The 53,876-nt window shown below is 66.2% G+C and carries 59 protein-coding genes and 1 tRNA gene (1 of these 60 running past the window's edge); 30 read left to right on the top strand and 30 right to left on the bottom strand.

The genetic code is table 11. The features are described 5' to 3' along the window. A protein-coding gene (locus V3B48_RS10235; protein ID WP_329893688.1) for a membrane-bound PQQ-dependent dehydrogenase, glucose/quinate/shikimate family crosses the window boundary here: on the top strand, nt 1–1,553 show its 3' portion. The gene continues 976 nt to the left of window position 1, outside the view; 1,553 of the gene's 2,529 nt are visible here — the last part of the coding sequence; its start codon lies beyond the left edge, outside the window; the stop codon is at nt 1,551–1,553. Between the two features lie 43 nt (nt 1,554–1,596). Here V3B48_RS10235 and V3B48_RS10230 read toward each other — a convergent pair whose 3' ends face one another. Further along, the gene (locus V3B48_RS10230) at nt 1,597–2,586 is read right to left on the bottom strand and encodes a zinc-dependent alcohol dehydrogenase family protein (RefSeq protein ID WP_180845292.1); all 990 of its coding nucleotides are present in this window, start codon (nt 2,584–2,586) and stop codon (nt 1,597–1,599) included. 119 nt (nt 2,587–2,705) lie between these two features. On the opposite strand from V3B48_RS10230, the gene V3B48_RS10225 reads away from it, so the two are divergent. From V3B48_RS10225 to V3B48_RS10215, 3 genes are all read left to right on the top strand, one after another. Beyond that, nucleotides 2,706–3,611: a LysR family transcriptional regulator gene (locus tag V3B48_RS10225; protein ID WP_032127691.1), complete on the top strand. Its 906-nt coding sequence runs from the start codon at nt 2,706–2,708 to the stop codon at nt 3,609–3,611. Between the two features lie 219 nt (nt 3,612–3,830). Then, nucleotides 3,831–5,261 carry a serine hydrolase domain-containing protein gene (locus tag V3B48_RS10220; RefSeq protein WP_329893687.1) on the top strand — a complete coding sequence of 477 codons (1,431 nt, stop codon included), beginning with the start codon at nt 3,831–3,833 and terminating at the stop codon, nt 5,259–5,261. A 62-nt stretch (nt 5,262–5,323) separates the two neighbouring features. Beyond that, nucleotides 5,324–5,548 (top strand): hypothetical protein, encoded by a 225-nt coding sequence (locus tag V3B48_RS10215; protein ID WP_125892069.1) that lies wholly within the window; start codon nt 5,324–5,326, stop codon nt 5,546–5,548. Between the two features lie 12 nt (nt 5,549–5,560). Here the strand turns inward: V3B48_RS10215 and V3B48_RS10210 are convergent, their stop codons facing one another. The 4 genes from V3B48_RS10210 to V3B48_RS10195 form a co-directional block, all read right to left on the bottom strand. After that, the gene (locus tag V3B48_RS10210; RefSeq protein ID WP_032127694.1) at nt 5,561–5,953 is read right to left on the bottom strand and encodes a DUF3037 domain-containing protein; all 393 of its coding nucleotides are present in this window, start codon (nt 5,951–5,953) and stop codon (nt 5,561–5,563) included. Next, a complete protein-coding gene (locus V3B48_RS10205; protein WP_049422090.1) occupies nt 5,931–6,707 on the bottom strand; it encodes a HipA family kinase in 777 nt (258 codons plus the stop codon). The genes V3B48_RS10210 and V3B48_RS10205 overlap by 23 nt, the downstream gene beginning before the upstream one ends. A gap of 70 nt (nt 6,708–6,777) precedes the next feature. Beyond that, nucleotides 6,778–8,199 (bottom strand): XVIPCD domain-containing protein, encoded by a 1,422-nt coding sequence (locus V3B48_RS10200; protein WP_329893686.1) that lies wholly within the window; start codon nt 8,197–8,199, stop codon nt 6,778–6,780. A gap of 12 nt (nt 8,200–8,211) precedes the next feature. Next, nucleotides 8,212–8,718 (bottom strand): hypothetical protein, encoded by a 507-nt coding sequence (locus tag V3B48_RS10195; protein WP_223224724.1) that lies wholly within the window; start codon nt 8,716–8,718, stop codon nt 8,212–8,214. A gap of 572 nt (nt 8,719–9,290) precedes the next feature. Between V3B48_RS10195 and V3B48_RS10190 the strand changes: the two genes are divergently transcribed. From V3B48_RS10190 to V3B48_RS10180, 3 genes are all read left to right on the top strand, one after another. After that, on the top strand, nt 9,291–9,620 hold the full coding sequence (locus V3B48_RS10190; RefSeq protein ID WP_006376346.1) for a hypothetical protein: 330 nt from the start codon (nt 9,291–9,293) through the stop codon (nt 9,618–9,620). Nucleotides 9,621–9,787: 167 nt separating this feature from the next. After that, nucleotides 9,788–12,250, top strand: coding sequence for a prolyl oligopeptidase family serine peptidase (locus V3B48_RS10185; RefSeq protein ID WP_329893685.1), 2,463 nt, complete (start codon nt 9,788–9,790; stop codon nt 12,248–12,250). Nucleotides 12,251–12,465: 215 nt separating this feature from the next. Then, nucleotides 12,466–12,786, top strand: a complete 321-nt coding sequence (locus V3B48_RS10180) for a hypothetical protein (RefSeq protein WP_329893684.1) — start codon at nt 12,466–12,468, stop codon at nt 12,784–12,786. A gap of 10 nt (nt 12,787–12,796) precedes the next feature. On the opposite strand, the gene V3B48_RS10175 is transcribed toward V3B48_RS10180, so the two are convergent. Beyond that, entirely contained in the window at nt 12,797–13,780 is a 984-nt protein-coding gene (locus tag V3B48_RS10175; protein WP_329893683.1) for a hypothetical protein, read from the bottom strand. Nucleotides 13,781–13,918: 138 nt separating this feature from the next. Between V3B48_RS10175 and V3B48_RS10170 the strand changes: the two genes are divergently transcribed. After that, on the top strand, nt 13,919–14,884 hold the full coding sequence (locus V3B48_RS10170; RefSeq protein ID WP_121505171.1) for a DUF2268 domain-containing putative Zn-dependent protease: 966 nt from the start codon (nt 13,919–13,921) through the stop codon (nt 14,882–14,884). A 49-nt stretch (nt 14,885–14,933) separates the two neighbouring features. Further along, complete coding sequence (locus V3B48_RS10165; protein WP_329893682.1) at nt 14,934–15,734, top strand: SGNH/GDSL hydrolase family protein; 801 nt, start codon at nt 14,934–14,936, stop codon at nt 15,732–15,734. Here V3B48_RS10165 and V3B48_RS10160 read toward each other — a convergent pair. After that, a complete protein-coding gene (locus tag V3B48_RS10160; protein ID WP_164080423.1) occupies nt 15,709–16,593 on the bottom strand; it encodes a LysR family transcriptional regulator in 885 nt (294 codons plus the stop codon). The two genes, V3B48_RS10165 and V3B48_RS10160, sit on opposite strands and share 26 nt — an antisense overlap. Nucleotides 16,594–16,698: 105 nt before the next feature. Here V3B48_RS10160 and V3B48_RS10155 point away from each other — a divergent pair, with 105 nt between their 5' ends. Together V3B48_RS10155 and V3B48_RS10150 are read left to right on the top strand one after the other, a co-directional pair. Further along, nucleotides 16,699–17,829 carry an agmatine deiminase family protein gene (locus tag V3B48_RS10155; protein ID WP_329893681.1) on the top strand — a complete coding sequence of 377 codons (1,131 nt, stop codon included), beginning with the start codon at nt 16,699–16,701 and terminating at the stop codon, nt 17,827–17,829. 68 nt (nt 17,830–17,897) lie between these two features. Continuing rightward, nucleotides 17,898–18,329 carry a hypothetical protein gene (locus V3B48_RS10150; RefSeq protein WP_183080245.1) on the top strand — a complete coding sequence of 144 codons (432 nt, stop codon included), beginning with the start codon at nt 17,898–17,900 and terminating at the stop codon, nt 18,327–18,329. 37 nt (nt 18,330–18,366) lie between these two features. On the opposite strand, the gene V3B48_RS10145 is transcribed toward V3B48_RS10150, so the two are convergent. Next, nucleotides 18,367–18,912, bottom strand: coding sequence for a thioesterase family protein (locus V3B48_RS10145; protein WP_032127705.1), 546 nt, complete (start codon nt 18,910–18,912; stop codon nt 18,367–18,369). 69 nt (nt 18,913–18,981) lie between these two features. Here V3B48_RS10145 and V3B48_RS10140 point away from each other — a divergent pair, with 69 nt between their 5' ends. The 6 genes from V3B48_RS10140 (at nt 18,982) to V3B48_RS10115 (ending at nt 23,228) form a co-directional block, all read left to right on the top strand. Beyond that, nucleotides 18,982–19,557 (top strand): TetR family transcriptional regulator, encoded by a 576-nt coding sequence (locus tag V3B48_RS10140; RefSeq protein ID WP_197615086.1) that lies wholly within the window; start codon nt 18,982–18,984, stop codon nt 19,555–19,557. 52 nt (nt 19,558–19,609) lie between these two features. Next, complete coding sequence (locus V3B48_RS10135; RefSeq protein ID WP_049463189.1) at nt 19,610–19,993, top strand: nuclear transport factor 2 family protein; 384 nt, start codon at nt 19,610–19,612, stop codon at nt 19,991–19,993. A 153-nt stretch (nt 19,994–20,146) separates the two neighbouring features. Next, complete coding sequence (locus V3B48_RS10130; RefSeq protein WP_182266370.1) at nt 20,147–20,926, top strand: hypothetical protein; 780 nt, start codon at nt 20,147–20,149, stop codon at nt 20,924–20,926. A gap of 52 nt (nt 20,927–20,978) precedes the next feature. Beyond that, the gene (locus tag V3B48_RS10125) at nt 20,979–21,824 is read left to right on the top strand and encodes an energy transducer TonB (RefSeq protein WP_329893680.1); all 846 of its coding nucleotides are present in this window, start codon (nt 20,979–20,981) and stop codon (nt 21,822–21,824) included. Then, nucleotides 21,824–22,696 carry a hypothetical protein gene (locus V3B48_RS10120; RefSeq protein WP_329893679.1) on the top strand — a complete coding sequence of 291 codons (873 nt, stop codon included), beginning with the start codon at nt 21,824–21,826 and terminating at the stop codon, nt 22,694–22,696. Before V3B48_RS10125 ends, V3B48_RS10120 begins: the two co-directional genes overlap by 1 nt. Nucleotides 22,697–22,709: 13 nt before the next feature. After that, the gene (locus V3B48_RS10115; protein WP_197615090.1) at nt 22,710–23,228 is read left to right on the top strand and encodes a hypothetical protein; all 519 of its coding nucleotides are present in this window, start codon (nt 22,710–22,712) and stop codon (nt 23,226–23,228) included. Nucleotides 23,229–23,274: 46 nt separating this feature from the next. Here the strand turns inward: V3B48_RS10115 and V3B48_RS10110 are convergent, their stop codons facing one another. Continuing rightward, the gene (locus V3B48_RS10110) at nt 23,275–25,383 is read right to left on the bottom strand and encodes a TonB-dependent receptor (protein ID WP_197615091.1); all 2,109 of its coding nucleotides are present in this window, start codon (nt 25,381–25,383) and stop codon (nt 23,275–23,277) included. A gap of 187 nt (nt 25,384–25,570) precedes the next feature. After that, nucleotides 25,571–27,007 (bottom strand): class A beta-lactamase-related serine hydrolase, encoded by a 1,437-nt coding sequence (locus V3B48_RS10105; protein ID WP_285302578.1) that lies wholly within the window; start codon nt 27,005–27,007, stop codon nt 25,571–25,573. 189 nt (nt 27,008–27,196) lie between these two features. On the opposite strand from V3B48_RS10105, the gene V3B48_RS10100 reads away from it, so the two are divergent. After that, entirely contained in the window at nt 27,197–27,865 is a 669-nt protein-coding gene (locus V3B48_RS10100) for a GAD-like domain-containing protein (RefSeq protein ID WP_253144316.1), read from the top strand. A 128-nt stretch (nt 27,866–27,993) separates the two neighbouring features. Here the strand turns inward: V3B48_RS10100 and hutU are convergent, their stop codons facing one another. Genes hutU through hutI form a run of 4 tightly spaced genes read right to left on the bottom strand, consistent with a single transcriptional unit; the run spans nt 27,994 to nt 33,270 of the window. After that, entirely contained in the window at nt 27,994–29,661 is a 1,668-nt protein-coding gene (hutU, locus tag V3B48_RS10095) for a urocanate hydratase (protein ID WP_111150194.1), read from the bottom strand. Further along, nucleotides 29,658–30,512 (bottom strand): N-formylglutamate deformylase, encoded by an 855-nt coding sequence (gene hutG / locus V3B48_RS10090; RefSeq protein WP_329893678.1) that lies wholly within the window; start codon nt 30,510–30,512, stop codon nt 29,658–29,660. The genes hutU and hutG overlap by 4 nt, the downstream gene beginning before the upstream one ends. Then, nucleotides 30,509–32,050, bottom strand: a complete 1,542-nt coding sequence (gene hutH / locus V3B48_RS10085; protein ID WP_197615095.1) for a histidine ammonia-lyase — start codon at nt 32,048–32,050, stop codon at nt 30,509–30,511. The genes hutG and hutH overlap by 4 nt, the downstream gene beginning before the upstream one ends. Further along, nucleotides 32,047–33,270, bottom strand: a complete 1,224-nt coding sequence (hutI, locus tag V3B48_RS10080) for an imidazolonepropionase (RefSeq protein ID WP_197615096.1) — start codon at nt 33,268–33,270, stop codon at nt 32,047–32,049. The genes hutH and hutI overlap by 4 nt, the downstream gene beginning before the upstream one ends. Before the next feature lie 67 nt (nt 33,271–33,337). Here hutI and V3B48_RS10075 point away from each other — a divergent pair, with 67 nt between their 5' ends. The 4 genes from V3B48_RS10075 to V3B48_RS10060 all read left to right on the top strand — a co-directional run bounded on the left by V3B48_RS10075 (nt 33,338) and on the right by V3B48_RS10060 (nt 36,121). Then, entirely contained in the window at nt 33,338–34,708 is a 1,371-nt protein-coding gene (locus V3B48_RS10075) for a formimidoylglutamate deiminase (RefSeq protein ID WP_329893677.1), read from the top strand. Between the two features lie 28 nt (nt 34,709–34,736). After that, nucleotides 34,737–35,465: a histidine utilization repressor gene (gene hutC, locus V3B48_RS10070; protein ID WP_253144304.1), complete on the top strand. Its 729-nt coding sequence runs from the start codon at nt 34,737–34,739 to the stop codon at nt 35,463–35,465. A 73-nt stretch (nt 35,466–35,538) separates the two neighbouring features. Further along, complete coding sequence (locus V3B48_RS10065) at nt 35,539–35,715, top strand: type II toxin-antitoxin system HicA family toxin (RefSeq protein ID WP_223224646.1); 177 nt, start codon at nt 35,539–35,541, stop codon at nt 35,713–35,715. A gap of 28 nt (nt 35,716–35,743) precedes the next feature. Next, nucleotides 35,744–36,121, top strand: coding sequence for a type II toxin-antitoxin system HicB family antitoxin (locus V3B48_RS10060; RefSeq protein WP_232273989.1), 378 nt, complete (start codon nt 35,744–35,746; stop codon nt 36,119–36,121). Between the two features lie 119 nt (nt 36,122–36,240). Here the strand turns inward: V3B48_RS10060 and V3B48_RS10055 are convergent, their stop codons facing one another. From V3B48_RS10055 to V3B48_RS10045, 3 genes are all read right to left on the bottom strand, one after another. Then, nucleotides 36,241–37,251 (bottom strand): restriction endonuclease, encoded by a 1,011-nt coding sequence (locus tag V3B48_RS10055; RefSeq protein WP_329893676.1) that lies wholly within the window; start codon nt 37,249–37,251, stop codon nt 36,241–36,243. A 236-nt stretch (nt 37,252–37,487) separates the two neighbouring features. Further along, nucleotides 37,488–37,979 carry a phasin family protein gene (locus V3B48_RS10050; RefSeq protein ID WP_285302585.1) on the bottom strand — a complete coding sequence of 164 codons (492 nt, stop codon included), beginning with the start codon at nt 37,977–37,979 and terminating at the stop codon, nt 37,488–37,490. 80 nt (nt 37,980–38,059) lie between these two features. Beyond that, nucleotides 38,060–38,335, bottom strand: a complete 276-nt coding sequence (locus V3B48_RS10045) for a polyhydroxyalkanoic acid system family protein (RefSeq protein ID WP_005417302.1) — start codon at nt 38,333–38,335, stop codon at nt 38,060–38,062. Nucleotides 38,336–38,460: 125 nt separating this feature from the next. Here V3B48_RS10045 and V3B48_RS10040 point away from each other — a divergent pair, with 125 nt between their 5' ends. From V3B48_RS10040 to aroA, 4 genes are all read left to right on the top strand, one after another. Continuing rightward, complete coding sequence (locus V3B48_RS10040; protein WP_032127717.1) at nt 38,461–39,267, top strand: FHA domain-containing protein; 807 nt, start codon at nt 38,461–38,463, stop codon at nt 39,265–39,267. 458 nt (nt 39,268–39,725) lie between these two features. Continuing rightward, nucleotides 39,726–40,811, top strand: coding sequence for a 3-phosphoserine/phosphohydroxythreonine transaminase (gene serC / locus V3B48_RS10035; RefSeq protein WP_329893675.1), 1,086 nt, complete (start codon nt 39,726–39,728; stop codon nt 40,809–40,811). 51 nt (nt 40,812–40,862) lie between these two features. After that, the gene (gene pheA, locus V3B48_RS10030) at nt 40,863–42,062 is read left to right on the top strand and encodes a prephenate dehydratase (protein ID WP_006452477.1); all 1,200 of its coding nucleotides are present in this window, start codon (nt 40,863–40,865) and stop codon (nt 42,060–42,062) included. Between the two features lie 76 nt (nt 42,063–42,138). Next, nucleotides 42,139–43,446 (top strand): 3-phosphoshikimate 1-carboxyvinyltransferase, encoded by a 1,308-nt coding sequence (gene aroA / locus V3B48_RS10025; RefSeq protein ID WP_329893674.1) that lies wholly within the window; start codon nt 42,139–42,141, stop codon nt 43,444–43,446. A gap of 234 nt (nt 43,447–43,680) precedes the next feature. On the opposite strand, the gene V3B48_RS10020 is transcribed toward aroA, so the two are convergent. Beyond that, the gene (locus tag V3B48_RS10020; protein WP_032127721.1) at nt 43,681–44,253 is read right to left on the bottom strand and encodes an energy transducer TonB; all 573 of its coding nucleotides are present in this window, start codon (nt 44,251–44,253) and stop codon (nt 43,681–43,683) included. A 119-nt stretch (nt 44,254–44,372) separates the two neighbouring features. Beyond that, the gene (locus tag V3B48_RS10015; RefSeq protein WP_049399657.1) at nt 44,373–45,011 is read right to left on the bottom strand and encodes an energy transducer TonB; all 639 of its coding nucleotides are present in this window, start codon (nt 45,009–45,011) and stop codon (nt 44,373–44,375) included. A gap of 113 nt (nt 45,012–45,124) precedes the next feature. Between V3B48_RS10015 and serS the strand changes: the two genes are divergently transcribed. After that, a complete protein-coding gene (serS, locus tag V3B48_RS10010) occupies nt 45,125–46,405 on the top strand; it encodes a serine--tRNA ligase (RefSeq protein ID WP_032129791.1) in 1,281 nt (426 codons plus the stop codon). Between the two features lie 179 nt (nt 46,406–46,584). On the opposite strand, the gene V3B48_RS10005 is transcribed toward serS, so the two are convergent. Both V3B48_RS10005 and V3B48_RS10000 read right to left on the bottom strand, forming a co-directional pair. Continuing rightward, entirely contained in the window at nt 46,585–46,935 is a 351-nt protein-coding gene (locus V3B48_RS10005; RefSeq protein ID WP_164080439.1) for a ligand-binding protein SH3, read from the bottom strand. 135 nt (nt 46,936–47,070) lie between these two features. Continuing rightward, complete coding sequence (locus V3B48_RS10000) at nt 47,071–47,658, bottom strand: NAD(P)H-dependent oxidoreductase (protein WP_329893673.1); 588 nt, start codon at nt 47,656–47,658, stop codon at nt 47,071–47,073. Nucleotides 47,659–47,780: 122 nt separating this feature from the next. Here V3B48_RS10000 and V3B48_RS09995 point away from each other — a divergent pair, with 122 nt between their 5' ends. Further along, nucleotides 47,781–48,773, top strand: a complete 993-nt coding sequence (locus V3B48_RS09995) for a LysR family transcriptional regulator (protein WP_005410175.1) — start codon at nt 47,781–47,783, stop codon at nt 48,771–48,773. Between the two features lie 81 nt (nt 48,774–48,854). Here the strand turns inward: V3B48_RS09995 and V3B48_RS09990 are convergent, their stop codons facing one another. After that, the gene (locus tag V3B48_RS09990; protein ID WP_329893672.1) at nt 48,855–49,925 is read right to left on the bottom strand and encodes a DUF4241 domain-containing protein; all 1,071 of its coding nucleotides are present in this window, start codon (nt 49,923–49,925) and stop codon (nt 48,855–48,857) included. Nucleotides 49,926–50,049: 124 nt separating this feature from the next. On the opposite strand from V3B48_RS09990, the gene V3B48_RS09985 reads away from it, so the two are divergent. After that, nucleotides 50,050–50,139, top strand: a tRNA-Ser gene (locus V3B48_RS09985). A 65-nt stretch (nt 50,140–50,204) separates the two neighbouring features. Here the strand turns inward: V3B48_RS09985 and V3B48_RS09980 are convergent. Genes V3B48_RS09980 through V3B48_RS09965 form a run of 4 tightly spaced genes read right to left on the bottom strand, consistent with a single transcriptional unit; the run spans nt 50,205 to nt 51,508 of the window. Beyond that, nucleotides 50,205–50,420: an AlpA family phage regulatory protein gene (locus tag V3B48_RS09980; protein ID WP_010480570.1), complete on the bottom strand. Its 216-nt coding sequence runs from the start codon at nt 50,418–50,420 to the stop codon at nt 50,205–50,207. Further along, a complete protein-coding gene (locus tag V3B48_RS09975; RefSeq protein WP_032129795.1) occupies nt 50,407–50,721 on the bottom strand; it encodes a hypothetical protein in 315 nt (104 codons plus the stop codon). Before V3B48_RS09975 ends, V3B48_RS09980 begins: the two co-directional genes overlap by 14 nt. After that, nucleotides 50,718–51,305: a hypothetical protein gene (locus tag V3B48_RS09970; protein ID WP_329893671.1), complete on the bottom strand. Its 588-nt coding sequence runs from the start codon at nt 51,303–51,305 to the stop codon at nt 50,718–50,720. The genes V3B48_RS09975 and V3B48_RS09970 overlap by 4 nt, the downstream gene beginning before the upstream one ends. After that, nucleotides 51,302–51,508, bottom strand: a complete 207-nt coding sequence (locus V3B48_RS09965) for a hypothetical protein (RefSeq protein WP_329893670.1) — start codon at nt 51,506–51,508, stop codon at nt 51,302–51,304. Before V3B48_RS09965 ends, V3B48_RS09970 begins: the two co-directional genes overlap by 4 nt. A 106-nt stretch (nt 51,509–51,614) precedes the next feature. Here V3B48_RS09965 and V3B48_RS09960 point away from each other — a divergent pair, with 106 nt between their 5' ends. Beyond that, nucleotides 51,615–52,238 carry a hypothetical protein gene (locus tag V3B48_RS09960; protein ID WP_329893669.1) on the top strand — a complete coding sequence of 208 codons (624 nt, stop codon included), beginning with the start codon at nt 51,615–51,617 and terminating at the stop codon, nt 52,236–52,238. 4 nt (nt 52,239–52,242) lie between these two features. Here the strand turns inward: V3B48_RS09960 and V3B48_RS09955 are convergent, their stop codons facing one another. The 4 genes from V3B48_RS09955 to V3B48_RS09940 form a co-directional block, all read right to left on the bottom strand. Next, complete coding sequence (locus V3B48_RS09955; RefSeq protein WP_329893668.1) at nt 52,243–52,866, bottom strand: hypothetical protein; 624 nt, start codon at nt 52,864–52,866, stop codon at nt 52,243–52,245. Continuing rightward, nucleotides 52,863–53,075, bottom strand: a complete 213-nt coding sequence (locus tag V3B48_RS09950; protein ID WP_046983583.1) for a hypothetical protein — start codon at nt 53,073–53,075, stop codon at nt 52,863–52,865. The genes V3B48_RS09955 and V3B48_RS09950 overlap by 4 nt, the downstream gene beginning before the upstream one ends. Before the next feature lie 3 nt (nt 53,076–53,078). After that, the gene (locus V3B48_RS09945; RefSeq protein ID WP_329893667.1) at nt 53,079–53,462 is read right to left on the bottom strand and encodes a hypothetical protein; all 384 of its coding nucleotides are present in this window, start codon (nt 53,460–53,462) and stop codon (nt 53,079–53,081) included. 81 nt (nt 53,463–53,543) lie between these two features. After that, complete coding sequence (locus tag V3B48_RS09940; RefSeq protein ID WP_329893666.1) at nt 53,544–53,786, bottom strand: hypothetical protein; 243 nt, start codon at nt 53,784–53,786, stop codon at nt 53,544–53,546. Nucleotides 53,787–53,876 lie beyond the last annotated feature (90 nt).

Raw genomic sequence — 53,876 nt, 5'->3', positions numbered from 1 at the left:
CGTGCTGGGCACGCATCATCGAAGGCACGCTGGACGGCCGCATCATCGCGGTGGACGCGGACAGCGGCCGCCCCTGCGCCAACTTCGGCAACAACGGCCAGGTCGACATCACCCTGGGCATGGGTGAGGTGCCACCGGGTTACGTGTCGATCACCTCGCCACCGGCGATCGTGCGCGGGGTGATCGTGACCGGTCACCAGGTGCTGGACGGGCAGCGCCGCGATGCGCCGTCGGGTGTGATCCAGGCCTACGATGCCATCACCGGCAAGCTGCGCTGGGCGTGGGACATGGACCAGCCCGAGCGCAGCGGTCTGCCGCCGCGCGAGCAGACCTATACGCGCGGCACGCCCAACATGTGGACCACCGCCACCGGTGATGAGGCGCTGGGCCTGGTCTACCTGCCGCTGGGCAATTCCGCGGGTGACTACTGGAGCGGCTCACGCACGGAAAACCAGAACCGCTATGCGACGTCACTGGTGGCGATCGACGTGGCCACCGGCAAGCCGGTCTGGCATTTCCAGGCGGTGCGCAAGGATGTGTGGGACTACGACCTGGGTTCGCAGGCCAGCCTGATCGATTACCCGACCGCTGCCGGCAAAGTGCCGGCGATCCTGTTGCCGACCAAGCAGGGCGACATCTACATCCTCGACCGCCGCAACGGCCAGTTGCTGAGTGCTGCCGAGGAGCGCAAGGTGCCCATCGGTGGTGTTGAACCCGAGCAGCGCTCGCCCACGCAACTGTTCTCGCTGTATCACACGTTGCGTCGCGAGCATGAGCTGACCGAACGTGACATGTGGGGCATCACCCCGATCGACCAGCTGGTCTGCCGCATCCAGTTCCGCAAGGCCTACTACGAAGGGTTCTACACGCCGCCGAGCAGTGACCGCCATTCCATCGAGTACCCCGGCTACAACGGCGGCTCGGACTGGGGCAGCGTGTCCATCGATACGCGCCGCGGCGTGATCGTGGCCAACTACAACGACATGCCGAACTACAACCGGCTGGTGCCACGCGCGGAGGCCGACCGGCTGGGCTGGCTGCCGCGCGAAAAGATCCGGTTCGACAAGGGCGGAGCAGAAGGCGCGGGTGACCCGCAGGTGGGCACGCCCTACGCCATCCAGGTCAATGCCGGTTGGCGCCTGCCGTTCACCGGTCTGCTGTGCAAGCAGCCGCCCTATGGCGGCATCCGTGCCATCGACCTGCGCACCGGCAAGCTGCTGTGGGACCGTCCGTTCGGCAGTGCGCGTGGCAATGGACCGTTCGGCATCCGCTCCGGCCTGCCGATCGAGATCGGCACACCGAACAATGGCGGTTCGGTGGTGACCGCCAGCGGCCTGATCTTCATCGCTGCCGCCACCGATGACCTGCTGCGCGCCATCGAACTGAGGACCGGCAAGGAGTTGTGGCATGCCAAGCTGCCCGCGGGAGGCCAAGCCAATCCGATGGTGTACGAGCAGGGCGGGCGCCAGTACGTGGTGATCATGGCCGGCGGCCACCATTTCATGGAAACCCCGAACGGCGATTACGTGATGGCGTTTGCGTTGCCGAGGTAACCGCAACGGGGGCGGTGGGCCGCCCCCGTTGCATGACGCTGGATCACACCGTCACTACCACCTTGCCGATCTGCTCGTTCGATTCCAGGTAACGGTGTGCGTCCTGGATCTGCGCGAACGGGAACACCCTGGCGATCTTCGGTGCCAGCGTGCCCTTGTCCAGGCCATCCACGATGAATGCCTTCGCGCGGGCCAGCGCGGCATCGTCGGAAACGATCTCCGAGTACAGGTAGCCTTTCAACGTCAGCGACTTGCCCAGCACGTTGAACAACGGGAACGGCGTGGGTTCGCTGCTCAGCGCGCCGTATTCCAGCAGGATGCCGCCACGCGCCATCGCTTCGGTCAGCGGCACGAACTGCGGGCCACCGATCGGATCGAACACCACGCGGGCACCTGCGCCGCCGGTGATGCGCGCCACTTCGGCCACCAGATCCTGTTCCTGGGTGGCGATGACATGGGCGGCACCGGCGTCGAGCAGGGCCTGGCGCTTGCCCGGGCCACGGGTCACAGCGATCGGCGTGGCGCCGACTGCATTGGCGATCTGGATGGCGGCCAGGCCGACGCTGCTGCTGGCGGCGGTGATGATGACAAAATCCCCGGCGGCCAGGCGTGCCTGTTCCAACAGCGCGCCCCAGGCGGTGACGTACTGCATCCACACCGCGGCGGCCGTTTCAAAGTCCAGTGCCTGCGGATGCTTGACTACCAGTCGTGCCGGCACGTTGGCCAGTTCGCCGTAGGTGCCCCAGCGCGCGATATCCAGCGGCGGCACCACGCTGACCGCATCGCCCGCGGTGAATCCGCTCACTGCACTGCCGACGGCTTCAACCACGCCGGCCGCTTCGTAGCCCAGGCGGCTGGGGAACTGCGCTTCCTGCAGGTAGGCGCCGTTACGGAACATCACCTCGGCGCGGTTCAGGCCGATCGCCTTCACCCGGATCTGGACTTCGTCAGGGGCGGGGGCGGGAACGTCGATATCGTCGATGCGCAGTACATCGGCAGTGCCATATTCGTGGATGCGGACAACCTGGCTCATGGGGGGCTCCGAGGAAGGGCCGGCGAGGGCGCCGGCGAAAGGGTGAGCGCTACTGTGCGCGTAGTCTGCATCCAGAATAAGGGGTAATCTGGCGTTTCATTGAAAAACAATTGTTTGCAATGGACCTGATCGTTCCCCTGCGGACCTTCGCCAAGGTGGCCGAGGTCGGCTCCTTCGCCGCCGCTGCCGAGGCACTGGACCTGTCGCCGCAGCTGGTCGGCAAGCACATCCAGGCGCTGGAGCAGCATCTGGGTGTGCGCCTGCTCAACCGCACCACGCGCAAGCAGAGCCTGACCGACTTCGGCCAGGCCTACCTGGCGCGGGCGCGGGTGATCCTGGAGGAAGTGGAGGGGGCCGAGCAGCTGGCCGAAGTGGCGCGCGGGCGGCCGATGGGGCGCCTGCGCATCAGTGCGCCGGTCACCTTCGGCGTGCACGCGCTGGGCCCCGCGGTGGTGGCCTACTTGCAGCAGTACCCGGACGTGCAGGTCGATCTGAACCTGTCCAACAGTCTGGTGAACATCGTTGAAGACGGCTACGACCTGGTGTTCCGCACTGGCGATCTGGCCGACAGTGGGCTGGTGGCGCGGCGGTTGGGGCCGTATCCGCTGGTCCTGTGTGCCTCGCCGGACTATCTGGCTTCGCGCCCGGCCATTGCCCATCCCAATGACCTGAGCCGCCACGAGTGCCTGGGCTTCGCGCATTCGATCATCCGCACCCGCTGGAGCTTTCGCGATACCGATGGCGGCGTGCTGACCGTGCCGGTGTCCAGCCGCTTCATGGTCAACCAGGCCGAGCCGCTGCTGACCGCCGCCATCGGAGGGCTGGGGCTGATCCTGCAACCGCACGAAATGCTGGCCGGAGCATTGGCGCGTGGTGAGCTGGTGGAAGTGCTGCCGGACTACGTACCGGTGTCGACCTGGATCAACCTGGTGTATCCGCGCGATCGCCAGCTGACGCCCAAGTTGCGCAGCTTCCTGGACTTCTGCGTGGCGCGATTCAGCGAACAGACGATGGCAAGGCGATAGCGGGGCCAGCGGGTAGCAGGGTTTCCATCAACTGCGAAGGATCTCGCACTCACGTTGCATCCGGGGCTGTGCGCATTCCACCACGCGCGCGGAGTGGATGGCAGCGCATCGATGCATTCAGCGTCACCGTTGAGGTGTTGCAGCAGAGTCCCTGGTGTCGATGCGGCGGCCGCATCCTTGGTCTAGGATGCGTCCAGGAATCCCCGCAAAGGAACTGCCATGAGGGTTGTTGGACGCCTGTTTCTCTGCAGTGCACTGGCCTGTTCGGTTCTACTGGTTACCCCGGTTTTTCCAGCAATCGGCGCCACATCTTCCGAGCGTGCACATCCACGTGCGCAGGACGCCATCGATGACTGGCTGGCGGCCTTCAACGCTGGCAGCCTCGAGCAACTGCAGGCGTTCGCCGATACCTACGCGAAGAAGGAAGGCAGCAGCCCCAAGGACTATCTCGAGTTCCGCGAGAGCACCGGCCCGCTGAGTGTGCTGGAAACACGCCAGAGCGCGCCCGGTCACGCGAAGGTGCTGGTGATGGGCCAGCTGAACGAGCGCGCGATGTGGGTGACGGCCAGCATGGACCCGGACAATCCGGCGCACCTGAAGCAGTTCCAGATCGAAGGCACTGAAACGCCGGACAAGTTCAAGCCGGAGAGGGTTGCTTTGCCTGCCCTGATGGCCGATGCCACAGCAAGGCTGGAGGCGCTGCGGGCCCAGGACGCGCTGTCGGGTGCGTTGCAGGTGGCACGGAACGGCAAGGTGCTGCTGGACTGGCGCGGTGGCAATGCCGATCGCACCGCTGGCATTCCAGTGGGCGTGGATACGCAGTTCCGCCTTGCGTCCTCCAACAAGATGTTCACCGCAGTGGCCATACTGCAGCGGGTGCAGGAGGGCAAACTCAGTCTCGATGACACGATCGGCAAGCACCTGCCGGACTATCCGAACAAGGCTGTTGCCAACAGCGTGACGATTCGCCAGCTGCTGACCCATACCAGTGGCCTGGGTGATTTCTTCGGCGACGATTTCGAGCAGTATTCCGCGTCGCTGAAGACGCTGGATGACTATGTGCAGCGCTTTGCCAAGGATGCACCGCAGTTCACGCCCGGCAGCCAGGACAGCTACTCGAACTATGGCTTCATCGTGCTTGGGCGGATCATCGAGGCCGTCTCCGGGCAGTCGTACTACGCCTATGTGGAGCAACACATCCTGCGCCCGGCAGGCATGACCGGCACCGGCTTCGAACCGGAAACAGTGACGGTGCCACGGCGTGCGGTCGCCTATACGAAGCAGGATGGGCAATGGGTGCGTGAAACGAAGTCGCTGCCCTGGCGCGGCATGTCAGCCGGTGGTGGCTACAGCACGGTGAGCGACATGGTGAAGTTCGCCGAGGCGCTGCGCAGCGGAAAGCTGGTCTCACCTGCATTGCTGCAGCAGGCCACCACGGCGCAGAACCACAAGGGCTGGTACGGGTTCGGCTTCGTGGTGCAGGGCGAGGGCAGGGAGCATCAGTACGGCCACGAAGGCGGTGCGCCCGGATCGAACAGTGCCATCGTGGTGCTACCCGCGCAGGGCTATGTGATCGTTGGGCTGGCCAATGTCGATCCGGATGCGATCGGCAATGTGGTCAACTACATCGCGCGAAGAGTGCCGCTGTAGTCCCGAGCGACTATGCCACAGCGATGTTGACGCTGGGGCAGGTGGCGGACCAGAATCGGGCCATGAGCCGACTCCTTCCCGTGGTGTGTCTGGTCGCCAGCATGGTGCTGCTGCTGCGTGGGGTGCACGTGATACTCAAGGGTGTTCCGGCCATGGCCAGCGAAGGTGCCAGTGCTGCGTATGCACAAGGCTACCTGCATGGACAAGCGGCAGCCGGGTGGGTGTTGATTGCCGCTGCAGCAGCCTGTGCGCTCATTGCCTGGCACAGGGCGCGCGCCCGGAAGTGAGAGACGGGCGCGTCAGCGCGGCACCCGCACCATCTTCGTCATCAAGTGTTCCACCACACCCGCCGGGTCCGCCGTGCGGCCCACATGCGTGCTCGACATCTGCACGACCGAGCTGCGCTTGGCGGTGAGGAAATGGAAGCGCGCACGCGCTGGCAGCTGTGCGATCGGCCCGGCGCTGGCATCGCCGCGGCAGATGGCCACTATCGCATCCAGCCACGGCTGCAGCGCCTCCTGGTCCAGCGCTGGGGCGAACACGTGCAGGCGTGCCGGATCGATCTCGATGGCCGCCTCCAGATGACGCGCGCCGGGACAGGAGACGATCACCCCGACGTTGATGAATTCCTCGCGCTCCACCCGCGGTACCACGCGGATGACCGCATAGTCATACGTGTGCAGCGTGGGCACGGATGGCCTCCTGCACGAACACTGCACGCACTTTCAGGCGGTGCTTGAGATAGTTGATATAGCCTTGGCGATAGGCCTGCGGGCTGTCGAACGCCGGTTCGTCCACCAGCCAGCTGTCCGGCACCAGGCCGACGATGCGCTCGATCTCGGCATCGGTCAGGCGCGCGGCCAGTTCGGCATCCACCTCGGCGATGCGGCTGGCGAACGACAGCAGTACGTGGTCGCGGATCAGCACGAACGGCTTTTCGCAGGCATCGCCAGCATTGGCCCAGTCGTGATGGAAGTACATGGCCGCACCGTGGTCGATCAGGTACAGCTTTCGATGCCACACCATCAGGTTGGGATTGCGCGTGGTGCGATCGACATTGCTGGTGAACGCATCGAACCAGACGATGCGCGAGGCCAGGTCGGCATCCACCGGCATCGCTGCCGGGTCGTAGTTGATCGCGCCGGGCAGGTAGTCCAGGCCCAGGTTCAAACCCTCGCTGGCGCGGATCAGCTCCTGGATCTCCGGGTCGGGCTCGGTGCGGGCGAACTCGCGGTCCAGCTCCACGAACAGGATCTCCGGAATCGGCAGGCCCAGCGTGCGCGCCATTTCGCCGGCGATCAGCTCGGCGATCAGCGCCTTCGGGCCCTGGCCGGCGCCACGGAACTTCAGCACGGCCATGCCGTCGTCGTCGGTCTCGACCACGGCCGGCAGGGAGCCACCTTCCCGCAAGGGGGTGATGTAGCGGAGGGCATGTACGGTGCGCATGCGCGCATTCTAGCGTGGGTGCCGCCAAGGGAGCGCCGGGCGCGTCCCGGCGGCTCCATGTCGTTCCCCGTCAGTGCGTCAGCGCACCGCGCTGCTGTTCCTGCACGCGGACCTGTTCCTGCGTGGCCTGATCGGCCTGCCGCTGGTTGACCACGGCAAGCGTATCCAGGCTGTCCTGCACCGGGCGCTGGGCGGCCTCGGCAGTGGGTGATGAGGCGCGCAGCGAGGCCGGATCATCCAGCGGCCCCTTCACCACAAAGATGTTCTGCGCCGCGCCCGCACCCTCGGTCTGGCGGCTGAGCACCACATGGTCGACCCGGTCCAGCCCGTTTTCGCGGGCCAGCACCAGCAGGCTGGCACTCAGGCGCTCGCTGGACGCATCGAAACTGCGTCCGTTGGCAGCATCCAGCTCAGCTACCTTGCCGCGGATCTGCTCGTGCAGCGAACGGTCACGGCCTTCCGCAAGCAGCGTCGGTAAGCCATCGCCCTCCACCGCATGCTGTGTGGTGATCGGCACATGCGTATGCGTGCCCTCAGTGTGGTCGAAGTAATGCAGCGTCGACGGCGAGGTACTGGTATCGAAGTAGGGCTGGCGCGGGGGCGAGCCCTCGCCGAGGTTGAGCCCGTTCTGCTCCAGCAGGCGCTCGTCCAGGCCCAGCTTCTTCATGTTCACTTCCATCCGGCTGACGCCATCGGGCGCTGGATTCGCGGCCTCGAATTCGCTGGCCAGTCCGATCGCCAGGGCGCCGTAGAAATTCTGGTAGTCCGAATTCCCATGATGGCCGAGGCCGGTGCTGACGCCCTGATCGTAATAGTGCCTGGCCATTCCCTCGATGTTGGCTGCGGTGGGGGAGATGGTCAGGTCCGCATTGAGGGTCAGCTCCGGGTGCGGGGCATAGGTGATCGGCGGGCCGGGTCGCGACTGGATGACATCTGTCGAGCGGGTGCTGGCTTCATACAGGTCGCGCAGGGTGGCGTCCGGGTTGTTGGCACGTACCTGGCTGACCAGCGCATTCCAGCCTGCGATGTTCGAAGAAGCCTCATCGCGGCGGTTGGCCGCGAGCAGGGTGCCGATGACCTCGGTGTAATCATGACTCGTTGTACGGCCCGCGACCTGCTCCACGTCGGCTTCGAACTGCACGTAGGCGCGCTCGACATCAGCATCGTTGAAGCCGTGCTGGATCTCGTGACCGAGCACAAAGGCAACCTCGGCCGCGTCGAACCTGTCCGGCGCCGCCGGGGTCGACAAGCTGTTGGCGGGCAGGTTGATGGATTTCGTGCCGGTCTCGTAGGTGCCGCCCGCGTTGCTTGTGGCGGGCAACAGTTCGAAGCGTTCCAGATAGCCTGCCGCGATGGCGGCGTCCACCTGCTTCGCCAGCACGGGCGAGCCCGCGATGACGTTGCGCAGGTTGTCGACCTGGTCGCTGGTGACGTCGGTCTTGCCAGCGAACTCGCCCAGCAGGCGTTCCGTTTCTGCGGAAAGGATCGTCATTGATGGCTCCCCTTACTGCACGGTGACAAGACGCACGCAGGCATGCGTGGCGTCGCCGAGGGCGTGAGGGTTCTCGGGCATGGTGTCGACCTTGATGCTCAGCTGCGGTCGATCGAAGCGGTCGTAGATCACCCGGCCGTGTTCGCCGCGCACCGTCTCGCGCTTGAAGCCGGCGGCATCCAGTGCGGAAGCGAAGTGATTGAAGTCGACCTGGCAGATTGCCGCAGCCGAGGCCTTGCGATCGCTGCTGGTGTCCATGAAGTTCAGGTCCAGCCGCGCGTCGGCAGTGCCGGCCCGCTGCACTTCCAGTCCATAGCCCCATTCCGGTGTCAGCGTGCCGCCATAGCCGAAGTGGCCGGGGCCGAAGACCTGCGCCGGCGCCTGCATCGCTGCGGACAGGCGCTCAGCGGTGAGCTCGCGGGTGGAGGTCGTGACCTTGATCAGGTCCAGCAGGCGCAGCAGCAACTGCTCGGCATTGAGCGGGGAGGGCGAAGTGGTCTCGGATACGGCGGGGGCCATGGTGTCGGTTCCTTGAGAAGTCGGCGTGCGGTCGGCGGCATGTGCGCAGGCGCAGAGCGCGGCCGCTGAAAGTGCGAGCGTCCACGGTCGTATGAATGCGTACCGGGGCATGTGCGTTCCTTGCAGATTGAAGGCTGACCCTAGGGCCAGCCGGATGAAGCAGAGGTTAAGCGTAATCGAGGCACCCGAATGCGTTACAAAAGGTGAACGGGTGCGCATTCTTCACTTGACCATTCCGCGCGCGATGTCAGCATCGGGTCCATGGAGCATCAACTTCGCGTGTGACCTTCAACAGGAGGCCGTCATGCAACAACTGCGCAGCTGTCACGCTTTACCCTGCATGCAATGCAACGCGTGGTGTTGACCCTGGTCTGATACGGCCACCTTGCCGGCACGGATGGCCGCCACCCACAGCATCTGCCACTGTTCACCCGATGCGGTCCCGGCATGCTCTTGCCGGCCCTGCAATACAGACATACGCCCGCCAGATTGTCCTCTGCGTTGCCCGATGGCCTTCGCAGCGCGGAGGCTGGCTTGTCCATGATGATCCTGCAGGCTTTGGAGGTGCACCGATGAGCGACCAATACGAACGAATGCTGCCGGCCTTGGACGATGCCAAGGTCGAGGAAATGATCGGAAAACTGGTGCTGGTCGGGGTGACCCGCTACGGCGGCGACGGCCAGGTGCAGGGACTGGAGCAGTACGCGGGAACGGTGCTGCGCATCAGTGCCGATGAAGGCGTGGTGCTGGCCGACGAGAACGATGGCCACGAGCGTTACCTGCCTCCGATGCTCGACCAGTACCTGCCGGCCCAGCCGGGAGAGTACCGGATGAGCAACAGCGGCATGATCGTGGTCGACCCGGACTATCTCACCGCCTGGGACCTGCACGCCCAGCAGTAGTGCCGGGCCATGCCTGGCAGGTGCCGGCAGCTCCCCGGCACCTCCCGGAGCTGCACTTTGCCCCATCCGGCCACTAGCCCTTCCGGCCCATTCACGACAACTCCTGCGGTGCTAGATTCGGGGCCATGCCCGATTCCGGGTACCCATTCACACCCCAGGGGATAAGGATGCTGATCCGTCGAACCTCTCTGGCAGCGGCCGTTGCCGTTGCCACCGTCGGCCTGCTGGCCGCTGGCCCGGCGCTTGCCGATTACGCGAAGCCGCCGGAGCACCTGCTCAAGGTGCTGAAGGCACCGCCGCCGCCAGCACCGAACGTGGCCCCGGGCGGCCAGCGCCTGCTGCTGACCACCGCACAGACCTATCCGTCGATCAGCCGCGTCGCCCAGCCGTACCTGAAGCTGGCCGGCGTTCGCCTGGAGCCGAAGAACCGCAGTCGGCATGACACCCCCGGCGGCTACGGTATTCCGGCCTGCGTGGCCGACTTCACCCTGGTCGATATCGGCAGCGGCAAGGAGACCAAGGTCAACCTGCCGCAGGGCTGCGCCACTGGCGCGCTGTGGTCGGCCGATGGCAGCCACTTCGCCTTCCAGAATGCGGTCGATACCAGCGTGCAGCTGTGGGTGGGCGATGCGGCCACCGGCCAGGTGAAGCAGGTGCCGAACGTGCAGCTGAACCCGATCTTCGGCTACACCGTGCAGTGGCTGGGCGGCAGCCAGAACCTGCTGGTGAAACTGGTGCCGGCCAATCAGGGTCCGGCGCCGTCCAACGGTGGCGTGCCGACCGGTCCGGATGCGCAGGAATCGCTGGGCAGCAGTGGCGAGAGCAGCACCTACGAAGCCCGCGACACCCTGACCAGCGTGCATGATGAAAAGCTGTTCGCCTACTACGGCGCTTCGCAGCTGGCCGTGGTCGATACCGCCGCGGGCAGCGTGCGCCCGGTGGGGCAGCCTGCGCTGTTCAACGAGGTCAGCGCCGCGCCCGATGGCGTGCACGTGCTGACCGAGTCGATCAAGGCGCCGTACTCACATGCGGTGACCTATCAGCGCTTCGCCAATGATGTGGCGGTGCTGGACGTGAGCAATGGCCGCAGCACGTCGATCGCCAGCCTGCCGCTGGCGGATCGCGTGCCGGTGCACGGCGTACCGGAAGGCCCGCGCGGTTTCGACTGGCGAGCCACCGATCCGGCGACCCTGGTCTATGCCGAAGCGCTGGACAAGGGCGACTGGAAGGTCAGCGTGCCGCACCGTGACCGCGTGCTGATGCTGAAGGCCCCGTTCAACGGCAAGCCGACCGAAATCACCCGTACCGCGCAGCGTTTTGAAGGGTTTGCGTGGACCGCCGATCCGGCCGTAGCCTTCCAGTACGAGAACGACGAGAACCGCCACTGGATGCAGACCCGCATCGTCGATGTGGACCAGCCGAAGAAGGAAGGTCGCCTGCTGTGGGACATGTCCAGCGATGAGCTCTACGGCAATCCCGGCAACCTCGTGTTCACGCGTCTGCCGAATGGCGCGCAGGTCGTGCGCCGTGAGGGCAACCACGTATTCCTCAGCGGCCGTGGCGCTTCGCCGCAGGGCGACCGTCCGTTCCTGGACCGCCTGGACCTGGGCACCCTGAAGAGCGAGCGCCTGTTCCGCAGCAGTGCCGACGCCTACGAACAGTTCCTCGGCTTCAGCAACACGCAGGGGCGCTACCTGACCTGGCACCAGTCGGTGATCGATCCGCCGAACGCCTTCATCCGCCAGCAGGGGGAGGCAGTGGCCGATGCGAAGGCCGGCGAGGCGCAGTTCGCGTCGACCACGACCGCGCTGACCAAGCTGGTCGACCCGACCCCGGAAGTGCGCCAGATCAAGAAGCAGTTGGTGACCTACAAGCGTGCCGACGGCGTGGACCTGTCGTTCACCCTGTACACGCCGCCGGGCTACAAGGAAGGCCAGCGCGTGCCGGCGATCCTGTACGCGTACCCGGCCGACTTCGCCAATGCCGCGCAGGCCGGCCAGGTGTCCGGTTCGCAGCAGACCTTCACCCGCCTGCAGCCGTACCGCCTGATGCTGCTGGCCGGCTACGCGATCATCGACAATGCCTCGTTCCCGATCGTGGGTGACCCGAAGAACGCCTACGACACCTACCTGGAGCAGCTGGAAGCCGACGCCAAGGCAGCGGTGGACAAGGCCGTGGACATGGGCGTGGTCGACCGCAACCGCATCGGCGTGACCGGTCACAGCCACGGTGGCCTGATGACCGCCAACCTGATCGCGCATACCAAGCTGTTCAAGGCCGGCGTGGCGACCAGTGGTTCGTACAACAAGACCTTCACCCCGTTCGGCTTCCAGAACGAACGCCGCTCGGTCTGGCAGGCGCAGGACGTGTACCTGAAGGCCTCGCCGTTCTTCTATGCCGACAAGATCAAGCTGCCGCTGCTGCTGGTGCACGGTGAGGACGATGCCAACCCGGGCACCGAACCGTTCCAGTCGCGCAAGCTGTACCAGGCCATTCGTGGCAACGGCGGTACTACCCGCCTGGTGATGCTGCCGAACGAACCGCACTGGTACACCGCGCTGGAGTCCAACGAGCAGCTGGTGTCGGAGATGCTGAACTGGTTCGACACCTACGTGAAGAACGCCAAGTAGCGTCGAGCGAGCTCGACTGCTTTGCACGAGGCCGCCTTCGGGCGGCCTTCCTGCATCCTGTAGAGCCGCGCCATGCTCGGCTGCTGTTCGCATGTAAACAGATGCACGTGCTTTGCAATCAACTGTGGAGACTCGGTAACGACTTGTTACCGGCACATTCGCATGCCACGCAAATGGTCTAGGCTGAACCTGATCGCTCGTTCCAGGTCGGTGCAATGAAAGCCATTCTCCTTGCTGCAACGTTGTCGTTGACCCTGGTTTCAACGGCATATGCTCAGTCGTTTCCTGCTGAGCTGACGCAATTGGGCATTGTCGCCGGCATGCCTTACGCCAAGGCCAAGCGCCTGCTGGATGCTGCAGGCTGGCAGGCGAAACCTGCGCAGGGCGCGCCGGAGTCGCTGGAGGGCTTTCCGGAAGTCGGATGCCAGAAGGGCGGAAAGCAGTGTGCGACGACCTTCGAAAAGGACGGTCAACAGATCGCGGTGCGGCTGGGCACTACCCTGGCAGGGCAGCCGTTCGTGCGGAGCGCTGACTGAGCATTCGCCCTCACGCCAGCGGTAGGCGGTCCTGCGCGTGCGACATCCGGTCATGCAGATCGCGCACGTGCTCGGTCTTGGCATGCACCCGGGTGGTATCGCCGAAGCTGCGCAGATAAGCGCAAGCAGCGAATCCCGCACTCTTCTTTTCGTACTCGGCGATCCAGGCCAGTCGGTCCGGGTTGTTGGCCTGTTCGGATGACCACGCGGCCACTGGCGGGCGGATGCGGTACTTCAGGCCGACGCGCCACGGCTTCGGTGTCAGTCGCGCACGGAAGCAATGCTGCAGCCGGCACATGCGCGCGTACAGGGTATCGGTGCCCAGTGCCTTGAAGAATGCCTGCAGCTGCTCGTCCTCCGGGGAGAACGTGGCATGCATCGCCAGTACGCGCAGTCCCGCAGGCGTCCGGTAGGCGCGCAGATGCCAGTGGGGGTGTTGTTCGCTGAAGGCTTCCACGCGTCGCAGCGCCAACCCCTCGGCGCCCCCGGCGGCGGCCAGCCGCTGCCTGCGGCGCATCAGCAATGCCGCATTGACCAGAACCACCGCCGCCACGCCCAGCACCAGTCCCACCAGCCAATGCCACAGCAGCGTGCCGGTGACGGCGCCGGCAAGCAGCACGACCGCCGCAACGATGGCCGGCATCACGCAGCCGGCTGGCGGCTGCGCATGGTCGATGTCGGCGAACAGTACGTCCGGGCTGTTGAGGCACAGTGCGCCATAGCTGTTGCGGGTGATGATGACGTCGCCGTCGCGCAGCACGATCTGCTCGCGGATCGGCACGCCCTCCACGCCGTAGTTGCTGCGCACTTCGCGACGCGGCAGCACCTGTCCGGCGAGGATGGCATTGAGTGCTTCATTGGCGCGGCGGTCGGCGTGCACCTGCGCCTCGGCAGGGCCTTCGTCGGACCAGCCGAAGCGGCGCACCACCACCGGCCGGCCACGGAAACGGGCCTGCAGGCGGGCTTCGGCCCAGTAGGCGGGAACGATCATCATCGCGGGGTGCTCTATCTTCCGTGGCAGGTGCCAACGCGAGTCTGGCACAGCGCAGGGGTGCCCGCATCTGCTTGCTGCGGCGGCCGGGCCGGAGTGATAGATTGCGCGCTTCGCATGCACTCCACCAAGGACGGAGCGATGTCCATGATCCTGCGCGGCCTGTTGGCCCTGGCCTGTGCCGGGGTGGTTGGCATGGCCACGGCGGCGGCACCGGCCGGGCCGCAGATTGTCACTGACGATGTCAGCCGCTTCTACGCGCTGTACGACAACGCAGGTGGCAAACCCAGCGTTGCGCAGTTGCGTGGCTACATGGCCGAGGGTTCGGCGGGCCTGGCCGAGCTGGCCAAGGCACGCCGGGTCACCCCCGAGCGCATTGCCGAGTCCATCGCCAGCCAGCCGGAGCTGTATGTGCAGGGGCGAAGCTGCCTGGCCGAACTGCCGGCGGTGAAACAACGTCTGACGCAGGTGTTTTCCAACCTGCAGGCCATCTATCCGCAGGCTGCGTTTCCGCCGGTGACCATCGCCGTCGGCCGCGGTCGTCCGGTAGGGCTGACCTCGAAAAGCGGCGTGATCATCGGCCTGGAAGCGCTGTGCGCAGCCGATTTCATGAATCCCAATGTGCAGGACCGCTTCGTGCATGTGATCGCGCACGAGTACGTGCACATCCAGCAGACCGGCCTGACCGACTTCGAGCCGGGCGACCCGCATGCGACGGTGCTGCGTGTTTCGTTGGGCGAGGGCATTGCTGAGTTCATCGCCGAACTGATTTCCGGCAACGTCGGGAACGGGCGCCATGCGGCCTGGACCCGTGGTCGGGAAGTGCATATCGAAAGCGCGTTCGCGCTGGATCTGGACAGCACCGATCTGTCGCCGTGGCTGTACAACTACAAGCCAGGCTCGCAGGAACCTTACGACCTGGGGTACTGGGTGGGATACCGCATCGCCAAGGCCTATTACCTGCAGGCCAAGGACAAGCGTGACGCGGTGCGTGCGCTGATCCAGCAGGACAACCCGAAGGCGATCCTGGCCGCCAGCGGCTGGACGCCGGGTATGTGGATGCCGGCGAAAGTCACGGGTGTGGCGGCGCGTACGGCTGCACGCTGAGCACAGGGTGGGGCGTTAGACTGCTGAAGATGATTTCAGGAGTACCCGCATGCGTGGACCTGTTGAGCTTGCCACTGCCACTGCCACTGCCACTGTCGTGGCGTTGGGCCTCGCGTTGGCTTCTCCGCTGGGCGCCGCTGAGGCCGTCGCAGTCAACCCGCTGCTGCAGACGCCCATCGACCAGCTACGCCCCGACGAAGTGCGCTTCATGCAGCAGCGCCTGGCCGATTGGCCGGAGCTGCAACGCTATCGTGATGCCAATGCGCGCCTACCTGATGCGGTGCCCGGCCAGCCGCGCGTGGTGTTCTTCGGTGACTCCATCACCGAGGGCTGGGGCAGGGAAGGCAGTGCCGGTTTCTTCCCCGGCAAGGGCTGGCTCAACCGCGGCATCAGCGGCCAGACCACGGCGCAGATGCTGGTGCGTTTCCCGCAGGACGTGCTGGCACTGAAGCCGCAGGTGGTGGTGATCCTGGCCGGCACCAACGACATTGCAGGCAACACCGGCCCATCCACGCAGGCGATGATCGAAGACAACCTGCACGCGATGGTGGACCTTGCCCGTGCACATGGCATCGCCGTAGTGCTGGCATCAGTGCTGCCGGTCAGCGATTACCCGTGGCTGCCGGGCACAGCACCTGCGCCCAAGGTGCGTGCATTGAACACGGCATTGAAGCGCTATGCCGATGCACAGCAGCTGGTCTATCTGGACTACTACACGCCGATGGCCAATGCGATCGGCGGACTGGTCCCGCAGTTGGCGGAGGACGGCGTGCATCCTACGGCGAAGGGCTATGCGGTGATGGCGCCGTTGGCCGAGGCGGCGGTCAAGCGCGCGCTGCAGCAGAAGTAGCTCCGCCGGGCAGGCTTGCCAGCAGCCACTCGCAGAAACTGATCACCAGCGGATCGGTTGCACTCTCCTCATGTACCAGCCAACTCCAGCGGGGGCCGCGCACGCGTGCATCATCCAATGGTTGCAGCAGGCCTTGTTCGCAGGCTCGGGCTGCCAGCAGCTCGCTGACCAAGGCGATACCCAGCCCTTGGCACGCGGCATCCAGCAACTGCCCGGGCTCGGAGAAATTCATTCCCTCGCGGCGCTGGCCGACATCGGCGCCACCCTGCACCTGCCATTGGCTCCAGTCCATCTCGCGCTCGCCATGCAGGGTGAGGCGTTCGTGCGCCGGTGTGGCGAGCAGGGCCGGATGGCAGGCTGGATAGAGACGATCCTGCAGCAGCACGCGATGCTGGCACTGCGCCTGTGAGTCGAGGTCATCACGTACCGCTACGTCCAGCGTCTGCGTGGTCATGTCCGGCGCTTCCTCGCTGGTCAGCAGCCACAGATCGGCGTCGGGATGCAGCCGGTGAAAGCTGGCCAGGCGTGGCACCAGCCAATGCCGAGCAAAGGCCGGGCTGGCGTTGACGATCAGTTGATTGGGCTTGCGGTACTGATCGAGCCGGCGGATGCCGCTGGCCAGCTGCCGCAGCAGCGCCTGCGTTGTTTCCAGCAGGTCGATGCCGGCATCGGTGAGGGTGACGCTGCGGCCCTGCCGGAAGAACAACGGCTGCTGCAGCGACGCTTCCAGACCCCGGATCTGCTGGCTGATGGCCGACTGGGTCAGGTGCAGTTCCTCCGCCGCACGGTGGAAACTGCCCAGCCGGGCCGCAGCCTCGAACCCCCGTAGCGCGTTCAGTGGTGGCCAGTGCTTGAGCATTTCAGATAAGTAAAACTGTTCAATTGATGGCTGAATCTATCGTTTGTTCTTATGTGTCGGCAAGCGCAGCATAGCGCCCATCCCACACCGGCCATGGAGCCTGTCATGAGCAACCGTCGTCACTTCCTCACCCAGCTGGCGGGCGCCGCCGGCCTTGGCGGCCTGGCTGCTCTGGGCCTGGCCGGGCTGCCGGGTCGCGTGGCTGCAGCAGGGCCAGGTGCGGGGACTTGGCGCATGCCGGACGAGCACGGCCCACAGGAACGCGTGTTCCTTGCCTTCGCCGCGCAGCCGCGGGTGTGGGGCGCGCAAGCCGATGCGGTGAACACCGCCGTGGCGCGGTTGGCCCGTACCATCGCGCGCCACCAGCCGGTCAGCGTGCTGTGCCGCCCGGCGCAGTTGAAGCAGGCGCAGGATCGCTGTGGCCGCGACAACATCGAGTTCCTCGAGGTGCCGCTGGATGACATCTGGGTGCGCGACTATGGTGGGTGCTTCGTCACCGATGACAAGGGCGGCCTGGGCCTGGTCGACTTCAACTTCAACGGCTGGGGTGGCAAGCAGAGCGCGCGCAACGATGGCGCGGTGGCGCCGTGGCTGGCGCAGGTGACTGGCGCGACGCTGCTGGAAAGCGATCTGGTGGGCGAGGGCGGTGGCATCGAAGTCGATGGCCATGGCACGGCCATCCTCACCGAAAGCTGCTGGGTCAACCGCAATCGCAATCCGGACTGGTCGCGCGCGGATATCGAGGCCGAGCTGAAGCATCACCTGGGCCTGCGCAAGGTGATCTGGCTGCCCGGCATCGCCGGCAAGGACATCACCGATGCGCACGTGGACTTCTATGCGCGCTTCGTACGCCCGGGCGTGGTGATCGCCAATCTGGACAACGATCCGGAGTCCTACGATTACGACCTGACCCGCGAGCATCTGCGGATCCTGCGCGGGGCCACCGATGCCGATGGCCGTCGCCTGCAGGTGCATACGCTGCCGCCGCCGCTGGACGGACGCGACAACGTGCATACGCGCGACAACGACGATCTGGCGATGGGCTACATCAACTACCTGCCGATCAACGGCGCAGTGGTCGCGCCGCAGTTCGGAGACGACGAAGCCGATGGATTCTGCCGCGAACTACTGGAAGACATGTATCCCGGCCGCGTGATCGAGCAGGTGGATATCGATGCCATCGCCGGTGGCGGTGGCGGCATCCATTGCGTGACCAAGAACATGCCGAAGGTGTAGTCCACTGTTGCGTTGACGCGCCGGAGGTCATGTCATGATGCTCCAGGTACACATGGTCGGGGGAACAGATGGATCTGGATACGGGCATATGGAGTGGATTGGTGGGCGGCAGTATCGCCACGATGATTGCACGGCGAGCTGCCGGTCGACTTCCCAGTCACTACCGCGGCCGTAGTCTGGTCTACCTGCGACGCCGCCATCGCGCTTCCATCTGGAGTGCAAACGCGCTTTTCCTGCTCGGGTTGATCAGCGGCCTGTTGATCTGGCCGTTGGGTCACTACGCCAGTACAGATTCACTTCCATTGCTGCTGGCAGCCGGCATGAGTTGCGGTCTGCCGCTGTTGGCGCTGCTGCTGATTCCCTGGATGACCCGCCGTCCGATCCGTGAGGCATGGGTGATCTTCGGATATTCGCAGGGTGGGCCGGTGTGGTTGATCTACTCGATCCTGCTGGCAGGCGTCGCCTGTGGTGTGGTCGGAGTTTTGCGGCTGCCGGACTGAGGCGGCAGCACCTGCATGGCGCGCACATCCAGCGCGCTCAGGCGTCGTCCTGTTTCAACGCCGCATCGGCAGCCAGCAGCGCCTCGGCGGCCGCACTGAGCGGCGGCGACGGCGGGGCGACCACGCCGATCGCTTCCATCATCTTCGGCATACCCAGGAACTGCCGTGCGCGGCGGTCGTAGATGCCGGTGACCAGCAGCGCACGGGTGGCGATCTTCTGCTCGGTACCGATCAGTACGCGTTGCTCCATGATCCCGCGCGAGCCGACCCAGCCGACCAGCCGCGTTTCCAGGGTGAAGCGCTGGAATGGCTTCAGCTCGCGGCGGAACTGGATGGTGCCGGCGCCGACGATCGGTGCCCACTTCTCGCGCAGCGCCACCCGTCCCAGGCCCATGCGCAGGATCAGGTCCAGCCGGCCCAGGTCGAAGATGTTCCAGTAGCGGCCGTTGGTCATGTGCAGGTTGCTGTCCAGGTCATTGGGCAGTACCCGGAACTGCAGCCGCGAGACCCCGAATGGGGCCTCCAGCTTGGGCCGGAACAGGCTGCACAGCAGCAGATGGAGCAGGCGGAACCAGAGATTCATGGTTATGACGACTGTTATATAATCGCCGGTACGCTAATCTATGACGACTGTCCTGGCAAGGAGCCTGCCGTGAGCCCGCGCCCGTCTGATGCGCCACAACGCGTGATTGATGCTGCGGCACAGATGCTGGCGCGTGTGGGCCTCAATGCCACCAGCATCCGTGAGGTCACCAAGCTTGCCGAGGCGCCGCTGGGCTCCACCTATCACCACTTTCCCGGCGGCAAGCAGGAGCTGTTGGCGCGTGCCACCCATATGGCCGGCGACAAGGTCGAAGCGTTGCTGGTGGAGCTGCTGAAGGGCGGGGCGGTGCAGGGCCTGCAGCAGTTCCTGACGATGTGGCGCGAGCGCCTGCTGCGCACCGATTTCCGCGCCGGCTGCCCGGTGTTGGCCGCTGCGGTGGAGGAGCCGGTTGACGCGGTGCACAGCCAGCCGCGCGCGGCAGCTGCAGAGGTATTCGCGCGCTGGCAGGGCCATCTGGCCGCAGCGTTCGTCGCCGACGGACACGATCCGGCCGCCGCGGGTGGGCTGGCCAGTCTGGTGATCGCCAGCGTGGAAGGTGCGGTGGCGATGTGCCGCGCACTGCAGGACATCGCCCCGTTCGACCAGGTGGCCGCGCAGTTGTTGAAAACCGCCGCGCGGCCTTGATCCGGCGGCACGGTCGCGGGAGACTCGGCGCAGGCCCTGACTGGACGCCGCCATGGACGAATCGCACTGCCGCCACCTGATTGAGCACTACCTGCAGGCCTACAACCGCTTCGACATCGACGCCATGCTGGCGGTGCTGGCGCATAACGTGCGATTCGAGAACCACAGCGGCAGCCAGCTGACGATGGTCACCGAAGGCATCGATGCCTTCGGCGAACTGGCACGGCAATCGGCGCCGTTGTTCCGCGAGCGCGAGCAGCGGTTGCTCGAGTTGACCTTCGAGGATGGCATGGCGCTGGCCAGGATCGGCTGGCGTGGCGTGTTCGCGCAGGACATTCCCGATGGTCCCAGTGCGGGCACGGAACTGGCCCTGCAGGGACGCAGCGAGTTCGCTTTTGAGGACGGTCGCATCGTGCGGATCATCGACCGCAGCTGAGGATCGATGGCATAGGTCCGCCGTCTGGACAGCGGACCTGCCCGCGGTAGAATCCGCCCACCACCGCTTACGCGTGCCCGGCAAGGATGTCCGCATGCAGTATCAGGTTTTCGAGCTTCCACGCTGCACGATCTGCGGCATCCAGCGGCGCCGATGAAACGCACCCGTTTCTTTACGCGCAGCCCATTGAAGCTGCCGGCTAATCGCGGCAGTGAAGTCGTGCGCGCGCGGCAGCATCTGCAGCAGCTCGGCTGGCCGCGCCTGCAGATGGCGCTGATCGTGGCCCTGACCGGTGCGGCCGGTTTCCTCGCCTCGCACCTGCTGCGTCTGGCCGGTATCGACGCGATGCTGCTGCGCTACCCGATGGCCGTGCTGCTGGCCTATGGCGTATTCCTGCTGCTGATGTGGATCTGGATCCGCTGGCGCTGGGACAACGTGCTGGATGGCCTGTCGCCGGATGTGGGCAGTGGCAGCCCATCGCCTCGCGGAAGTGCCGTGGAATCACCGTGGAGCGGCGTCGGTGGCCGTTCTGGAGGTGGCGGCGCGTCAGCTTCGTGGAATGAGTCGGCGCGGGTCAACGGCGACGATGCCGGTGAGCTGCCGTTGACCGGCCTGGCCGAAGACGAAGCGGGCCTGCCGTTGCTCGCGATCCTCGGCCTCGTCGCGCTGCTGGCGACCGTTCTGCTGGCCAGCGTGTGGGTGGTGTGGTCGGCGCCAGTGCTGATGGCTGAGCTGCTGGTGGACGCGGCCATTGCCGGAGGCCTGTACCGGCGCATGCAGGGCATGCGGGAGCAGGGATGGTGGCGGGTATGCGTGACGCACACGATCTGGCCGCTGCTCGGCCTGCTGCTGTTCTTTGCTGTGCTGGGTTGGCTTGCGCAGACGCTGGCTCCAGGAGCGACCCACCTGCTGCAGGTCATTCAAGCAGTGTAGCGCCACGTTCCCGGCCGATATCCCAACCTGCTTCATTTCTTCGAGGAGCTTCATGCGACAGCGCATTGCACGGAAGCGCATCCTGACGACAGCGGTCGTCCTGTTCGTGGCTGCTGGCGCAGCGCTGATGGCCAGCGTGCGCCCGCAGTGGCGGCAGGATGTCAGCCCGCCTCCGATCAATCTGGGAACGGCACGGATGCAGGCCGAGGTGATGGCAGAGCTCATCGACCTGCGACCGACACCGCCAGGAAAGCCGCCAGTACCACCGATTCCAATGAAGGCAGTCTCCTCCCCGATGCTGACCGGCAACAGTGGGTTCGCGACCGCGGAGGTGCCACTGGCAGATGTCGCGCCAGCACACTTCGAGCCGCGCGGCTGGGAACCCGACATGCCATTTGCAGTGATGGAATGGACTGCGCCTTCCTGCGGTGAAGGAGACCCCGTCCCGGTCTGCCAGGTTCGTCACAGCGTCGTCGAGTGGCGCGATGATGACAGTGCGGCGTCCTTTCAACTTCAGCAGCATCTGGAGGCGGTGCTGCAGGTTGCGAACCGCCGGGCTGTACGCGTACCCGACCTCGCGTTTGAGCTTGCACATGTGCGAGCGCAACGGATGACGTGGGACGAGCTTCAGCAACGGCGCGCACGCGGCGTCGAGGGATGCACGGGTGGCCGGGGCAATCCGGATCTGGGCGTTGTCTATCTGCAGCGTCCTGTGTTCAGCCTGGACGGGAACTGGGCAATGGCATCGATCGCCTCGGATCTGTGCAGTGGAGGAACGGCGATGCGCGCCCTCTACCTTCTGCACCGCAGCAAGGGCGGATGGGAGCGTGTTCGAGTGAATCCTGTCCGCTATATGAGCTTTGGCTACGGCCTGTGGCCCGCGTTGCCGGAGTCGTGATGACAGATACCTCGTTCAAGCCGGACCGTGACTGCCAACAACGGATCGTCTGGCGACGCATTGCGTCGTTGGCGGCGGCGCTGTCGGCTTTGGCTCTCATGGCCGGAGTCTGCAGCCTGCGCCCGAGGTGGCAGCAGGCGATCGGTCCGCCATTGGTCAACCTGGGAACGGCGCAGATGCAGGCGGAGGCGATGGCGCTGGCGATCCGGCAGAGGCCGCCTTTCCCCCCTCCACCCCCGCCAGAGCCGCAGCCAACACCAGTTCTGCCATCGCCGCTGAGCGAGGTGCCCACCGCACCGCAGACGCCGTCCACGCGCGTCGATCGATGGCGCCCGCAGGAGCAGCCACAGTTGACCGACCCGGTGGGGGAGGACATCTACGTGATGGAGCAGACCTTGCCCTATTGCTGGCCAGGCAGCAGTGCCTCCACCTGCCAGGAGGTGGACGATCTGGTCCTGCCGCTGGACGATTGGTGGCCGCCGGACATCCATGCGCTGCGGTTGCAGCTGCAGGCGGACCTGGTTCCCGCCAATCGCCGTTCCACGCCAGTGCCTGCGGCCGCATTGGCCGGTGCGCAGCGGATGGACAGCGCGAGGCTTCGAGCGCTGCGGGAGCAGGGGTGCGGGACAACGGTGCATCGGCCGACTCGGACATACGACCACGTCGTCTATCTGACCCGGCCCGTTTTCAGCGTCGATGGGCAGTGGGCTATGATCGCGGTCGCCTGGGATTCGTGTTCCGACGATTTCGTCTACCGGGAGCTTGTCGTACTGCATCGGGAACAAGGACGCTGGATGGCCGAACCCCCGGAACGGGGTCTGGGCGGCGTATGGGACGGCCGCGTACTGCGGCCCTGGACGTACAACCACTGACGAGGAAGAGCGCATGGATGTCGCTGCACGCAGGAACAGGATGTTGTTTCGTTGGATCATGGTGACGCTGCTGGCTGTGTTGTTGCCGTTTGCAGCACTGGCACAGCCTGCAGCCGGGCAGGCCGATGGCGCCGAAGCCGCTACTGCCGCGGAAGAGGCGCAATGCCGCACCTGCACTTATGAGCGTATTGGGCCCAAGGTCGATATCGGCCTGGTGGCCCTGATTTCGCTGCTGGTGGTGGGCCTGCTGGTGGCGGTATCCCGCGAATGGGGCACCACCTCGCAACGATGGACCTGCCGCACGCTGGCCCTGTTGCTGGTGGGTGTCGGTGTGGCGTTGCTGTGGTGGGCTGGCAGCGTCGTCTACCTGGGCTACAACCCGTGGCAGGAAATGGCCGCCCCCGTCGATGGCTCGCTCACATCGACACTGCTCACTACCTCACCGAAGTGGCTGGCGGCGATGGTGCTGATCGGCTTCGCGCCTTCCATCTGGAAACGCAGCGAGCGCCTGCCGGCGTGGCGCATCAGCTGACATTGAAACGGCGGCGCTGGATCACACCCGGCGCCGCCTGCGGTCATCAGTCAAAGCGCAAACGCACACCAGCGTAGATGCCACGGCCTTCGCCCGGCGTCGAGCGGGCAATATCCTTGCCGGCATCGTTGTAGCCTGGCGTGACCGTGGCGGCGTAGTGGCGGTTGCCGATGTTGCGCATCTCCGCCCAGGCCTGCCAGCGACCGCCGGGTGCGTCGTAGCCGATGCGGCTGCCGAAGATCACATGGCTGTCGGCCCAGTAGCTGTTGGCGTAGTCGACGGCGATGCGCGAGGCGTATTCGGTATTGAGCGCAGCGTACAGGCCGGACGCGTGATCGAAGCGCAGCTCGGCCTGGTAAGCGTGGCGCGGCAGGCCGGGCAGGCGGTTGCTGCCGAAACGCGCATCGTGGCGATAGCGGAAGTCACTGAAGGTGTACGCCTGGCGCAGCGACAGGCGGCCCGGCGCAGCCTGCCACAGGGTGCTGTCCAACCCGGCTTCGATGCCGCGGTGAACGGTGGGGCTGGCGTTGTTCTCGGCGATGAACAGGTTCGGCACCGGTTGCAGTTCGACGCTCAGCAGTTCGTGGTTTACGTGCGCGTAGTAGCCGGTCAGTTCCCAGCGACCCAGCGCCGCGTCACCGCGCGCGCCCAGTTCCAGCGTTGTGGCGGTCTGGTTCTGCATCGGCACCGGCGCGCGTTGGCGGCCGGTAGACGGGCCATTGCCCGGCCCGAAGTACTGGTTCGAGCCCCAGATCATCGACCACGGGTGCGGCGCCTCCACCGAACGGCTGAGGTTGCCGAACCACTGGGTCTGGGCGCTGTGCTGCCAGGTGAAGCCCAGTCGCGGCGCGTAGTCCCAGTCGTGGTCGCGCAGGCGGCCGCCGCTGCTCGGCCAGGTCACCTGTACATTCCGACGGGTGTTGATCAGTGCCAGCCCGGTCTGCATGCGCAGGCGGTCATTGAAGGTGAGGGTATTGCCAACGTGCAGCGTGCTGTCGGTGCCGTGGTGGCGGAAGTCACGCGTGCGCGTGCCGGTGGCATAGCCGTTGCTGGCAAAACGCAGCGACTCGCGCACATCGGCGTCCAGATCGTGGGTGACGCGCAGGCCGACCGTGGTTTCGCTGTCCAGGCCGAACAGCCGGTGGCGGTGGCGGTAGTCCAGTGTGGCGTTGAGGTTGGCGTAGTCCAGCTGCTGGCGGTACAGGCTCTCGTTCAAGTCCATCGGGTACTTGTGATAGACCAGTCCCGCCTGCAGCGAGGAATCCTCATCGATCTGCAGCGTGGTGACGTTGCCCACCCACGTGCTGCCGGGCTGCGGGCGACGTGCATCGATGGCCAGGTTGGCTGGGTTCGCCGCGTGCGGGTCATTGCGGATCTGATCGCGGGTCAGGCGACCGGGTGTTTCGTGATTGGTTTCGCGGTAGCGCACGAAGAAGCGTGTCTGCAGGTCGGGCGTGATCTGCCAGCCGATGTTGGCCATCGCGCCCTTGCCGTCGCCGCGCGCATGGCGCTGATAGCCATCGAACTCGGTATCGGTGTAGGCCAGGAAGTAATCGACATCGCCACTGACGCCGCCCCAGCTGATGCCGCGCTTCTGGTAGCCACGGCTGCCGGCTTCGTAGTGCAGCTGCACGCCCGCCGAATCACGGCCGCTGCGGCTGATGTAGTCGATGGCACCGCCCAGTGCCAGCGCGCCACGCTCGAAACCGTTGGCGCCGCGCAGTACTTCCACGCGGGACAGCCACAGCGATTCCAGCAGCTCGTAGGGCGTGCCGCCCGGGCCGGTCAGTGGCAGGCCGTCGATCGACACCGCAATACCCGAGGCATGCGCGCCCGGGCCCCGGTTGATGCCTGAGCCACGGATCGAAATCTTGGTGCCTTCGTTGCCCGGCGACTGCGCGCTGATGCCCGGCTGGTAGGCCAGCACATCGGCACTGCTGGACAGCCGGCTGTCCGCCTTGGCCACGTCGATGACGTTGCTGGCGCCGGGTACGCGCTTCAGCGCCTCGCGCGCCTGGGCGCTGGCATCGGCGGCGGTGACCTGCACCGCATCCAGCGTGGTGGCCTGCGGGGCCGCAGCGGCGGTGGAGGAGAGGCCAAGAGAAACGGCCAGGAACAACAGCGACGGGGCGGGGCGGTACGACGAGAGCGACATGCGGGAATACTGTAAACCACGAAAGTGGCGCGCAAGTTAACAGGTCGGCGACGTCACGTCACCCATCGGCGGCGTATGGCCGCCCGCGCTCCTTGTAGAGTCGAGCTTGCTCGACTGTCTTTCGCTTTCTGTAGAGTCGAGCCTTGCTCGACTGCCTCTGTGTCCCGGAGTCGAGCACGGCTCGACTCTACAGAGCCGGCTTCGCCAGCGCCTTGGCCTTTGCATACAGCCGGTCAGCCGTTTCCCTCTCACCCAGCGCGGCGTGGCATTCCGCGAGGCTGTCCCACGCATTGGCCGAATTCGGATACAGCTCGGTATTGAGAGCGAACACCTTCACCGCCTTGCGTGCCCCGAGGCTTTCGCGGACCGCGTACGCATCGGCATTGATCGCGCGTTCCAGTTCGCTGGCAGCAACCTTATTGCTGTCGCGCAGCCAGCGATGCACTGCTTCTGCCGCATCCTCACTGTCATCCAGCGCATACGCGATCAGCCGCTCGGACAGCACCGCATGCGGGAACTCCCGCGGTGCGGCGACCGCCATCGTGCTCTCCACCAGCGTGCTCGACCAGACATTGCGTGCGCTGCCGTTGGTCAGGTACACGAACACCCAGTAGCCGTTGGCCAGCGTGCCCTTGTAGGCCAGCCGCGCACGTACACGGGTGCCGCCATCGTGGCCGACCTGGGTGTAGCCGTCGCTGCGGGTGGTATCCCAACCGGTGGAGAAGAAATTGCTGCCACCGCCGGCCAGTTTCTGCGGCTGCCAGAGTTTTTCCAGGGTCGCCGTGCGCAGCAGCTTGCCGGTCGCCAGCGCCTGCAGGAAACGGTTCATGTCGCCCACGGTGGTCTGCAGGTCGGCGTGTCCCCAACCGTAGTTCGGCCAGGGGGCTTCATTGGCCGGCTGCAATGCGCCGTCTTTGCCGATGTACGGCACCGCCGCGCGCTGCGCCGGCACGCTGGTGATGCCCCACGAGGTACTGGTCATCTTCAATGGCAGCAGGATGCGTTCGCGCGCGATGGCCGGGTAGGGCTTGCGGTAATGCGCTTCCAGCAAGGCGGTCAGCACCAGGTAGTTGGCCTGGGTGTACTGCACGCGGCTGCCGGTGACAAACTGCATCGGTGTCGCGCCGGCCACCTTCAGCGCTGCTGCAAGGTCCGGCGCCACTCCGGTGTAGCCCTTGCTCACCCAGCGGTTGTCCACCCGGTCGTAATACTCGCCGATACCCGAGCTGTGGTTGAGGAAATCGCGTACGTGAATGGTCTGCCATGCTGATGGCAGGTCCGGCACATAGCGACTGGCCGGGGCATCCAGATCCACCTTGCCCTGATCCACCAGTTGCATCACCAGCGTGCTGGTCAGCAGCTTGGCCATCGACTGCGCGGCGAAGATGGTATCGACGGTGGCCGGTGCATGCGTGGCCGGGTCGCGCTCGCCGCTGGCGCCCTGGTAGAGCACTTGGCCATTGTGTGCGACCAGTACCGCCTGGCCGGCGATGCCGTAGCGCTCGCGGTTGGCCTGCAGTTGGGTGTCGAGCTGAGCAGAGAGAGTGCCGGGAGCGCCACGTGCAGAAGCGATCGGAACGGCGAACAGGGCACAGAGCAATGCGGCAGCAAGGGTGCGGTACATCGCGGTGATCCGTCAGCGGTGATGGCGCATGTTGGTCACGGCGGGAGAGCGGGTCAAGCGGGGCTGGCGGCAATGTGAATGAATGAATTTCCAATGGTCTGTCGTAAACAGCTCTTAGAATCTGATGAAGCACCAGATATAAGAGCGCCTCAGTCCACGCCGACGAAACAGTCCAAGATGGGAGGGACAATGGAAGATGATGAAGATTTCGCGCTCTTCATCGAGAGCTTCGGTGAGGCAACTGAACACGATCCGGTGCCAGAGACCGCGTTCTCCAAGTGGGCGGGCATCTTGCCTGATTCGCTCTTGAGCTATTGGCGTCGGGATGGATGGGCGAACTATGGCAATGGACGGCTGTGGACGGTGAATCCCGAGGACTACGAAGGCCTGATGCACATGTGGTTGTCTGGTACGCCATTTCCCCTGATCGATACCTACCATGTGTTTGCCAGAAGCGGGTTTGGACGGCTCTACCTGTGCGGCGAAGCATCAGGCGCTGGCGTGAGCATCGATCCGATCCGCAGTGAAGTATTTGCTCTTCAGAACTGTTTGAGACCCAAGTCTCTCGCACGGCAGGAGGGTGGCATCAAGGCATTCTTCGCTTGCGCGGAGCTTGACGACTTTGATCTGATGGATGGGGCCGAAGAGCTGCCTTTCGACAGGGTTGTGAGCACTTGCGGGCACTTGATGGCGGATGAGATGTATGGCTTTGAGCCAGCGCTGGTTTGCGGCGGCGAAGTAGCCATTGGCAATCTGCGCAGGTTCAAGCTTCAGCCGCACCTGCACATGCTGAGGGAGTTCGCCGCGCCTGCGTTTCCACGCTATGCGAACAATGTGAAACCGCTGGCCCGGAAGTGATCCGAAGGACCCAATCATGTAGAGCCGAGCCCATGCTCGGCTGCCTTCCCTGGAAGCATTGAGCCGAGCATGGCTCGGCTCTACAGGTGCCTTCCGGTAGTGCTGGCCGCTGGCCGGCACCCCTGCGATCAGCCGAGGATGCCCGGCAGATCCAGTCCCTTTTCCTTCGCGCAGTCGATTGCGATCTCATAGCCCGCATCGGCATGGCGCATCACGCCGGTCGCGGGGTCGTTCCACAGCACGCGGCCAATCCGTTTGGCCGCCGCTTCGGTGCCGTCGCAGACGATCACCATGCCGGCGTGCTGCGAGAAGCCCATGCCGACGCCGCCGCCATGGTGCAGCGACACCCAGGTGGCGCCGCTGGCGGTGTTGAGCAGGGCGTTCAGCAGCGGCCAGTCGGACACGGCATCGGAACCGTCGGCCATCGCTTCGGTTTCGCGGTTCGGCGAGGCAACGCTGCCGCTGTCCAGGTGGTCGCGGCCGATCACCACCGGCGCCTTCAGCTCGCCGTTGGCCACCATCTCGTTGAAGGCCAGGCCGAGGCGATCGCGGTCACCCAGACCCACCCAGCAGATGCGCGCGGGCAGGCCCTGGAACTTGATCTTCTCGGCAGCCATGTCCAGCCAGCGGTGCAGGTGCGGGTTGTCCGGAATCAGTTCCTTCACCTTGGCATCGGTCTTGGCGATGTCTTCCGGATCGCCGCTCAGTGCGGCCCAGCGGAACGGGCCGATGCCGCGGCAGAACAGCGGGCGGATGTAGGCCGGCACGAAACCGGGGAAGTCGAAGGCATTGGCCACGCCTTCCTCCAGTGCCATCTGCCGCAGGTTGTTGCCGTAGTCCACGGTCGGCACGCCCAGCGCGTGGAAGCCAAGCATGGCGCGGATGTGGTTGGCCATCGACGCGCGCGCGGCTTTCTCCACTTCCTTGGGCGCGGAGACACGTTTCTCATCCCACTGCTCGACCGTCCAGCCCTGCGGCAGGTAGCCGTTCACCGGGTCGTGCGCGGAGGTCTGATCGGTCAGCAGGTCCGGCTTCACGCCGCGCTTGAGCAGTTCAGCCAGTACGTCGGCGACGTTGCCGAGCAGGCCCACCGACTTCGGCGTACCGGCCTTGCACGATTCATCGATCAGCCGCAGCGCTTCGTCCAGGTTGTCGGTCCAGGTATCCAAGTAGCCGGTGCGCAGGCGCATGTCGATGCTGCTCTTGCGGCACTCGACGGCCAGGCAGGACGCGCCGGCCATTACGGCAGCCAGCGGCTGCGCGCCACCCATGCCGCCCAGGCCGCCGGTGAACAGCCACTTCCCGGTCAGGTCGCCACCGAAGTGCTGGCGTCCCATTTCCACGAAGGTCTCGTAGGTGCCCTGTACGATGCCCTGCGCGCCGATGTAGATCCAGCTGCCGGCGGTCATCTGGCCGTACATGGCCAGGCCCTTTTTATCCAGCTCGTTGAAGTGGTCCCAGTTGGCCCAGCGCGGCACCAGGTTGGAATTGGCGATCAGCACGCGCGGCGCATCGGCGTGGGTGCGGAACACGCCCACCGGCTTGCCCGACTGCACCAGCAGGGTCTGGTCATCGTCCAGGCGCTTGAGGGTTTCGACGATGGCGTCGAAGCTCTCCCAGTCGCGCGCGGCGCGGCCGATGCCGCCGTACACCACCAGTTCCTGCGGGCGCTCGGCCACGTCCGGGTGCAGGTTGTTCATCAGCATGCGCAGCGGCGCTTCGGTCAGCCAGCTCTTGGCGTTCAGCGTGGTGCCGGTCGGCGCGGCGATGGTGCGGGACGGGTCGTTGCGGGTCATGCGGCGCTCCGGTTCGTAGCGAATTCAAGGCAGGCGTTGAGCACCTGCGCCAGGGTGTGGCGCAGCGGTGCGGCGTGGTCGGGGTCGAGCGGGGTGGGCCAGCTGTGTTCGTCCACCTCGTCCGGCAGGGGTTCGTGCATGTAGCCGCGGCAGGCCAGCTCCATCTGCAGGCTGTGCACGCCGCCGGCGACGTTGCTGTAGTGGCGGGTGATCCAGCCGCCCTTGAAGCGGCCGTTACGCACCTGGCTCATGCCACTGATCTTCAGCAGGTTCTCCACCACATCGCTCAGCGCGTTGTCGCAGGAGGTGTCCGGAGCACCGGAGGGACCGGCGGTGCCCAGGTTGAACTGCGGCAGCTCGCCGTCGAACAGGTGCGGGATATGCGAGCGGATCGAATGCGCGTCGTACACCACCACGGTGCCGTGGCGTTCACGCAGGCGCGTGATCTGCGAAGCCAGCGCATCGTGGTAAGGCAGGAAATACGTGTCGCAGCGACGGGCGATTTCCGCGTCATCCGGTTCGCGCCCGGCGTGGTACAGCGGCTGGTTGTCGAAGGTGGTCAGCGGACACAGGCCGGTGGTGTTCTGGCCGGGGTACAGCGACACGCCGCTGGGATCGCGGTTGAGGTCGATCACCGAGCGCGAGATCGCCGAGCGCACCGTGGTCGCGCCCATGCCGCGCACGAAGTCGTACAGTTCGTGCACCCACCAGTCGGCGTCGCGGCGGGCCAGCCACGGCGAGTGGTAGTCGCCGATCAGGTCGTGCGGCAGCTCGCTGCCGGTATGCGGGAAGCTGACGATCAGCGGGGCATCGCCTTCGTGCACCGTCAGCCATTCGGGATGGACATTCATGCCTGCGGTTCCACAGTCGGCAGCAGCTCCGCCAAACCCTGCGCCAGCGCGCCACTGCGCACCAGGTTCGTGGCGGTCACCATGTCCGGATGGAAGTAGCGGTCTTCTTCCAGCGTCGGCACCTGCGCGCGCAGGGTGGCGCGCACGGCTTCCAGCGCGGTGCTGGAGCGCAGTGGCGCGTGGAAGTCGCAGCCCTGCGCAGCGGCCAGCAGCTCGATGCCGATCACGTTGGCGGCGTTCTCGGCCATCTGCATCAGGCGGCGCGCACCGTGTGCGGCCATCGACACATGGTCTTCCTGATTGGCCGAGGTCGGGATCGAATCGACGCTGGCCGGGTAGGCGCGCTGCTTGTTTTCCGAGACCAGCGCGGCGGCGGTGACCTGCGGAATCATGAAGCCGGAATTCAGGCCCGGGCGTGGGGTCAGGAACGCCGGCAGGCCGGACAGCGCCGGGTCGACCAGCATCGCCAGGCGGCGCTCGCTGATCGAACCGATCTCGCACACCGCCATCGCCAGCATGTCGGCGGCGAAGGCGACCGGCTCGGCGTGGAAGTTGCCGCCGGACAGTGCTTCGCCGGTATCGGTGAACACCAGCGGATTGTCGGACACGCCGTTGGCTTCGATTTCCAGCGTGGTCGCGGCCTGGCGCAGGATGTCCAGCGCCGCGCCCATCACCTGCGGCTGGCAGCGCAGGCAGTACGGGTCCTGCACGCGTACGTCGTTGTCGCGGTGCGATTCGCGGATGTCCGAGCCCTGCATCAACGTGCGCAGGGTGGCGGCCGTGGCGATCTGCCCGCGCTGGCCGCGGATGGCATGGATGCGCGGGTCGAACGGGGTATCCGAGCCCTTGGCCGCTTCCACCGACAGCGCGCCGGTGACCAACGCGGCCTGGAAGACGGTTTCGATCTCGAACAGGCCGGCCAGCGCATAGGCGGTGGAGAACTGGGTGCCGTTGAGCAGCGCCAGGCCTTCCTTCGCGCCCAGCTCGATCGGCTGCAGGCCGGCACGTGCCAGTGCGTCGGTTGCCGGCAGGCGTTCGTCACCGATAAAGGCTTCACCCACGCCCAGCATCACGCTGGCCAGGTGCGAGAGCGGCGCCAGGTCACCCGAGGCACCCACCGAGCCCTGTGCGGGCACCACCGGCAGCACGCCCTTGACCAGCATTGCTTCCAGCAGCAGCAGGGTTTCCTCGCGGATGCCCGAAGCACCCTGCGCCAGGCTGACCAGCTTCAGCGCCATCATCAGGCGCACCACGCTGGCGGGCATCGGCTCGCCCACACCGGCAGCGTGCGAGAGCACGATGTTCCGCTGCAGGGTGGCCAGGTCCTCGCGCTCGATGCGCACGCTGGCCAGCTTGCCGAAGCCGGTGTTGATGCCATAGACCGGCGCGCCCTTGGCGACGATGGCAGCCACGGTCGCCGCACTGGCACGCACCACCGGCAGCGCGGCCGGGTCCAGTGCAAGCGGCGCACCGCGATAGGCCTGCCGCCACTGGGCGAGGGTGACATGGCCGGGGCGAAGAACCAGGGTGTTGCTCATGTGTTGCTCCAGGAGGCAGGCAGGTCGGGCTGTCCGCGCACCACGCGCGCGTGCAGCGGGTTGAATCCAATGCGATAGACCAGGTCGGCGGGGGCGTCGATGTCCCAGATCGCCAGGTCGCAGTCCATGCCGATGGCGAGGCGACCGACGCGATCGCCACGGCCCAATGCGCGCGCCGCCTCACGGGTGAAGCCGGCGATGCATTCGTCCACGGTCAGGCGGAACAGGGTGGCGCCCATGTTCATCGCCAGCAGCGGGCTGGTCAGCGGCGAGGTGCCCGGGTTGCTGTCGGTGGCCAGCGCCAGCGGCACGCCGGCCGCACGCAGCGCGGCGATCGGCGGCAGCGTGGTATCGCGAGTGAAATAGAAGGCGCCGGGCAGCAGCACCGCCACGGTACCGGCCGCGGCCATCGCGGCGATGCCGGCATCGTCCAAGTGTTCGATATGGTCGGCCGAGAGGGCACCGAAGCTGGCGGCCAGTTCGGCGCCATGCTGGTTGCTCAGCTGCTCGGCGTGGATCTTGATCGCCAGTCCGTGTGTGTGCGCGGCTTCGAAAACCTGCCGTGCCTGCGCCGGCGAGAAGGCGATGTTCTCGCAGAACACATCCACTGCTTCGGCCAGGCCTTCGGCGGCGATGGCCGGGATCATCACATTGCACACCTCGTCGGTGTACTCCTGTGCTTCACGGCCCGGCGGAATCGCGTGCGCACCGAGGAAGGTGGTCACCACATTGACCCGGCATTCCTCGCCCAGCGCACGCGCCACCTGCAGCTGCTTGCGTTCGTCGCGCAGGGTCAGGCCGTAGCCGGACTTGATCTCGAGGGTGGTCACGCCCTCGGCGCGCATCGCCAGCAACCGTGGGCGGCTTTCGCGGGCCAGCTGTTCCGGCGCGGCGGCGCGGGTGGCGCGCACGGTGGAGACGATGCCGCCGCCGGCACGGGCGATGTCGGCATAGCTGACGCCCTGCAGGCGCTGCTCGAACTCGTTGGCGCGGTTGCCGGCGTAGACCAGGTGGGTGTGGCAGTCGATCAGGCCCGGCGAGATCCAGCGGCCTTCGCCGTCGATGCGGGTGGTCGGTTGCAGGTGGGCATCGCTGCCGGCGGTGCCGACGTGGACGATGCGTCCGTCGGCGCAGGCCAGCACGCCATCGCGGATGACACCCAGCCCCTCGCCATCGAGGGTGATCAGGTGAACGTTGGACCAGAGGGTATCGACGTGCATGGCATCCACAACGCGGCTGTGCTTATATGTCTATACAATATAGGCGTCCATTTCGGGTTGTCCAGCCATGTCCGATTCGCGTTCCCCGCACAGTTTCCATGCCGCCCACGCCCTGCTGGCCGAGGGTTGGGCCCGCGATGTCCGCCTGCAGGTGCAGGACGGTCGCATCACGGCGATCAGTACGGGGCAGGGCGCGCAGGCGGGCGATACCCGCGTCGGCATCCTGGTGCCGGGCCTGCCCAACCTGCACAGCCATGCGTTCCAGCGCGGCATGGCCGGGCTGACCGAGATCGGCGGCGGCGACGGTGACAGCTTCTGGAGCTGGCGCGAGCTGATGTATCGCTTCCTGGCCCATCTGCGCCCGGACGCGGTGCAGGCCATCGCCGCCCAGGCCTACATGGAAATGCTGGAAAGCGGCTTCACCCGCGTCGGCGAATTCCATTACCTGCACCATGATGCTGACGGCCGGCCGTATGCCAACCGTGCCGAGATGAGCGCGCGGATTGCGGCGGCGGCCGACCAGACCGGCATCGGGCTGACCCTGCTGCCGGTGTTCTATGCGCATGCCGATTTCGGCGGAGCGGCACCGAACCCCGCACAGCGACGCCTGATCCACGACGTGGACGGCTTCGCGCAGCTGCTGGACGCCGCGAAGCCGTCTTTGGCCGCGCTGCCCGATGCGGTGCTCGGCATTGCCCCGCACAGCCTGCGTGCAGTCACCGGCGAGGAATTGAGTGCTTTGCTGCCGCTGACCGACGGCCCGGTGCACATCCATATCGCCGAGCAGGTGCGCGAAGTCGAGGCCTGCCTGGCCTGGAGCGGCCAGCGCCCGGTGCAGTGGCTGTACGACCATGCGCCGGTGGATGCGCGCTGGTGCCTGGTGCATGCCACCCACATCACCGACGATGAGCGCGCCGCCATCGTGGCCAGCCAGGCGGTGGCCGGCCTGTGCCCGATCACCGAAGCCAACCTTGGCGACGGCCTGTTCCCGATGCAGGCGTTCGCGCGCGAGGGTGGGCGCTTCGGTGTCGGCTCCGATTCCAATGTGCTGATCGACGCGGCCGAAGAACTGCGCCTGCTCGAGTACGGTCAGCGCCTGACCCTGCGCGGGCGCAATGTGCTGGCCCCGGATGCCACCCGCAGCACCGGCCGCTTCCTGTTCGAGGGTGCGCTGCACGGAGGTGCACAGGCGTTGGGCGTGGCCGCCGGGCTGCAGGTTGGCGCCAGTGCCGACCTGGTCGAGCTGGATGCCGCACACCCCGCGCTACAGGCGCGGCAGGATGACGCATGGCTTGACAGCTGGGTGTTCGCCGCACGTAATGGCGCGCTGCGATCGGTCTGGCGCCATGGCCGCCAGTGCGTGGCCGACGGCCGCCACCTGCAGCGCGAGGCGATCACCACCGCCTTCGCTGCCGCCCTGCGTGGCGTGCTGGGCTGATCGCCTCCCGCCACCGAGACCCCATCACGTGAAGGCCAGCAAGTCCGCCACGCTCAACCAGCGTATCCGCAGCGATCTGGAAAGCCGCATCCTCAGCGGAGAGTGGGCGCCGGGCTTCCGTATTCCGTACGAACACGAGCTGATGGAGCAGTACGGCTGCTCGCGGATGACCGTGAACAAGGTGCTGACCGCGCTGGCCGAGAGCGGCATGATCGAGCGTCGCCGCCGCGCTGGTTCGTTCGTGGCGCGGCAGCCCCCGCACCTGGAGCAGGTGGCGCTGGAGATTCCCGATATCGCGATGGAAGTGGGTTCGCGTGGCCATCAGTACGCGTATCGCCTGCTGCAGCGCGACCTGCGCCTTGCAGATGCCGGCAATGCCGGTGAAGTCGAGCTGGCCGGCAGCGAAATGCTGCTGGCGATGCGCTGCCTGCACCTGGCCGACGGCCGCCCGCTGGCGCTGGAGCATCGCCTGATCAGCCCGGTGGGCGTGCCCGAGGTGCTGGAGGTCGATTTCAGTACCACCGCGCCGGGCAGCTGGCTGCTGCAGAACGTCTCGTGGACCCGTGCCCAGCACCGCATCAGTGCCTGGGGCGCGGATACCGCCACCGCCAAGCTGCTGGAGGTGAAGCCCGGCACCGCGTGCTTGGTGATCGAGCGCCTCACCTGGCGCGGCGAACAGCCGATCACCCGTGTGCGTCAGGTGTTCCTCGGCGACGCCTGGGACCTGGTGGCGCGCTTTGCGCCTGGGGCAAGGTAGGGTCGACCCCGCTCGGGACACGCTGTAGCCTTGAACTCTGTCGGGGCGTGTGTACGATGTGTATCGTCCCCGCATGAAGAGCAGGGACCTCATCCGGGATCTGGAGGCGGCAGGTTGGACCTGTCGCCGGATTCGCGGATCCCATCATGTATTCGTGCACCCGCAGCACCCCCACATCATCACCGTGCCTCACCCTAGGAAGGATCTGGGGAAGGGCTGGTGCAGGCGTTGCGGAAGCTCGCAGGACTGACGTAGGAGGGCCCATGCGATATCCAGTCTTGATCGAGGCAGGCGATGAGCGCACCGCGTGGGGTGTGGTCGTTCCGGATCTGCCGGGGTGCTTCTCGGCGGCCGACACGCTTGAGGATGCGCTCAGCGCTGCCGAGGAGGCTGCGCTCGCCTGGATTGATGCGGCCCTGGATGACGGGCGCTCGATTCCGACACCTTCCGCGCCACAGAAAATCGCCGCCGAGGCATCCAAGGACATCCGTTGGATTCTTGCGTACATCTGCATTGATCCGGCCCTGCTGGACGACACCATCGAGCGGGTCAATATCAGCCTGCCACGCCGGATCCTGGCGAGGCTGGATGCGCAGGCCAGAGCGGCAGGTGAATCGCGCTCCAGTTACATCGCCCATCTCGCGGCATTGGGCTGAGCAGGCGCCATGTAGAGCCGAGCCATGCTCGGCTGCTGTTCGCGCGATGCGCGATGAGTCGAGCGTGGCTCGACGCTACAGAGGCATCCACGCATGGCGTGGATCTACAGACACCCCAATCAATACGTAGCGCACTGCCGCCAGCGTACGGGCTCATCCACGCCAGGGCGGGCGTTGAGCTGGATGCGCACGTTGCGCAGGGCGGGGTAGTGCAGGACTTCCTCGCAGACCCGCGGCCACACCGCGTCCAGCTCGCCGGTGCGGTTGATCGCCAGCGTCTGCCGGGTCAGCCAGACACCGCTGGCGATGCCGGGCTTGCCGGCCAAGGCACGGGACAGATCGGCCTGGAAGCGCTCCAGCGTGGCGGCATCCGGGTTGGAATTGCTGTGCGCATCGGTTGAGGGCGTGGCCGGCGCAGGCAGCGTGGTCGGCGGCGTGGTGGCGGGGGCCGGCGCCGGTTCGGGCGCCGCTTCAACCGCAGGCGCAACCGGCGCGGGGACGACCGCCACCTCGGCAACGGGCGGGGCGTCCTGCACATGCAGCCCTTGCAGGCTCAATCCCACCAGCAGGCCCAGCGTCACCGCGGCGAGCGCGGCTATGGCAATGCGGCGCAGGGCTTCATGGCGGGCGCTGGCGCGCACACGGGTTTCGATTTCCGCCGGTAGATAGGGCTGCAGCAACGGCCACAGGCGCGGGCCGTCCAGCACCTCGACGGCCTGCTTTTCGGCGGCGCTGCGGCCGTCGCGTTCCATCCGGCCTTCGGTCAGCAGCACGCCGCCGCGGGCGCCGGCCAGGCGCGCGGCCGCGCCCAGTTCGTTCACCGCGGCGGTGCCGATGCGATAGGCCAAGCCGTGCTTGCACGAGACCAGCCAGCTGTTGGGGCCGTCGCTGAGCAGGAAATCGCTGCTGGGCTCACGGGATTCCTCGCCCGGGTCATCCAGTTCGCGCAGGCCGCGCTGCTCGCGCAGCATGCGCTTGACCAGTACCGAGAACTCGCGCCAGTGCATGCCCGCCAGGGCCTGCAGGCCGAGTTGCATCTCCTTTTGCCGCCGCTTGATCCACCACAGATAGACAACAGCCAGGGAACAGGTAAGCAGGGCCGACAGCAGGGCCAGGATCCAAGGGAGCATGCAGGAGGTGCGCGGAAGGGGCGAATGCGAAGGCGACAGTGTAAAGGTCGCGCCGTGCCGCTGAGTCAGGAGGTTCCTGACAGGAAGCGTGATGGAGCACGCAATTCGGAATACCGCAGGCACGAAAAACCCGCCAATCCTGAAGCCGTGAGGGGAGGGAACAAACGGCAGCCGAAGCGATTGGCGGGTTGCTCGCGATTGTCAATCAAAATTTATTGCATTGCAACAATGGTCGGTCAGGGCACGCTGCCTGGCGACTGATGGCTGCCCGGTGCAGGTGCATCAGCGCCCGAGGCGTCGCGATTCTCCAGCTTGGCCAGGCGTGCCTGCAGTGCGTCGATGCGCGCCTCCAGCGCAGTCACCTCGTCGGCGGTGGGCACGTGCAGGCGCTTGAGTACGCCCTGCACCTGGTCGTCGAACGCTTTTTCGACCTTGTTCCAGGTACCGGAAGCCTTCTCGCGGGCCTCGTCCAGCGACGTTTCAACGTTGTCGCGCCAGCCCGGGCCCTGTTCGCTGTTGCGTTCACGGCGGCGGGCTTCCCAGGCTTCGCCTTCCTTCACCAGGCCGTCGAAGAATCGGCTGCCTTCGGCCTGTGCACGGCCAAGAGCGCCCAGGCCGGCCAACCAGACCTGCTGCGCCGAGTCACTCAGCTTGCGCGAGAAGCGCTCGGCCTGGTCACCGAAAGAGGCGTCGTCGTTGCGGCGGTCGTCGTTCTCGTAGTGGTTCATCGCACTTCCCGTGGGAGTTGGGCCTGCCCCGAGAGTAGCGCGCGTTGGCGTTGCACGGCCGTGATGGCCGCCGCCGGGGTTCAGCCCAGCTTTTCCTTCAGAACGCGCTGGATCTCGCCTTCGACCATGCCCTTCATCGCCGACAGCAGGAAGCCCAGCTTGGCCGTGACGCGCACGGCGCCCGGCTGCAGTTCGATCGCACCGTCCACGCCGCTGCCGGAGAAATTCAGTACGTCGGCAGTCCAGGACGACTTCAGGCCGAAGCGCTCGGACAGCTTGGCGGCGACCTGTTCGATCGCGGCGCGCGCCTGTGCATCGGGCAGGGCGTGGGCGTGGCGGACATCGATGGTGGACATGCAGGCTCCTGGCGCAAAGCGGGGATGATCAATGAGGGCGAGCATTGTGCGCATCGAGGGCCTTCGCGCCAAGCACTCATCGTGGGTTCTTCTTCGTGGGCGACCAACCTGCTAGGCTGCGCCGCGTGCAGAACCTGCTTGTTCACTTCAGCCAACAACAACAGCCCGACCAGCCGCTGCGGCCCGGGGTGCAACGCATCGTGCGCCAGGCCAATGGCAGTGTGAGGCTCGGCGACGCCGGCCACGGTGCCCTGCTGCTGGCGCAGTTCTGCGTGGATGATCGCGGCCTCTGGCTGCAGGTCGGCAACGGTATCCGCGGCATTCATGTGAACGGTCGCCCGGTGCGGCGCATGGCGCTGCTGCGTGCGGGCGATGCGGTGTATGTGGACGGCGTGGAAATGGTCCTGCAGGGCGAGGTGGAGAGCCTGCTGCAGGCCCCCGCACCGAACAGCGGTGACGGCACCAATGAGCAGCAGCGCCTGCTGCGCGGTGTCGGTGGCCTGCACCATGGCCGCAGCTTCACGCTGTCGCGGTCCCGCCTGATCGGCCGCGGTGGCGACGCTGACATCGAGATCAATGAGCCGGCCTTCGCCGAACAGCACGCCCGCGTGGAAGTGCATGGCGAACGCGTGCTGCTGCGTGACCTGGGCAGTGCCGATGGCACACGGGTCAACGGCGTGGCCGTGCGCCACTGCTGGCTGCAGGCAGGCGACCAGGTGGTGTTCGATGGCCAGCACCGGTTCGTGCTGGAAGTGCCGCATGACCCGCGCCGGCGCCCGCTGCCGGATGAAGACGAGTCCAGCCAGGACGCCGAGCAGGCGCCGGTGCTGCCGGCCGCGCCGCGCAAGGTCCGGCGCTGGCCGTGGCTGCTGGTGAGTGCGCTGCTGCTGGCCGCACTGCTCAGCCTGCTGCTCTGGTTCGGCGCGCGCTGACCTGAACCCATAGGGTCCGCTCTGGTAGGTGCCGGCCTTGGTCGGCACGCTCCTTCGGCGGGGATGACGCCTGACGGCGTACGCCGACCAAGGTCGGCGACTACCGGGGCATTGCTCTTGGTCTGAGTCCGCTGGATCCGCTCTGGTAGGTGCCGACCTTGGTCGGCACGCTCCTCGGCGGGGATGACGCCTGACGGCGTACGCCGACCAAGGTCGGCGACTACCGGGGCAATGCTGCTGGCCTGAGTCCGCTGGATCCGCTCTGGTAGGTGCCGACCTTGGTCGGCACGCTCCTTCGGTGGGCATGACGCCTGACGGCGTACGCCGACCAAGGTTGGCGACTACCGGCGCCTTGCTGGCGGCCAATGGATTCCAATGAAACCAAATTTCCCTTGCCGCACAAGGCCGCAAGGCTGGTGCACTGCGGCATACTAGGGGTCTTGCCCCACAGGTGTGACATGACGCGCGCGTTCAACTTCAGTGCCGGCCCTGCAACCTTGCCGGAATCGGTCCTGCGCCAGGCGCAGGCGGAAATGCTGGACTGGCACGGTACCGGTGCCTCGATCGTGGAAATGAGCCATCGCGGTGCGGAGTTCATGTCCGTGGCCGCCGAGGCCGAGGCCGACCTGCGTCGCCTGCTCGATATCCCCGAAGACTATGCGGTGCTGTTCCTGTCCGGTGGTGCCACCACCCAGCAGGCGCTGATCCCGCTCAACTTCGCCGCCCCGGGCCAGCGCGCCGATTACGTGGTCAGTGGCCACTGGGGCAAGACGGCGGTCAAGCAGGCCGGTGTCTACGTCGACGTCAACATTGCCGCCAGCAGCGAGGCCAACGGCTACCGCGAGTTGCCGGCGCGTGCCGGCTGGCAGCTGTCGCCCGATGCCGCCTACGTGCACATCACCGCCAACGAGACCATCCACGGTATCGAATTCCGTGATGTGCCCGATACCGGCAACGTCCCGCTGATCGCTGATTTCAGCTCGTCCATCGCCAGTGAGCCGCTGGACGTGCGCCGCTATGGCGTGATCTACGCCGGCGCGCAGAAGAACCTGGGCCCGGTCGGCATCGCGGTGATGATCATCCGCCGCGATCTGCTCGAGCGCAGCGGCCAGCCGCGTGCGGACATCTTTGATTACCGCTCGCACGTCGCTCGCGACTCGATGCTCAACACCCCGCCGACCTGGAACTGGTATCTGGCCGGCCTGGTGTTCAAGTGGATGCTGGCCGAGGGCGGCGTGGCCGAGTTCGCCAAGCGCAATGCCGCCAAGGCAGCGCTGGTGTACGGCGCCATCGACGGCTCCGGCGGCTTCTACCGCAACGAGGTCGCACACGCGGCCCGTTCGCGGATGAACATCCCGTTCTTCCTCCCCGATGCCGAGCTTGATGCTCGCTTCGTCGCCGAAGCCAAGGCCGCTGGCCTGCTGGCGCTGAAGGGCCACAAGGTGGTGGGTGGCATCCGCGCCTCGCTGTACAACGCCATGCCGCTGGCCGGGGCCGAGGCGCTGGTCGCCTTCATGGCCGATTTCCAGCAGCGTCACGGCTGAGCAATGAACGGCGCGCACCGTCGGGTGCGTGCCCCGCAACAAGGAACTCCGATGGCAAGCAGCAAATCCAGCAAGAAGGCGCCGAAGAAGGCTGAACCGGCCAAGGACAGCGCGCCCACCAAGGCGAAGGGCAAGGCCAAGGCCGCGTCGAACCCGGCACCCACCCTGGCGCCGCTGGCGCTGGCCGATGTGCGCTCGAAGATCGACCAGATCGACCGCGACATCCAGAACCTGATCGCCGAGCGCGCGCGCTTCGCCCACCAGGTCGGCAAGGCCAAGGGCAAGCTCGCCGCCGCAGTCGACTACTACCGCCCCGAGCGCGAAGCGCAGGTGCTGCGCATGGTGGTGGACCGCAACGAAGGCCCGCTCAGCGACGAGCTGCTGGTGCACGTCTACCGCGAAATCATGTCGGCCTGCCTGGCCCAGCAGGAGCCGCTGAAGATCGGCTACCTCGGCCCGGAAGGCACCTTCAGCCAGCAGGCCGTGCTCAAGCACTTCGGCCGCTCGGCGCTGGGCCTGCCGATGGCCAGCATCGAGGAAGTGTTCCAGGAAGTGGAAGCGGGCAACGCCGATTTCGGCGTGGTGCCGGTGGAAAATTCGGGGCAGGGCACCATCCAGATCACCCTGGACATGTTCCTGACCTCCAACCTGAAGATCTGTGGCGAAGTGGAACTGCGTGTGCAGCAGTACCTGATGTCGCGCAGCGGCCGCATCGAGGACATCGAGCGCATCTACGCGCATCCGCAGTCGTTCATGCAGACCTCGGCGTGGCTGCGCGCCAACCTGCCCAAGGCCGAGAAGATTCCGGTGTCGAGCAACGCCGAAGGCGCGCGCCGTGCGCGCAACGCCGACGACGCAGCGGCCATCGGTGGCGAGAGTGCCGGCCATGTGTACGGCCTGAAGAAGGTGGTCACCAAGCCGATCCAGAACGATGCCGACAACACCACGCGATTCCTGGTGGTGGGCCGCAACATCTTCCCGACCTCCGGCCATGACCGCACCTCGGTGCTGGTGTTCATCCATGACAAGCCCGGTGCGCTGTTCGACGTGCTCAGCCCGTTCGCCCGCCACGGCATCAGCATGAACCGCATCGAGTCGCGCCCGTCGCACCACGGCAAGTGGGAATACGGCTTCTTCATCGACCTGGCCGGCCATATCGACGACGCGCCGATGCAGGCCGCGCTGGCCGAACTGGAAGCGCACTCGGCACAGATCAAGGTGCTGGGTTCCTATCCGGTGGCCGTGCCCTGAGTGCTGCTGTGGCGGCTGCGGCCGCTGCCCCCTGATGCATCGCCGGTGCTGCCGGCGTTTACGGAATGATCGAACGATGAGCAACGCGCAACACTGGATTGCCCGCAAGGGCCAGCCGCTGCAGGGCAGCCTGACCATTCCCGGCGACAAGTCGGTCTCTCACCGCTCGGTGATGTTCGCCGCGCTGGCCGATGGCACCTCGCATATCGAGGGTTTCCTGGAAGGCGAGGACACCCGCGCCACTGCGCGCATCTTCGGCCAGCTGGGCGTGCGCATCGAAACCCCCAGCCCGTCGCAGCGCATCGTGCACGGCGTCGGTATCGACGGCCTGAAGGCGCCGGATGCGCCGCTGGACTGCGGCAACGCCGGTACCGGCATGCGCCTGTTGGCCGGTCTGCTGGCGGGCCAGGCATTCGACTGCACGCTGATCGGCGATGAGTCGCTGTCCGGCCGCCCGATGCGCCGCGTGACCGGCCCGCTGTCGCAGATGGGCGCGAAGATCGACACCCAGGAAGACGGGACGCCGCCGCTGCACGTGCATGGCGGCCAGACGCTGCACGGCATCGACTTCGCCTCGCCGGTGGCCAGCGCGCAGATCAAGTCGGCGGTGCTGTTGGCCGGCCTGTACGCGCAGGGCGAAACCCAGGTGACCGAACCGCACCCGACCCGTGACTACACCGAGCGCATGCTGTCCGCGTTCGGCGTGGACATCGAATTCTCGCCCGGCAAGGCACGCCTGCGTGGTGGTCAGCGCCTGCGCGCGACTGACATCGTGGTGCCGGCCGACTTCTCTTCGGCCGCGTTCTATCTGGTGGCGGCCAGTATCATTCCCGGCTCCGAGCTGCGCCTGAAGCAGGTCGGACTGAACCCGCGCCGCACCGGCCTGCTGCACGCGCTGCGCCTGATGGGAGCGGACATCACCGAAGAGAACCCGGCCGAGCAGGGCGGTGAGCCGGTGGCGGATCTGGTGGTGCGCTACGCTCAGTTGAAGGGCGCACGCATTCCGGAAGCACTGGTGCCGGACATGATCGACGAGTTCCCGGCGCTGTTCGTGGCCGCCGCCGCCGCGGAAGGCCAGACCGTGGTGAGCGGTGCCGCCGAACTGCGGGTGAAGGAATCCGACCGCCTTGCGGCGATGGCCACCGGCCTGCGCGCGCTGGGCATGCAGGTGGACGAAACCGAAGACGGCGCCACCCTGCACGGCGGCGTGCGCCTGGGCAGTGGCACCATCGAAAGCCACGGTGACCATCGCATCGCCATGGCCTTCGCCATCGCCGGCCAGATCAGTGACGGCGAAGTGCGCATCAACGATATCGCCAACGTCGCCACGTCCTTCCCTGACTTCGATGGTCTGGCGCGCAGCGCCGGGTTCAACCTGGCCTGAGCGGCCACGCCCGGCAGATGACGTAACCCGGTAGGTGCCAACCTTGGTCGGCACGCTCACATCACCCGGTAGGTGCCGACCTTGGTCGGCACGCTCATATCGCCCGGTAGGTGCCAACCTTGGTTGGCACGCTCACATCACCCGGTAGGTGCCGACCTTGGTCGGGACGCCTTTCCGCATAAAAAGACGGAGGCCGAAGCCTCCGTCGAAACATCACGAACCCCTCGTCCGCGATCAACGCTGCTCGGTACGGAAATCCACCGGGACCCGCACCACGCTTGCTACTGCGCGGCCGTCATGCACCGCAGGCTGGAACTTCCAGTTCTGCACGGTGTTCAGCACCGCACGGTCCAGGTCGCGGCTGCGCTCGCCGCTGCGCGAAACGATCGCAGCGTTGGCGACATTGCCACGGGTATCAACATTCAGGCTGGCGATCACGCTGCCCTGCACGCCACTACGCAGTGCAGCAGCGGGGTAGGTGGGCATGCGGTTGCTGGCCAGCGGGCGTGCTTCGCGATTACGCGCGACCGGCGCAGTCTTGTGCTGGCTGGAGGCCGGGGCAGCCTGGCGCGTTGCAGGTGCTGCTGCATCGGTCACCGCAGCCTGCTCAGGGGCGGGCAACATGCGCTCACCGACCGGTGCCGGCGCCACATCCTCCTGGTTGGAATGGCGCAGCCACAGCAGGGCGGCCGCAAACATCGCCACAATCAGCGCGATCCACATCCAGGGCGACGTGGGCTTGTGCTGCACGCTCGAATCCTGCTGCAGCTGCGGCGAATGAAGGTCTTCGTGGGTGGTGGCAGTCATCGCAAACTCCTTCCGTCAACTGACGACGTGGGAAGTGTTGCCCGAGCCATGGACGGGAAGTGTCAGCGCTGCGTCAACGCCACCGGCAGGGTTCAGTTTGCCTGCCGGTAAGCGTTCAGTTACTGCGTCTTGAAGTCGAACGGTACTTCAATGCTGCCGGGCACGGCCTGGCCATTGCTCTGCGCCGGGGTGAAACGCCAGCGGCGCACCGCGTCGGTGGCGGCACGGTCGAGGTCGCGTGAACCACTGCGCTGGATCACTGTGGCGTTGTTGGGATAGCCGGTGGCGTCCACGTCCACGCGTACCACCACGGTGCCGGTTTCGCCGGCGCGCAGGGCGGCGGCGGGGTACGACGGCGGCGGCGACTGGCCGGCAATCGGCATCGGCTGGCTGTTGCTGGTCGCAGCCGGCGCAGCGCCCGGGGCGGCCGGGGCCGGCTCGGCGATCGGGGCGGGTGGCGGCGGAGCGGTTTCGACCAGCTTCGGCGCTTCCTCCTCCACCGGTGCCGGCTTGGCGTCAGGCATGTCGCTGGAACCGGCTGCAGCGGCCAAGGGTTCCGGCAGGGGCTCGACCTGGGCGGTTTCCTGCGGGGTCTGTGCGGCCGGGTCGGCGCGGAAGAACTCCTTGTCACGGCCGGTCAGCCAGACCAGCACGAACAGCAGCACGCCCACGCCGAAGGCGATGCCGGCGATCTTCAGGGCGTTGCGCGGGATATGCACAGTGAACGACTTGGCGGACGACGAGCGGGGTGCAGACATGGACCGGACCAGTACGGAATAGCCCGATTCTGCCACGCCGGGAATGAACCGGGCGGCAGAAATCCGTATAACAAGCGATAATCCCATCCCTGATACCCACCACGACACCTGCCATGCTTGATCCAGCCCTGCTCCGCCACCAGCCCGCCGACCTCGCCGAACGCCTGCGCACCAGCCGCGGCTTCGAGCTCGACGTGTCTGCCCTGGAGTCCCTGGAGGCCGATCGCAAGCGCATCCAGGTGCGGACCCAGGAGCTGCAGAGCCTGCGTAACAGCCGTTCCAAGGCCATCGGCCAGGCCAAGGCCAAGGGCGAGGACGTCTCGGCCATCATGGCCGAGGTCGCCGCCTTCGCCGACGAGCTGAAGGCTTCGGAAGTGGCGCTGGACGAGCTGCGCGAGAAGATCGACGCCATCTCGATGGGCATTCCGAACCTGCCGGCCGATGACGTGCCGGCCGGTGCCGACGAGAACGACAACGTCGAACAGGCGCGCTGGGGAACCCCGCGTCAGTTCGACTTCAAGGTGCTCGATCACGTCGAACTGGGCGCCCGCAATGGCTGGCTGGACGGCGAAACCGCCGCCAAGCTGTCCGGTTCGCGCTTCACCGTGCTGCGCGGCCCGATCGCGCGCCTGCACCGTGCGCTGGCCCAGTTCATGGTCGACCTGCACACCGGTGAGCACGGCTACGAGGAAACCAACGTGCCGCTGCTGGTCAACGCCGACTCGCTGCGCGGTACCAGCCAGCTGCCGAAGTTCGAGGACGACCTGTTCAAGACCGCCGTGGGCGACTCCACGCGCTACCTGATCCCGACCTCGGAAGTACCGCTGACCAACATCGTGCGCGATGAGATCGTCGATGCCGAACGCCTGCCGCTGCGCATGACCGCCCACTCGATGTGCTTCCGTGCCGAGGCCGGCAGCGGTGGCCGCGACGTGCGCGGCATGATCCGCCAGCACCAGTTCGAGAAGGTCGAGCTGGTCTCGATCAGCCGCCCGGAAGACAGCGACGCCGAACACCAGCGCATGACCCGTTGCGCCGAAGTGGTGCTGGAAAAGCTGGGCCTGCCGTACCGCAAGGTGCTGCTGTGCACCGGCGACATGGGCTTCTCGGCGGTGAAGACCTACGACCTGGAAGTCTGGCTGCCGTCGCAGGAGACCTACCGCGAGATCTCCTCGTGCTCGAACTGTGGTGACTTCCAGGCCCGCCGCATGCAGGCCCGCTGGCGCAACCCGGCCACCGGCAAACCGGAACTGGCGCATACCCTGAACGGCTCGGGCGTGGCGGTGGGCCGCGCGATGATCGCAGTGATGGAGAACTACCAGAACGCCGACGGCAGCATCACCGTGCCGGAGGCCCTGCGCCCGTACATGGGTGGCCTGGAAACCATCGGCTGATAGCCTGATGGGGTGGGTGCCATGCTTGCATGGCACTGCTCTGGCTCTGGTGGGTGCCATGCTTGCATGGCACTGCTCTGGCTCTGCTGGGTGCCATGCTTGCATGGCACCGTATCCACGCATGGCGTGGATCTACAGTGCGGGCTACATCCACGCCATGCGTGGATGAACCACCGTGATCACTCCAGAACCCGCAGCTTCTCCAACGGCACCCATCCCGGTTCGCCGGTTTCCGGCACGCACCACGCCCAGCCATTGAGCGTGCGCTCGCCACGCAGCAGCTGCCCGGGATCCACATCCAGTTCGCGCGCACAGTAGTCTTCCGTGGCAAATGCGCCACCCTGCGCGTCGCGGCCGATCACCGGCGCGGGCACGAATCCCGGCTGCTGGCCCTCTGCCTCGCACAGGAACCAGTCTTCCCAGCCTTCAGGCCCTTCATAACGTTCGCCCACCACCAGCGCCTGGCCACGGCGCAGGGTGATCGGGTGCGGAAATTCGCTGCGGTGTGCAGTGGTCACGATGTAGTTCATGGCTCCAGCGTAGCGCGCCCACAAAAAAACGGCCCCGCAAAGCGGGGCCGCCAGGGTGGGCCGGGATGGGGGAGGGGATCCCGGCCCGCGTTCAGCGCCCAGACGAGGAGAGAGCGGCGCCGAACGCTGGAACGCTTATGCAGCAGCGGCCGCGGCCGCTTCGTGCGACGGCAGCGCAGCCAGTGCGCCAGCAATGGCGTCTTCGCGGTGCTGCGGCGAGTAGGCGATGCCTTCGGCGCGTACGAACTCGACATCGTTGATGCCCCAGAAGGCAAACGTCTGGCGCAGGAACGGCTCCTGGAAGTCCGCGGGCGAATCGGTGTAGATGCCGCCACGGCTGCTGGCGATGATCACCCGCTTGCCACCGGCCAGGCCGACCGGGCCGTTCTCGGTGTACTTGAAGGTGCGCCCGGCCACGGCCACGCGGTCGATCCAGGCCTTCAGGGTGGACGGAATGCTGAAGTTGTACATCGGCGCGCCGATCACCACGATATCGGCCGCCAGGAACTGCTCGAGTACCTGTTCAGCATCGGCGGCTTCGGCAGCGTCGGCCTTGGCAAGCGATCCGCTGCGCAGATGCGGTACCGGATTGGCGTCAAGATCGCGATAATCAACCTGCAGGCCGTCGATCTGCTGAGTGAACTGGGCCACCACGGCGGCGGTCAGGTGGCGGGAGACGGAGTTGTCGCCAAGCACGCTGGCGTCGATGTGCAGAAGCTTCATGGCAGTACCTATGTTCGGGAGAGGTGGCGGGCTTGCCGCCGACGGAGAGAACGATAGGTTGTTGCAAAGGCGGGATAAAGGTGGTTGAATGCCACGTATTGTTCTAGATATGGAACTCGGGCATGCATGACCTGAATGATCTGTACTACTTCGCGATGGTGGTCGACCATGGCGGATTCGCCGCCGCCGAGCGCGCACTGGGTATCCCCAAGTCGCGCCTGAGCCGCCGCATCAGCCAGCTGGAAACCGACCTGGGCGTTCGCCTGCTGCAGCGCTCCACGCGTCGTTTCGCCGTCACCGATGTCGGCACCAGCGTGCACCGCCACGCGCAGACGATGCTGGCCGAGGCACAGGCCGCACGCGAAGTGGTGGACCGCCTCAGCGCGGAACCGCGCGGCGTGGTGCGCGCCAGCGTGCCGGTATCGCTGGCGCAGATGCAGCTGCCCAAGCTGCTGCCCAAGTTCCTTGAGCAGTACCCGAAGGTGCGCCTGCAGTTGAACATCAGCAACCGCCGCGTGGACATCATCAATGAAGGCTACGACGTGGCCCTGCGCGTGCGCTCGCGCCTGGACGACGATGGCAGCCTGGTGATGCGCAGCTTCGGACAGGTGCAGGAACTGCTGGTGGCCAGCCCGAAGTACCTGGATCGCGCCGGCCGGCCGAAGGATCCTGAAGAGCTGACCCAGCACGTCACCCTAAGCATCAGCGAAGACGAAGCCCGCCAGCGCTGGGAGCTGCATGGCCCGGAAGGCGAAGTGCGCCGGGTCGACCTGCAGCCGCGCGTGGCCGGCTTCGACTTCCCGCTGCTGCAGAGCATGGTGAAGGACGGCTTCGGCATCACCATGCTGCCGGAAACCGTGTGCGCCGATGCGGTGCGCAACGGCGAACTTGAAGTGGTGCTGCCGGACTGGTCGCTGCCGCAGGGCGTGTGCCATGCCGTGTTCGCCTCGCGCCGCGGCTTGCTGCCGGCGGTGCGCGTGTTCATCGACTTCCTGGCCGAGCACCTGCCGCCGCAGCTGGAGGCCTCGCGCCTGGATTGCGGTGGCGCCTGTGAAAAGGCCAAGGAGCGGATCAAGGCCAGTGCGCTAGGCGCGTTGGCAGTGGATGCGGGCTGAGGCACCTGGCCGCAACTGCACCGCCGATCTGTGAAACGGTAGCGCCGGGCCATGCCCGGCGTTGCTGCTTTCCGGCCCCGGTCACTTCCGGCCGAACAGCCGGTCCCAGAAGCTGCGCCGCGGCGGTGCGGTCGGTGTGGGCTCGGCAACGACCGGCGCTTCCAGTACCGCCATCAGTTCCGCGCTGCGTGGCTTCTTCAGGAAGCGGGCGTAGTCCATGTAGCTGGTCACCTTGCTCATGTGCAGGCGCTCCGGCATTGCCGGCAACGCGCCGCCCTGCAGCAGCACCCGCAGTGCCTGTGGGCGGTCCAGGCGGATCGCCTCGAACAGCGCTGTGCCGCCACAGCCCGGCTCGATCTGGTTGGCGCGCTGTGGCGCATCCTTCAACAGCTCTCGCAGCGCATCCGGGTCGTCGCGGTCCACGGCGGCAACCAGTCGTGCCAGCGCTTCAGCTTCTTCGGGTGGCAGGCTGTCGCGATAGGCCTGGTCGGCGATCTCGCGCTCGTCGCGCCCGTCACCGCCCTGGATGCACAGGAAGTCGGTGACCAGGGCGACCGGAATGCCGGAGGTATCCAGCGCCCAGTAGCTCGGATAGACGCCGTCGCCCCAGCCGCTGGTGAATACGACCAGGCCGTGTGGAGAGTCCTCGCCCCAGGGGCGGTACTCGGCGCCTTCATCCAGGCCGTCATGGTCGATCAGCGCATCCGACCATTCGCTGTCTTCGTCGCCATCGGTCTGTTCGATCAGGGCCAGCAGTGCCTGCTGAGTGTTGGTATCCATGAAGCAGCCGATGCCGGCGTCGACCGGATAGCCAATGAAACTGTCCTCATCCAGGCCGGTCAGGTCCTGCGTGGTCCAGCGTGCCATCTGCCAGTGCAGGGCAGACGCAGTGAGGGCTTCGCGGGGCTTGAACCAGACCACGGCCAGCGCCGGGCGGCCGCTGTGCACGATGATCTCGACCGGATGCCGGCCCAGCGGGGCGGTGTAGTCGGCCAGCGCGGGCGCCTCGGCCTGGACCAGCGGATCGCAGACCACCAGATGCCCACTGCTGACCGGCAGGTGCCCGGCGAACGTGCGGTGCAGGGCCACTGCGGCCAGCTGGGTGTCGTCCAGCAGGGTGGTGCGCAGGTTGGCCAGATCGAGGTGGGCCATGGGGGCTCCGATTGCAGTGAAGGCCCCACCGTGCCGGATGCGAAGGGCGGGGGCAAGGGTGGTCTTGGGCAAATGCCCTTCACGTGCGAGAATACGCCGCTGCCCGGGCGACCGGGACCCGATTGGAGAGATGGCCGAGCGGTTTAAGGCACCGGTCTTGAAAACCGGCGAAGGGTTAAACCTTCCGTGGGTTCGAATCCCACTCTCTCCGCCAGTCTTTGCAAAAAGCTCCTAGAAATAGGGGCTTTTTCGTTTCTACAGCCTTCGCTACCCGCCCGCTTACCCATCCACCTGCAAAGGTCGGTTCTGCGCGATCTGCTGCCGAACCCAGCCTTGCACCTCGGATTGTATCCAGAGTGCGCGACGGCCGATGCGGATAGAGCGCGGGAAGCGGCCAGCTTTGATCTCGCCGTAGATGAAGGTGGTGCCCATACCGGTCATCTGGCGCACGCGATCAAGCGATAGCAGCTCTTCCAGTCTTTCAGCCGCGCCCATGATGGCCTCCGATGCGGTGAGCCTTGGATGTGCGTTCGGCAAGGCTGAGCTGGAACTGCAGGACGTTGCCGGCAGGTGCCTCGACTGGAATGGGGCGCGCGCTGCGGGCGGGGCGGTTGAGCCGACGCCACGCCGCAATGGCGGCGTCGGGATCGGCATGCTTGCTGGTCGACCTGCATGCGCACTCGACCAGGTGGCCACCGCCGGCAGACGCACAGCGCTTGTCGTGGATGTGGCGCGCGCGGTGGCCGGCGGCGCAGTTCGGCAACCCTTCCGGGTGGCTGATATGTTCCTGGGTCATGGCTTGTTGCACTCCTCGATGTGGGCTTCGAGCTTTTCGATCAGGAAGGTGGCTTCGTTGGCCCTGCGGCGGCGTTCGTGCGTGCTGACCGGCGCGGGTCCGGCGTCCCGGATCCACTTGAGGGGCTCAAGGAGCCAGCTCGCGTCGACCGGGAGCCGGGTGCGCGGGTCGACTTTCTGGATCAGCGGCTCGCAATCCGGACCGGCCCAATCCTCGCTGTCGCCGCAGCGGACGCACACGCGCCCCCGGAATTCGTGCAGCTTCTCCGGTTGGACTACGCGCGGGGTTTCGAACAGGGCGCGGACAACGAGCCCACGCTGGTGGGCGGCGTACACATGCCCTGCGTCGGCCTGGACCCAGCAGCCCGGGCCCACGTCCTTCCTGTTGCGATACTCCCAGCGCACAGGCTGCGCGGTGTAGAGCGCGGTCATCAGCGTGTCGGCCCACGCGCGGACCTGGTTGGCGGCGATGGCGCCGCCGGTGGAATCGACACGGCGCATGGCAGCGACGACCGCAGCGACAGGCGACGACGCTTTGGTGGCCTCGACAACGGCGGCCGGGGAAATGGGCAGTGGTGCGGTCATGCGAACAGGTCCAGTTGGGCCGGCAGCGCCGGTGCGCGCAGCGGTGCCGGAAGCGGTGCCGGGGTAGTGGCGCGCATGCGCGCGCGCTGTGCCGCGTTGAACGAGAACCAGTAGCCGAGGCCATTCCGTCGCGCTCGCGCCTCGCTGAGGAGGACGCGCGCTGTGTGCTTGGCCTGTGCAGCGGTGAGCAGCTGGTCAGCCATGGCAGTGCTCCGCGTGCCGCGACGGCATGGCAGAATGCCGGCGAATCCACAGGGGGATCAGGGAATGTCTAGTTGGGAGCAGTTGTGGAATGGAATCAGCCCATGCATGGAGCTTGGCGTAGGCGACTGCGTAGTGTGGTGGGATGCCTGGGCGGCAGTTGGCACTGTCCTGGCGGTTTTTACTGCAATCTTCGGTCCTGCCATCCAGCGGCGGTTCTTCTTGAAGACAAAAGCGAACGCCGTTTTTGCTGCGTCTTACATTCCTGACGTGCGTAAGGGCATGGTCTACCTTGATGCGATCAGGAAAAACTACCCAATCGGCACCGGCACGCCTACCGCCGCCGCTGTAGAGGGACACCTCAGGGACTCCTCCGAATGGAGGGAAAGCTTCGGGTTGATGTGTAGCAAGCTCGAGGCTCTTGCTGGCCGTGAATTCGATGGTTCGAAGTGGCCATCGGTGGATCTCGACCTTCTTCTTGTTGTTGTGCAAGCCATTCAGGGAGCGCGTGACGTTGTCCATAGTGGCAAAGTCATGAAAGGCCGTGATGCTGAAAATAGAGACTGGGGCGAGATGATCCCGGCGTTTCACGGGACGCTGTTGGATGCATCGAGGGACATTGCTCACGCGGAGGAAGCCTTGGATAAAGTGCACTACTACCCAGCGGACAGAAGATCGCTGTCCAAATGGCTCAATGCACTCCTCGGCAGAACACGATCGTCGTCTTACTAGCAGCTCAGCCATTGCCCACCGCCTGGCTGTCGATCAGGGCCCGCACGGCTGCATCCAACCGGGCCTTCGCCGCGACTTCGCGGTCATACGCTGCCCTGCAAGATGCCCGTCCGCCGGCCGCGCCCATCTTGGCGCTGACGGTGTGATACTTATTCTTCGCCTCTGTGTACTCACGATCAGCTTCCGCAAGCTCGGAGACGAGAGGAGCCAAGTCCACGGCCTTCGCGGGTGGTGCGGCATAGACCTCGCCCGATCCGTCTTCATCAGTTATCGCCCGGTTGGCGACAATCAGCACGTCACCTACCTGCAGCTCGCCGATGCCGTTTTCGAGAAGCCAGCTGATGCTCAGGCCATACTCTGGATCGTTGAAGATCTCGGCCACGGCCTCGACGGTGATCGGCTCCTGGCCGCGCGGCTTGGGCACGCTTGTGGCGACAGTTTGGATCGCGGCAACAACCCATTCGTGTGGCTGCCAGCTGTTCGTCTCTTCGCGCGTCTGCGGCAGGTAAGCGTGTTCGCTGCTGTGGGCAAACGCCGCCTCTCGGGCCAGCTTGATGGCCCACGCATCCCCCAGCCTCACCCTCCCACCGGGCTGCACGTCCGCCAGGGTCTTGTTGTCGTTGCTCATGCCTGCATGTCCTTGCTGTTCGTGGAACGCGCGCCGCGCGCCCTGGCTTCAAGTTGTTCGGCGACGCCGAGGTAGTAGGCGTGCCGTTCCAGACGGATCGATTCGGGAAACTGGAAGTGCTTCAGCGACTCTTCCGCCTGCACGCGCCAGGCGGCTGCCTCGCGCGCTGGGTCGTCATCGAAAATGTCCATCTGGACCGGCTTGGCCATGGATCAGTGCTTGTCGACGGCGCGGTGGCGGCTGTAGCCCATGCCTTCGATGGGGATCCCGCACCAGGTGAGCGTTGCGCCGGGGATCGGCTCGGGCCTCGCTTCGCGCCAGGGCTGTTTGGATCCGGCCTTGCGCGATCGCATCCATGCCGCCTTGGCTTCATCCCGATGCGGCTTCTGCATGCGCGCGAGGATGCGGCGCACGCAGTGCTTCAGGTCTGAAGCCTGCAGAACGATGCGCGGCGGCTGCTGGCCCTTGGCGGTGGCGTAGCCTTCGACGAACCCGGCTACCTGCTCGCGGATCTGCTCGATGCGCGGCAGTTCTCCGTTTTCCTTGTTGGCAAACTCGGGCTCGTGCTGGAAATCGACAACGACTGAATCGGTCATGGCGGGTCTCGATGTTGAATGGGTTACCGGCGAGTGGAAGTCCGGCCGGCGCGGAGCCCGGTCACCCGGGCGGGCGGTTGCTCAGTGGGTGTCGTCAGCGGCCAGCGGCGCGCGCTGCCGTACCGCTGTGCGTTGCTGCATCTCGGCCTTGAAGGCTGGCCAGGTGGTCTGGAGGTCTTCCCAGCAGCGCCATGCGAAGAACACGGCGCCGATGGCGCAGGCGAGGGCGACGGCGTCGACCTTGTTGCGTAGCGCCCAAGGGAGCAGTGCGAGGAGCAGGCCGACGACGACGGCGCAGAAGAAGGGCAGGGCCAGGTGGCGCATTACTCGTTCTCCTGTTCGCTGGTGGTCTCGGCCGGCGCGGGCGCCGGGCCGGCGGGCGCGCTGATGGGCGGGATGCCGACGGCCATGGCG

This window comes from Stenotrophomonas sp. SMYL20 (assembly GCF_036320045.1).
Classification (GTDB): domain Bacteria; phylum Pseudomonadota; class Gammaproteobacteria; order Xanthomonadales; family Xanthomonadaceae; genus Stenotrophomonas; species Stenotrophomonas maltophilia_A.
This window is presented reverse-complemented; position numbering and strand designations above follow the sequence as displayed.

Excerpts from the sequence above, each read along its gene's own strand:
- V3B48_RS10230 (WP_180845292.1), bottom strand. The coding sequence starts at position 2,586 with ATGAGCCAGGTTGTCCGCATCCACGAATATGGCACTGCCGATGTACTG.
- V3B48_RS10225 (WP_032127691.1), top strand. The coding sequence starts at position 2,706 with ATGGACCTGATCGTTCCCCTGCGGACCTTCGCCAAGGTGGCCGAGGTC.
- V3B48_RS10220 (WP_329893687.1), top strand. The coding sequence starts at position 3,831 with ATGAGGGTTGTTGGACGCCTGTTTCTCTGCAGTGCACTGGCCTGTTCG.
- V3B48_RS10215 (WP_125892069.1), top strand. The coding sequence starts at position 5,324 with ATGAGCCGACTCCTTCCCGTGGTGTGTCTGGTCGCCAGCATGGTGCTG.
- V3B48_RS10205 (WP_049422090.1), bottom strand. The coding sequence starts at position 6,707 with ATGCGCACCGTACATGCCCTCCGCTACATCACCCCCTTGCGGGAAGGT.
- V3B48_RS10200 (WP_329893686.1), bottom strand. The coding sequence starts at position 8,199 with ATGACGATCCTTTCCGCAGAAACGGAACGCCTGCTGGGCGAGTTCGCT.
- V3B48_RS10195 (WP_223224724.1), bottom strand. The coding sequence starts at position 8,718 with ATGGCCCCCGCCGTATCCGAGACCACTTCGCCCTCCCCGCTCAATGCC.
- V3B48_RS10190 (WP_006376346.1), top strand. The coding sequence starts at position 9,291 with ATGAGCGACCAATACGAACGAATGCTGCCGGCCTTGGACGATGCCAAG.
- V3B48_RS10185 (WP_329893685.1), top strand. The coding sequence starts at position 9,788 with ATGCTGATCCGTCGAACCTCTCTGGCAGCGGCCGTTGCCGTTGCCACC.
- V3B48_RS10180 (WP_329893684.1), top strand. The coding sequence starts at position 12,466 with ATGAAAGCCATTCTCCTTGCTGCAACGTTGTCGTTGACCCTGGTTTCA.
- V3B48_RS10175 (WP_329893683.1), bottom strand. The coding sequence starts at position 13,780 with ATGATGATCGTTCCCGCCTACTGGGCCGAAGCCCGCCTGCAGGCCCGT.
- V3B48_RS10170 (WP_121505171.1), top strand. The coding sequence starts at position 13,919 with ATGTCCATGATCCTGCGCGGCCTGTTGGCCCTGGCCTGTGCCGGGGTG.
- V3B48_RS10165 (WP_329893682.1), top strand. The coding sequence starts at position 14,934 with ATGCGTGGACCTGTTGAGCTTGCCACTGCCACTGCCACTGCCACTGTC.
- V3B48_RS10160 (WP_164080423.1), bottom strand. The coding sequence starts at position 16,593 with ATGCTCAAGCACTGGCCACCACTGAACGCGCTACGGGGGTTCGAGGCT.
- V3B48_RS10155 (WP_329893681.1), top strand. The coding sequence starts at position 16,699 with ATGAGCAACCGTCGTCACTTCCTCACCCAGCTGGCGGGCGCCGCCGGC.
- V3B48_RS10150 (WP_183080245.1), top strand. The coding sequence starts at position 17,898 with ATGGATCTGGATACGGGCATATGGAGTGGATTGGTGGGCGGCAGTATC.
- V3B48_RS10145 (WP_032127705.1), bottom strand. The coding sequence starts at position 18,912 with ATGAATCTCTGGTTCCGCCTGCTCCATCTGCTGCTGTGCAGCCTGTTC.
- V3B48_RS10135 (WP_049463189.1), top strand. The coding sequence starts at position 19,610 with ATGGACGAATCGCACTGCCGCCACCTGATTGAGCACTACCTGCAGGCC.
- V3B48_RS10130 (WP_182266370.1), top strand. The coding sequence starts at position 20,147 with ATGAAACGCACCCGTTTCTTTACGCGCAGCCCATTGAAGCTGCCGGCT.
- V3B48_RS10125 (WP_329893680.1), top strand. The coding sequence starts at position 20,979 with ATGCGACAGCGCATTGCACGGAAGCGCATCCTGACGACAGCGGTCGTC.
- V3B48_RS10120 (WP_329893679.1), top strand. The coding sequence starts at position 21,824 with ATGACAGATACCTCGTTCAAGCCGGACCGTGACTGCCAACAACGGATC.
- V3B48_RS10115 (WP_197615090.1), top strand. The coding sequence starts at position 22,710 with ATGGATGTCGCTGCACGCAGGAACAGGATGTTGTTTCGTTGGATCATG.
- V3B48_RS10110 (WP_197615091.1), bottom strand. The coding sequence starts at position 25,383 with ATGTCGCTCTCGTCGTACCGCCCCGCCCCGTCGCTGTTGTTCCTGGCC.
- V3B48_RS10105 (WP_285302578.1), bottom strand. The coding sequence starts at position 27,007 with ATGTACCGCACCCTTGCTGCCGCATTGCTCTGTGCCCTGTTCGCCGTT.
- V3B48_RS10100 (WP_253144316.1), top strand. The coding sequence starts at position 27,197 with ATGGAAGATGATGAAGATTTCGCGCTCTTCATCGAGAGCTTCGGTGAG.
- hutU (WP_111150194.1), bottom strand. The coding sequence starts at position 29,661 with ATGACCCGCAACGACCCGTCCCGCACCATCGCCGCGCCGACCGGCACC.
- hutG (WP_329893678.1), bottom strand. The coding sequence starts at position 30,512 with ATGAATGTCCATCCCGAATGGCTGACGGTGCACGAAGGCGATGCCCCG.
- hutH (WP_197615095.1), bottom strand. The coding sequence starts at position 32,050 with ATGAGCAACACCCTGGTTCTTCGCCCCGGCCATGTCACCCTCGCCCAG.
- hutI (WP_197615096.1), bottom strand. The coding sequence starts at position 33,270 with ATGCACGTCGATACCCTCTGGTCCAACGTTCACCTGATCACCCTCGAT.
- V3B48_RS10075 (WP_329893677.1), top strand. The coding sequence starts at position 33,338 with ATGTCCGATTCGCGTTCCCCGCACAGTTTCCATGCCGCCCACGCCCTG.
- V3B48_RS10065 (WP_223224646.1), top strand. The coding sequence starts at position 35,539 with ATGAAGAGCAGGGACCTCATCCGGGATCTGGAGGCGGCAGGTTGGACC.
- V3B48_RS10055 (WP_329893676.1), bottom strand. The coding sequence starts at position 37,251 with ATGCTCCCTTGGATCCTGGCCCTGCTGTCGGCCCTGCTTACCTGTTCC.
- V3B48_RS10050 (WP_285302585.1), bottom strand. The coding sequence starts at position 37,979 with ATGAACCACTACGAGAACGACGACCGCCGCAACGACGACGCCTCTTTC.
- V3B48_RS10045 (WP_005417302.1), bottom strand. The coding sequence starts at position 38,335 with ATGTCCACCATCGATGTCCGCCACGCCCACGCCCTGCCCGATGCACAG.
- serC (WP_329893675.1), top strand. The coding sequence starts at position 39,726 with ATGACGCGCGCGTTCAACTTCAGTGCCGGCCCTGCAACCTTGCCGGAA.
- pheA (WP_006452477.1), top strand. The coding sequence starts at position 40,863 with ATGGCAAGCAGCAAATCCAGCAAGAAGGCGCCGAAGAAGGCTGAACCG.
- aroA (WP_329893674.1), top strand. The coding sequence starts at position 42,139 with ATGAGCAACGCGCAACACTGGATTGCCCGCAAGGGCCAGCCGCTGCAG.
- V3B48_RS10020 (WP_032127721.1), bottom strand. The coding sequence starts at position 44,253 with ATGACTGCCACCACCCACGAAGACCTTCATTCGCCGCAGCTGCAGCAG.
- V3B48_RS10015 (WP_049399657.1), bottom strand. The coding sequence starts at position 45,011 with ATGTCTGCACCCCGCTCGTCGTCCGCCAAGTCGTTCACTGTGCATATC.
- serS (WP_032129791.1), top strand. The coding sequence starts at position 45,125 with ATGCTTGATCCAGCCCTGCTCCGCCACCAGCCCGCCGACCTCGCCGAA.
- V3B48_RS10005 (WP_164080439.1), bottom strand. The coding sequence starts at position 46,935 with ATGAACTACATCGTGACCACTGCACACCGCAGCGAATTTCCGCACCCG.
- V3B48_RS10000 (WP_329893673.1), bottom strand. The coding sequence starts at position 47,658 with ATGAAGCTTCTGCACATCGACGCCAGCGTGCTTGGCGACAACTCCGTC.
- V3B48_RS09995 (WP_005410175.1), top strand. The coding sequence starts at position 47,781 with ATGCATGACCTGAATGATCTGTACTACTTCGCGATGGTGGTCGACCAT.
- V3B48_RS09990 (WP_329893672.1), bottom strand. The coding sequence starts at position 49,925 with ATGGCCCACCTCGATCTGGCCAACCTGCGCACCACCCTGCTGGACGAC.
- V3B48_RS09980 (WP_010480570.1), bottom strand. The coding sequence starts at position 50,420 with ATGGGCGCGGCTGAAAGACTGGAAGAGCTGCTATCGCTTGATCGCGTG.
- V3B48_RS09975 (WP_032129795.1), bottom strand. The coding sequence starts at position 50,721 with ATGACCCAGGAACATATCAGCCACCCGGAAGGGTTGCCGAACTGCGCC.
- V3B48_RS09970 (WP_329893671.1), bottom strand. The coding sequence starts at position 51,305 with ATGACCGCACCACTGCCCATTTCCCCGGCCGCCGTTGTCGAGGCCACC.
- V3B48_RS09965 (WP_329893670.1), bottom strand. The coding sequence starts at position 51,508 with ATGGCTGACCAGCTGCTCACCGCTGCACAGGCCAAGCACACAGCGCGC.
- V3B48_RS09960 (WP_329893669.1), top strand. The coding sequence starts at position 51,615 with ATGGAGCTTGGCGTAGGCGACTGCGTAGTGTGGTGGGATGCCTGGGCG.
- V3B48_RS09955 (WP_329893668.1), bottom strand. The coding sequence starts at position 52,866 with ATGAGCAACGACAACAAGACCCTGGCGGACGTGCAGCCCGGTGGGAGG.
- V3B48_RS09950 (WP_046983583.1), bottom strand. The coding sequence starts at position 53,075 with ATGGCCAAGCCGGTCCAGATGGACATTTTCGATGACGACCCAGCGCGC.
- V3B48_RS09945 (WP_329893667.1), bottom strand. The coding sequence starts at position 53,462 with ATGACCGATTCAGTCGTTGTCGATTTCCAGCACGAGCCCGAGTTTGCC.
- V3B48_RS09940 (WP_329893666.1), bottom strand. The coding sequence starts at position 53,786 with ATGCGCCACCTGGCCCTGCCCTTCTTCTGCGCCGTCGTCGTCGGCCTG.